Source organism: Pseudomonas sp., assembly GCF_030683065.1.
Lineage (GTDB): Bacteria > Pseudomonadota > Gammaproteobacteria > Pseudomonadales > Pseudomonadaceae > Aquipseudomonas.
Genome location: NZ_JAUXMX010000040.1, coordinates 55,459 through 112,558 on the forward strand (window position 1 = coordinate 55,459; position 57,100 = coordinate 112,558).

General features: G+C 59.3%; 56 protein-coding genes (2 of these 56 running past the window's edge). 38 read left to right on the forward strand and 18 right to left on the reverse strand.

What is annotated here, in order from left to right:
- Nucleotides 1-411: the 3' end of a nitrite/sulfite reductase gene (locus tag Q8K09_RS13165; RefSeq protein WP_305255415.1), read on the forward strand. Its footprint begins 1,248 nt before the window's first position; 411 of the gene's 1,659 nt are visible here — the last part of the coding sequence; its start codon lies beyond the left edge, outside the window; its stop codon occupies nt 409-411.
- The gene (locus Q8K09_RS13170) at nt 395-892 is read left to right on the forward strand and encodes a DUF934 domain-containing protein (RefSeq protein WP_305255416.1); all 498 of its coding nucleotides are present in this window, start codon (nt 395-397) and stop codon (nt 890-892) included. Before Q8K09_RS13165 ends, Q8K09_RS13170 begins: the two co-directional genes overlap by 17 nt.
- A gap of 153 nt (nt 893-1,045) precedes the next feature.
- Here Q8K09_RS13170 and Q8K09_RS13175 read toward each other — a convergent pair whose 3' ends face one another.
- Together Q8K09_RS13175 and sohB are read right to left on the reverse strand one after the other, a co-directional pair.
- Entirely contained in the window at nt 1,046-2,038 is a 993-nt protein-coding gene (locus tag Q8K09_RS13175) for a YhdH/YhfP family quinone oxidoreductase (RefSeq protein ID WP_305255417.1), read from the reverse strand.
- A gap of 274 nt (nt 2,039-2,312) precedes the next feature.
- Nucleotides 2,313-3,332: a protease SohB gene (gene sohB, locus Q8K09_RS13180; RefSeq protein WP_305255418.1), complete on the reverse strand. Its 1,020-nt coding sequence runs from the start codon at nt 3,330-3,332 to the stop codon at nt 2,313-2,315.
- Nucleotides 3,333-3,540: 208 nt separating this feature from the next.
- Between sohB and Q8K09_RS13185 the strand changes: the two genes are divergently transcribed.
- The 4 genes from Q8K09_RS13185 (at nt 3,541) to Q8K09_RS13200 (ending at nt 6,691) form a co-directional block, all read left to right on the forward strand.
- Entirely contained in the window at nt 3,541-4,251 is a 711-nt protein-coding gene (locus tag Q8K09_RS13185) for a histidine phosphatase family protein (RefSeq protein ID WP_305255419.1), read from the forward strand.
- Nucleotides 4,252-4,307: 56 nt separating this feature from the next.
- Complete coding sequence (locus Q8K09_RS13190; protein ID WP_305255513.1) at nt 4,308-4,622, forward strand: SCP2 sterol-binding domain-containing protein; 315 nt, start codon at nt 4,308-4,310, stop codon at nt 4,620-4,622.
- 196 nt (nt 4,623-4,818) lie between these two features.
- Nucleotides 4,819-5,886, forward strand: a complete 1,068-nt coding sequence (locus Q8K09_RS13195; RefSeq protein WP_305255420.1) for a phosphotransferase family protein — start codon at nt 4,819-4,821, stop codon at nt 5,884-5,886.
- A gap of 37 nt (nt 5,887-5,923) precedes the next feature.
- On the forward strand, nt 5,924-6,691 hold the full coding sequence (locus Q8K09_RS13200; protein WP_305255421.1) for an SDR family oxidoreductase: 768 nt from the start codon (nt 5,924-5,926) through the stop codon (nt 6,689-6,691).
- Nucleotides 6,692-6,739: 48 nt separating this feature from the next.
- On the opposite strand, the gene Q8K09_RS13205 is transcribed toward Q8K09_RS13200, so the two are convergent.
- Complete coding sequence (locus tag Q8K09_RS13205) at nt 6,740-7,387, reverse strand: hypothetical protein (RefSeq protein WP_305255422.1); 648 nt, start codon at nt 7,385-7,387, stop codon at nt 6,740-6,742.
- Between the two features lie 106 nt (nt 7,388-7,493).
- On the opposite strand from Q8K09_RS13205, the gene Q8K09_RS13210 reads away from it, so the two are divergent.
- Nucleotides 7,494-8,273, forward strand: a complete 780-nt coding sequence (locus Q8K09_RS13210) for a TSUP family transporter (protein WP_305255514.1) — start codon at nt 7,494-7,496, stop codon at nt 8,271-8,273.
- Between the two features lie 3 nt (nt 8,274-8,276).
- On the opposite strand, the gene nudC is transcribed toward Q8K09_RS13210, so the two are convergent.
- The 4 genes from nudC to Q8K09_RS13230 all read right to left on the reverse strand — a co-directional run bounded on the left by nudC (nt 8,277) and on the right by Q8K09_RS13230 (nt 14,132).
- Nucleotides 8,277-9,107 (reverse strand): NAD(+) diphosphatase, encoded by an 831-nt coding sequence (gene nudC, locus Q8K09_RS13215; RefSeq protein WP_305255423.1) that lies wholly within the window; start codon nt 9,105-9,107, stop codon nt 8,277-8,279.
- Nucleotides 9,108-10,787, reverse strand: coding sequence for a ferrous iron transporter B (locus Q8K09_RS13220; RefSeq protein ID WP_305255425.1), 1,680 nt, complete (start codon nt 10,785-10,787; stop codon nt 9,108-9,110).
- Between the two features lie 50 nt (nt 10,788-10,837).
- Nucleotides 10,838-11,650, reverse strand: coding sequence for a crotonase/enoyl-CoA hydratase family protein (locus Q8K09_RS13225; RefSeq protein ID WP_305255426.1), 813 nt, complete (start codon nt 11,648-11,650; stop codon nt 10,838-10,840).
- Nucleotides 11,651-11,861: 211 nt separating this feature from the next.
- On the reverse strand, nt 11,862-14,132 hold the full coding sequence (locus Q8K09_RS13230; RefSeq protein ID WP_305255427.1) for an Orn/Lys/Arg decarboxylase N-terminal domain-containing protein: 2,271 nt from the start codon (nt 14,130-14,132) through the stop codon (nt 11,862-11,864).
- Between the two features lie 386 nt (nt 14,133-14,518).
- Between Q8K09_RS13230 and pfkB the strand changes: the two genes are divergently transcribed.
- Complete coding sequence (pfkB, locus tag Q8K09_RS13235) at nt 14,519-15,472, forward strand: 6-phosphofructokinase II (RefSeq protein WP_305255428.1); 954 nt, start codon at nt 14,519-14,521, stop codon at nt 15,470-15,472.
- Between the two features lie 77 nt (nt 15,473-15,549).
- On the opposite strand, the gene dnaQ is transcribed toward pfkB, so the two are convergent.
- From dnaQ to Q8K09_RS13250, 3 genes are read right to left on the reverse strand one after another with little or no spacing between them, the layout of a single operon-like run.
- Nucleotides 15,550-16,278 (reverse strand): DNA polymerase III subunit epsilon, encoded by a 729-nt coding sequence (dnaQ, locus tag Q8K09_RS13240; protein ID WP_305255429.1) that lies wholly within the window; start codon nt 16,276-16,278, stop codon nt 15,550-15,552.
- The gene (gene rnhA, locus Q8K09_RS13245) at nt 16,271-16,723 is read right to left on the reverse strand and encodes a ribonuclease HI (RefSeq protein WP_305255430.1); all 453 of its coding nucleotides are present in this window, start codon (nt 16,721-16,723) and stop codon (nt 16,271-16,273) included. Before rnhA ends, dnaQ begins: the two co-directional genes overlap by 8 nt.
- A gap of 45 nt (nt 16,724-16,768) precedes the next feature.
- The gene (locus Q8K09_RS13250) at nt 16,769-17,527 is read right to left on the reverse strand and encodes a methyltransferase domain-containing protein (protein WP_305255431.1); all 759 of its coding nucleotides are present in this window, start codon (nt 17,525-17,527) and stop codon (nt 16,769-16,771) included.
- A 76-nt stretch (nt 17,528-17,603) separates the two neighbouring features.
- Between Q8K09_RS13250 and gloB the strand changes: the two genes are divergently transcribed.
- Both gloB and Q8K09_RS13260 read left to right on the forward strand, forming a co-directional pair.
- Nucleotides 17,604-18,377, forward strand: coding sequence for a hydroxyacylglutathione hydrolase (gloB, locus tag Q8K09_RS13255; protein WP_305255432.1), 774 nt, complete (start codon nt 17,604-17,606; stop codon nt 18,375-18,377).
- A 99-nt stretch (nt 18,378-18,476) separates the two neighbouring features.
- Nucleotides 18,477-20,036 (forward strand): LysM peptidoglycan-binding domain-containing protein, encoded by a 1,560-nt coding sequence (locus Q8K09_RS13260; RefSeq protein ID WP_305255433.1) that lies wholly within the window; start codon nt 18,477-18,479, stop codon nt 20,034-20,036.
- Between the two features lie 8 nt (nt 20,037-20,044).
- Here Q8K09_RS13260 and Q8K09_RS13265 read toward each other — a convergent pair whose 3' ends face one another.
- Complete coding sequence (locus Q8K09_RS13265; protein WP_305255434.1) at nt 20,045-21,490, reverse strand: HDOD domain-containing protein; 1,446 nt, start codon at nt 21,488-21,490, stop codon at nt 20,045-20,047.
- Between the two features lie 146 nt (nt 21,491-21,636).
- Between Q8K09_RS13265 and Q8K09_RS13270 the strand changes: the two genes are divergently transcribed.
- The 7 genes from Q8K09_RS13270 (at nt 21,637) to Q8K09_RS13300 (ending at nt 30,369) form a co-directional block, all read left to right on the forward strand.
- Nucleotides 21,637-23,466: an extracellular solute-binding protein gene (locus tag Q8K09_RS13270; RefSeq protein WP_305255515.1), complete on the forward strand. Its 1,830-nt coding sequence runs from the start codon at nt 21,637-21,639 to the stop codon at nt 23,464-23,466.
- Nucleotides 23,463-25,304, forward strand: coding sequence for an extracellular solute-binding protein (locus Q8K09_RS13275; RefSeq protein WP_305255435.1), 1,842 nt, complete (start codon nt 23,463-23,465; stop codon nt 25,302-25,304). Before Q8K09_RS13270 ends, Q8K09_RS13275 begins: the two co-directional genes overlap by 4 nt.
- Before the next feature lies 1 nt (nt 25,305).
- Nucleotides 25,306-26,379, forward strand: coding sequence for a microcin C ABC transporter permease YejB (locus tag Q8K09_RS13280; RefSeq protein WP_305255436.1), 1,074 nt, complete (start codon nt 25,306-25,308; stop codon nt 26,377-26,379).
- 3 nt (nt 26,380-26,382) lie between these two features.
- Nucleotides 26,383-27,402: an ABC transporter permease gene (locus Q8K09_RS13285; RefSeq protein WP_305255437.1), complete on the forward strand. Its 1,020-nt coding sequence runs from the start codon at nt 26,383-26,385 to the stop codon at nt 27,400-27,402.
- A gap of 1 nt (nt 27,403) precedes the next feature.
- Nucleotides 27,404-29,017: an ABC transporter ATP-binding protein gene (locus tag Q8K09_RS13290; protein ID WP_305255438.1), complete on the forward strand. Its 1,614-nt coding sequence runs from the start codon at nt 27,404-27,406 to the stop codon at nt 29,015-29,017.
- A gap of 31 nt (nt 29,018-29,048) precedes the next feature.
- On the forward strand, nt 29,049-29,843 hold the full coding sequence (gene fabI, locus Q8K09_RS13295) for an enoyl-ACP reductase FabI (RefSeq protein ID WP_305255439.1): 795 nt from the start codon (nt 29,049-29,051) through the stop codon (nt 29,841-29,843).
- Nucleotides 29,844-30,015: 172 nt separating this feature from the next.
- Nucleotides 30,016-30,369: an MmcQ/YjbR family DNA-binding protein gene (locus Q8K09_RS13300; protein ID WP_305255440.1), complete on the forward strand. Its 354-nt coding sequence runs from the start codon at nt 30,016-30,018 to the stop codon at nt 30,367-30,369.
- Nucleotides 30,370-30,373: 4 nt separating this feature from the next.
- On the opposite strand, the gene Q8K09_RS13305 is transcribed toward Q8K09_RS13300, so the two are convergent.
- The 3 genes from Q8K09_RS13305 to Q8K09_RS13315 all read right to left on the reverse strand — a co-directional run bounded on the left by Q8K09_RS13305 (nt 30,374) and on the right by Q8K09_RS13315 (nt 33,012).
- Nucleotides 30,374-31,087, reverse strand: coding sequence for a cold shock and DUF1294 domain-containing protein (locus Q8K09_RS13305; protein WP_305255441.1), 714 nt, complete (start codon nt 31,085-31,087; stop codon nt 30,374-30,376).
- A 39-nt stretch (nt 31,088-31,126) separates the two neighbouring features.
- Complete coding sequence (locus tag Q8K09_RS13310; protein ID WP_305255442.1) at nt 31,127-32,095, reverse strand: alpha/beta fold hydrolase; 969 nt, start codon at nt 32,093-32,095, stop codon at nt 31,127-31,129.
- 86 nt (nt 32,096-32,181) lie between these two features.
- Nucleotides 32,182-33,012, reverse strand: coding sequence for an undecaprenyl-diphosphate phosphatase (locus Q8K09_RS13315; protein ID WP_305255444.1), 831 nt, complete (start codon nt 33,010-33,012; stop codon nt 32,182-32,184).
- 304 nt (nt 33,013-33,316) lie between these two features.
- Here Q8K09_RS13315 and Q8K09_RS13320 point away from each other — a divergent pair, with 304 nt between their 5' ends.
- A complete protein-coding gene (locus Q8K09_RS13320; RefSeq protein ID WP_305255445.1) occupies nt 33,317-34,951 on the forward strand; it encodes a methyl-accepting chemotaxis protein in 1,635 nt (544 codons plus the stop codon).
- A gap of 7 nt (nt 34,952-34,958) precedes the next feature.
- A complete protein-coding gene (locus Q8K09_RS13325) occupies nt 34,959-35,573 on the forward strand; it encodes a hypothetical protein (RefSeq protein WP_305255446.1) in 615 nt (204 codons plus the stop codon).
- A gap of 18 nt (nt 35,574-35,591) precedes the next feature.
- On the opposite strand, the gene Q8K09_RS13330 is transcribed toward Q8K09_RS13325, so the two are convergent.
- Nucleotides 35,592-36,059 (reverse strand): DUF3429 domain-containing protein, encoded by a 468-nt coding sequence (locus Q8K09_RS13330; protein ID WP_305255447.1) that lies wholly within the window; start codon nt 36,057-36,059, stop codon nt 35,592-35,594.
- Nucleotides 36,060-36,352: 293 nt separating this feature from the next.
- Here Q8K09_RS13330 and queD point away from each other — a divergent pair, with 293 nt between their 5' ends.
- Nucleotides 36,353-36,709, forward strand: coding sequence for a 6-carboxytetrahydropterin synthase QueD (gene queD / locus Q8K09_RS13335; protein ID WP_305255448.1), 357 nt, complete (start codon nt 36,353-36,355; stop codon nt 36,707-36,709).
- Between the two features lie 110 nt (nt 36,710-36,819).
- Here the strand turns inward: queD and Q8K09_RS13340 are convergent, their stop codons facing one another.
- Nucleotides 36,820-37,500, reverse strand: a complete 681-nt coding sequence (locus Q8K09_RS13340) for an alpha/beta family hydrolase (protein WP_305255449.1) — start codon at nt 37,498-37,500, stop codon at nt 36,820-36,822.
- A gap of 105 nt (nt 37,501-37,605) precedes the next feature.
- Here Q8K09_RS13340 and ccoN (Q8K09_RS13345) point away from each other — a divergent pair, with 105 nt between their 5' ends.
- The 18 genes from ccoN (Q8K09_RS13345) (at nt 37,606) to Q8K09_RS13430 (ending at nt 54,892) form a co-directional block, all read left to right on the forward strand.
- Nucleotides 37,606-39,045, forward strand: a complete 1,440-nt coding sequence (ccoN, locus tag Q8K09_RS13345; RefSeq protein WP_305255450.1) for a cytochrome-c oxidase, cbb3-type subunit I — start codon at nt 37,606-37,608, stop codon at nt 39,043-39,045.
- On the forward strand, nt 39,045-39,653 hold the full coding sequence (gene ccoO / locus Q8K09_RS13350) for a cytochrome-c oxidase, cbb3-type subunit II (RefSeq protein WP_305255451.1): 609 nt from the start codon (nt 39,045-39,047) through the stop codon (nt 39,651-39,653). Before ccoN (Q8K09_RS13345) ends, ccoO (Q8K09_RS13350) begins: the two co-directional genes overlap by 1 nt.
- 18 nt (nt 39,654-39,671) lie before the next feature.
- Nucleotides 39,672-39,842: a cbb3-type cytochrome oxidase subunit 3 gene (locus Q8K09_RS13355; protein ID WP_370869537.1), complete on the forward strand. Its 171-nt coding sequence runs from the start codon at nt 39,672-39,674 to the stop codon at nt 39,840-39,842.
- Complete coding sequence (ccoP, locus tag Q8K09_RS13360; RefSeq protein WP_305255453.1) at nt 39,839-40,768, forward strand: cytochrome-c oxidase, cbb3-type subunit III; 930 nt, start codon at nt 39,839-39,841, stop codon at nt 40,766-40,768. The genes Q8K09_RS13355 and ccoP (Q8K09_RS13360) overlap by 4 nt, the downstream gene beginning before the upstream one ends.
- 348 nt (nt 40,769-41,116) lie before the next feature.
- Entirely contained in the window at nt 41,117-42,559 is a 1,443-nt protein-coding gene (gene ccoN, locus Q8K09_RS13365; RefSeq protein WP_305255454.1) for a cytochrome-c oxidase, cbb3-type subunit I, read from the forward strand.
- Nucleotides 42,559-43,167, forward strand: coding sequence for a cytochrome-c oxidase, cbb3-type subunit II (gene ccoO, locus Q8K09_RS13370; protein ID WP_305255455.1), 609 nt, complete (start codon nt 42,559-42,561; stop codon nt 43,165-43,167). Before ccoN (Q8K09_RS13365) ends, ccoO (Q8K09_RS13370) begins: the two co-directional genes overlap by 1 nt.
- Before the next feature lie 5 nt (nt 43,168-43,172).
- Nucleotides 43,173-43,358: a cbb3-type cytochrome c oxidase subunit 3 gene (locus Q8K09_RS13375; protein ID WP_305255456.1), complete on the forward strand. Its 186-nt coding sequence runs from the start codon at nt 43,173-43,175 to the stop codon at nt 43,356-43,358.
- On the forward strand, nt 43,355-44,341 hold the full coding sequence (gene ccoP / locus Q8K09_RS13380) for a cytochrome-c oxidase, cbb3-type subunit III (RefSeq protein ID WP_305255457.1): 987 nt from the start codon (nt 43,355-43,357) through the stop codon (nt 44,339-44,341). Before Q8K09_RS13375 ends, ccoP (Q8K09_RS13380) begins: the two co-directional genes overlap by 4 nt.
- 137 nt (nt 44,342-44,478) lie before the next feature.
- Entirely contained in the window at nt 44,479-45,885 is a 1,407-nt protein-coding gene (gene ccoG, locus Q8K09_RS13385; RefSeq protein ID WP_305255458.1) for a cytochrome c oxidase accessory protein CcoG, read from the forward strand.
- A gap of 14 nt (nt 45,886-45,899) precedes the next feature.
- On the forward strand, nt 45,900-46,406 hold the full coding sequence (locus Q8K09_RS13390) for a FixH family protein (RefSeq protein WP_305255459.1): 507 nt from the start codon (nt 45,900-45,902) through the stop codon (nt 46,404-46,406).
- A 72-nt stretch (nt 46,407-46,478) separates the two neighbouring features.
- Complete coding sequence (locus Q8K09_RS13395) at nt 46,479-48,878, forward strand: heavy metal translocating P-type ATPase (RefSeq protein WP_305255460.1); 2,400 nt, start codon at nt 46,479-46,481, stop codon at nt 48,876-48,878.
- A gap of 107 nt (nt 48,879-48,985) precedes the next feature.
- Entirely contained in the window at nt 48,986-49,204 is a 219-nt protein-coding gene (gene ccoS / locus Q8K09_RS13400; RefSeq protein ID WP_305255461.1) for a cbb3-type cytochrome oxidase assembly protein CcoS, read from the forward strand.
- Complete coding sequence (locus tag Q8K09_RS13405; protein ID WP_305255462.1) at nt 49,197-49,880, forward strand: sulfite exporter TauE/SafE family protein; 684 nt, start codon at nt 49,197-49,199, stop codon at nt 49,878-49,880. The genes ccoS and Q8K09_RS13405 overlap by 8 nt, the downstream gene beginning before the upstream one ends.
- A gap of 253 nt (nt 49,881-50,133) precedes the next feature.
- Nucleotides 50,134-51,522: an oxygen-independent coproporphyrinogen III oxidase gene (hemN, locus tag Q8K09_RS13410; RefSeq protein ID WP_305255463.1), complete on the forward strand. Its 1,389-nt coding sequence runs from the start codon at nt 50,134-50,136 to the stop codon at nt 51,520-51,522.
- A 312-nt stretch (nt 51,523-51,834) separates the two neighbouring features.
- Nucleotides 51,835-52,569: a fumarate/nitrate reduction transcriptional regulator Fnr gene (gene fnr / locus Q8K09_RS13415; RefSeq protein ID WP_305255464.1), complete on the forward strand. Its 735-nt coding sequence runs from the start codon at nt 51,835-51,837 to the stop codon at nt 52,567-52,569.
- 72 nt (nt 52,570-52,641) lie between these two features.
- Nucleotides 52,642-53,190 carry an adenine phosphoribosyltransferase gene (locus Q8K09_RS13420; protein WP_305255465.1) on the forward strand — a complete coding sequence of 183 codons (549 nt, stop codon included), beginning with the start codon at nt 52,642-52,644 and terminating at the stop codon, nt 53,188-53,190.
- Between the two features lie 2 nt (nt 53,191-53,192).
- Nucleotides 53,193-54,011 (forward strand): ion transporter, encoded by an 819-nt coding sequence (locus Q8K09_RS13425; protein WP_305255466.1) that lies wholly within the window; start codon nt 53,193-53,195, stop codon nt 54,009-54,011.
- A gap of 668 nt (nt 54,012-54,679) precedes the next feature.
- Complete coding sequence (locus Q8K09_RS13430) at nt 54,680-54,892, forward strand: cold-shock protein (RefSeq protein ID WP_069516724.1); 213 nt, start codon at nt 54,680-54,682, stop codon at nt 54,890-54,892.
- 165 nt (nt 54,893-55,057) lie between these two features.
- On the opposite strand, the gene Q8K09_RS13435 is transcribed toward Q8K09_RS13430, so the two are convergent.
- Together Q8K09_RS13435 and recR are read right to left on the reverse strand one after the other, a co-directional pair.
- The gene (locus Q8K09_RS13435) at nt 55,058-56,206 is read right to left on the reverse strand and encodes an acyl-CoA dehydrogenase family protein (protein ID WP_305255467.1); all 1,149 of its coding nucleotides are present in this window, start codon (nt 56,204-56,206) and stop codon (nt 55,058-55,060) included.
- A 370-nt stretch (nt 56,207-56,576) separates the two neighbouring features.
- Nucleotides 56,577-57,100, reverse strand: the 3' portion of a protein-coding gene (recR, locus tag Q8K09_RS13440; protein WP_305255468.1) for a recombination mediator RecR. Its footprint extends 76 nt past the window's final position; only the last 524 of its 600 coding nucleotides appear in the window; its start codon lies off the right edge, out of view — the gene reads right to left on this strand; the stop codon is at nt 56,577-56,579.

Genomic DNA, 57,100 nt, shown 5'->3' on the forward strand with positions numbered 1-57,100 from the left:
GGTGGCGACTTCTGCTCCCTGGCCAACGCCAAGTCGATCCCGGTGGCCGAAGCCATCCAGCGCCGTTTCGATGACCTGGATTACCTGTTCGACATCGGCAACATCGAGTTGAATATCTCCGGCTGCATGAACGCCTGCGGCCATCACCATGTTGGCCACATCGGCATTCTCGGCGTGGACAAAAAGGGGCAGGAGTTCTACCAGGTATCCATCGGCGGTAATTCTGGCCGCGATGCCAGCCTGGCGCAGATTCTCGGCCCATCCTTTGCCCAGGATGACATGCCCGATGTGATCGACAAGATCATCAAGGTCTACGTCGAGCAACGTACCGATGAAGAAAGCTTCCTCGACACCTTCCGACGTATCGGTGTTGCCCTGTTCAAGGAGCGTGTATATGCAGCGAATCATTAAGAATGGCCAGGTGGTCGACGAAACCTGGCATCTGCTGCCCAAGGACACCACCCTCGATGGCCTGAGCAACTGCGATGACCTGATCGTCCCGCTGGCGCTGTGGATCGAACACCCGAGCGCACTCAAGGCCCGCGACGGCGGCCTGGGGGTGTGGCTGGATGCTGGGGAAGAGATCGAGGAGATTGCCGATCAGCTGGAAAACTTCCAGGTCATCGCCCTCAACTTTCCTGCTTTTACTGATGGCCGCCACTGCTCCACTGCCTATTTGCTGCGCACCCGCTATGGCTACAAAGGCGAAGTGCGGGCCATCGGTGATGTGCTGCGTGACCAGCTGTTTTCCTACCAGCGCGTCGGCTTCGATGCTTTCGCCCTGCGCGAAGACAAGGACCCACTGGACGCACTGAAAGCCTTCGAGGAGTTCTCGCAGGTTTATCAAGCCTCCAGCGACCAGCCGCAGCCACTGTTTCGCCGCCGCGCCTGATCGTTGCCCTGAACAAAAGAGCCCTGCATTGCAGGGCTTTTTTATGAAGCAACGTTATTCGTAGGAGCCAGCTTGCCGGCGATCAGGCATCGCGCAGCGCCAGCAAGCTGGCTCCTACAGGGGCGGTGGGCTGACCAGCCAGCAGGCGCGAACTCAATCCACGCGCACCAATACCCGACCCACCAGCTTGCCGGCGAGTATCTGGCCGATGGCCTCGGGCACATTTTGCAACGTGACTTCAGTGACCAGGCGTTCAAGGTCGTCGAGTTTCCATTGCAACGAGAGCTTGTCCCACATGGATGCTTTGACCACCAGCGGCAGTTCGACCGAGTCCACCCCAAGCAGATTAACCCCGCGCAGGATGAACGGCAGTACGCTGCCCTTGAACGCCACCCCGGCAGTCAGCCCGCAGCACGCAGCGCTGCCGCCGTAGCGTAGCGACTTGACCACATTGAACAGAATATCGCCGCCGACGGTATCCACCGCACCCGCCCATTGCTCCTTGAGTAGCGGGCGCTCAGCTCCCTCCTGCAGCTCACTGCGCGGCACTACCTGTCGGGCACCGAGGCTCTTGAGAAACTCGCCCTGCTCAGTCTTGCCAGTAGACGCCGCCACGCTGTAGCCGAGCTGGTTGAGCAACGCTACGGCAATGCTGCCCACGCCTCCGGTCGCACCCGTCACCAGAACAGACCCGGCATCCGGCAGTACGCCAGCCTGCTCAAGCTTGTCGACACAGAGCGCGGCTGTCAGGCCCGCAGTACCCAGCACCATGGCCTCGCGCAGGGTCAAGCCTTGAGGCCGTTTCAGCGCCCAAGCTGATGGAATACGAATGTACTGAGCGAAGCCACCCGCGGTATTCATGCCCAGGTCATAGCCGGTGACAATCACTTCATCGCCGACGCTGAATTCAGCGACGCTCGACTGCTCGACCACGCCCGCGGCATCAATGCCTGGCGTGTGTGGAAAATGCTTGGTCACCGCACGGCTGCCAGTGGCAGACAATGCATCTTTGTAATTCAGTGACGAGTAGCGAACCCGAATCAACAGTTCACCGGCCGGCAACTCACTGATGTTGCGCTGGACAATTACTTGCTCAAACTCACCCGTCGCACTTTCACGGGCCTGCAGTGCTGTGAACGTGGTCATTTTCATCTCCAGGGTTGAAAGGGTGTTTACTAATGGCGATGTCCCAATTAATTGGTGCAATGGCTAACAGGCCTCGGTCTAGCGGACCTCGCAGGGTGCGCACGGCGCACCCTCGGTATTCTTCCCCAAACACCCCACGCAACAGCTAATTGCTACATAACCTTACTAATTACTGCACTGCAACGCGGCAAAGTGAAGGAACTGGCCCGCCGGGTGAACACAGCGAGCCAATCACGCGTCACCGCCTGGCAATCACTTACTTACTTTAAGTGGACTACCAGAAGCGCTGCTGGTTAAGGCGGCTTAGCCAATTCAAGGTGAAGCGATCCAAGGCAACGCTGGCTGCCAGACCGACACGCTCCTGCAAGCTTTTCTTCTCGGCGTAGTGCAGGTGAAACAGCTCAGTCTCACGGGCCCGCTCGGCCAGGTATTCGTCGCTGGTCTTGAGTTCATCGACCAATTGTTTTTCCAGTGCGGCAATACCCAGCCAGACCTCTCCAGTGGCGATATCGTCGATATCCAGTTGCGGCCGATAGCGGGCGACGAAGTTCTTGAACAGCTCATGAATGACTTCCAGGTCTTCCTGGAATTTCTCCCGGCCCTTCTCGGTGTTTTCGCCAAATATGGTCAGGGTGCGTTTGTATTCGCCCGCAGTAAGCACCTCGAAATCAATGTCATGCTTTTTAAGCAGGCGGTGCACATTGGGCAGCTGGGCAACCACGCCAATCGAACCGAGCATGGCAAAGGGTGCGGAAATGATCTTGTCGCCGATGCAGGCCATCATGTAGCCGCCGCTAGCCGCTACTTTATCGATGCATACTGTCAGCGGGATGCCCGCTTGGCGAATTCGCGCCAACTGCGAGGACGCCAAGCCATAGCTATGCACCATGCCACCGCCACTTTCCAGACGCAGCACCACTTCATCCTGAGGTGTGGCCATGCTCAGCAAAGCGGTAATTTCATGGCGTAAACCATCAGTCGCCGATGCCTTGATATCGCCGTCGAAGTCCAGCACAAATACCCGTGGCTTGTGCACAGCAGATTTTTTTGCCAGCTTGGCAGCCTTGGCTTCTGCCTGGTGCGCGGCCTTGAGTTGATCCTTGTCCAGCACCGCCAGCTCAAGACGCTGGCGCAACTGCTTATAGAAGTCGTTGAGCTTGTCCACCTGCAAATGCCCGACAACGCGCCGCCCCTTACTGCGGACCGCGACCAAAGCGGCCAGGACCACCACAATGGCAACAACCAGGGTTACCGTCTTGGCCAGAAAGGCCGCATATTCTGCGAAAAACTCCACGCACTTCCCCTCATTATTTATTCCAGCGCCAGTGTTGCTCAACGCTCGCTGCAACCAAGCATACCGATGCCACCCGCTGGCGACCAGTTGCCTGACATACAGGCTTGAATGACGGGCCATAAATTCAAACAAGCGTATGTTTTTTCGTTGACAGGCCTGCACGATCCCCATACGCTCGGCGAACTTTACCGAACATGGACGCTGGCACGTGGGCAGTATTTACCTGATCAGACATGGCCAAGCTTCATTCGGCGCCGATGACTACGATGTGCTCTCCCCCATCGGTATTCGTCAGGCTGAAGTATTGGGCGCGCACCTGGCGGACCTCGGTATTCGTATCGACCGCAGCATCAGTGGTGCCTTACGTCGCCAACAGCACACTGCCAATACAGCCATGAATCAGCTGGGCAGCAACTGCCAGGCAATTCCTGACTTACATATAGATGCCGCCTTCAACGAGTTCGACGCTGACGCGGTAATTCGCAACTTGCTCCCCGGCTTGCTTGACGAAGAACCCGAAGCCCTGAATATCTTGCGCAATGGGCCGCAAAACCGTGTCGAGTTCCAGCGCATTTTCGCACTGCTGATTGGCCGCTGGATTTCCGGCGACCATGACCAGCCCGGCCTGCAAAGCTGGCAGGCATTCGTTGAGCAGGTTCAGGGCGGACTTACTCGCCTGTTACAGCTGGCGGATAGCAAACAGAACATCGCCGTATTCACCTCCGGCGGCACCATCACAGCATTGCTGCAGCTGATTACCGGCGTGCCGGCCGACAAGGCCTTTGAACTAAACTGGCAAATCGTCAACACCTCACTAAGCTGCCTGAAGTTTCGCGGCAGCCAAGTGAGCCTGGCTTCCTTCAACAGCCATGTGCATCTCCAGCTGCTGAAGGAGCCGGAACTCATCACCTACCGTTGAGTTCCAGCCTACCGCGCCCATAAGGACGCGAGAAAACCCTGAAAATAAAGGAAGACATCATGAGCGTTGCAGACATCATCAATACCATGCAGTCCAAGTTCAACGCCTCTGCCGCTGCGGGCCTGGATCTTGTGTTCCAGTTCAGCATCGAAGACGGTGAGAACTACTACCTGGTCATCAAGGACGGTACCTGCGACGTCCAGCAAGGCGATGCCGACAACGCCAACGTGACCCTGATCATGGACACCGAAACCCTTAAGGGCATCACCAGCGGCGAGACCGATGGCATGCAGGCCTTCATGGGCGGCAAGCTGCGCGCCGAAGGCGACATGATGCTGGCCATGAAGCTGGGCGAACTGTTCCCGGTCTAAACTTCACGGCAGCAGCCTCACCTAATAAACCGGAGCCGCGTGCTCCGGTTTTTTTTTCGCCTGCTGGTGAAATCAGGCTGCCTGATTGCGCGGCAACACGACCGCCTATAACGGCCTGTATTACTTGTTACGACCCGGGCGCAGCATTAGATTAGCCAATAATCTAGGCCACCCATCATAAGCAGAAGGGATAAGCATGGCGCTTACTGACCAGTCCACACGTATCCGCGAGGGCGAAGAGCTCGACGCCGCGATCATTGACGCGTACCTCAAGGCGCATATTCCCGGCCTGACTGGCGAGCCGCGCATCAGCCAGTTTCCTGGCGGCGCGTCGAACCTCACCTACCTGCTCGAATACGCGGAGAAGGAATTCGTCCTGCGCCGCCCGCCTTTTGGCCAAAAGGCCAAATCCGCTCACGACATGGGCCGTGAGTACCGCATCCTCAACCAGCTCTACGAGGCGTTCCCCTACTGCCCGAAAGCCTACGTGCACTGCACCGACGAATCGGTAATCGGTGCCGAATTTTATGTAATGGAGCGGGTCAACGGCATCATCCTGCGCTCCGATATGCCAGCTGAACTGAACCTCGACGCCGACAAGACCCGCCAGCTGTGCAAGAGCTTTATCGACAAGATGGTCGAGTTGCACAACGTCGACTACATAGCCTGCGGCCTTGGTGATCTGGGCAAACCGGAAGGCTATGTAGAGCGCCAGATCGGCGGCTGGAGCGCTCGCTACGAGAAGGCCCTGACCCCTGACGCGCCACTGTGGGAACCGGTCAAGGCCTGGCTGAAAGACAAGATGCCGGCCGACCACCCCAAGCCGGCCATCGTGCACAACGACTACCGCTTCGACAATGTGATCCTCGACCCAAGCAACCCGATGCAGATCATCGGTGTACTGGACTGGGAGTTGACCACCATCGGCGACCCGCTGATGGACCTGGGCAACACCCTTGCCTACTGGATCGAGGCCGACGACCCCGCGCCGGTGCAACTGATCCGCCGTCAGCCGAGCAATGCACCGGGCATGCTCAGCCGTCAGGAATTTGCCGACTACTACGCCGAGCGCGCCGGCATCGAGATCAAGAACATCGACTACTACTACACCTACGGCCTGTTCCGCCTGGCCGGCATCGTGCAGCAGATCTATTACCGCTATTACCACGGCCAGACCCAAGACAAACGCTTCGCCCAGTTCGTGCAAATGAACAAGCTGCTGGAGCAAATGAGCCTGCAGGTTATCGCCAAGTCGCAGTTGTAATCGGCCGAACAGGCCTTCACCAATAAGGGAAACGCCCATGTCCAAGACCCAACTGTTCGACCTCGACGGCAAGATCGCCTTCGTCTCTGGCGCCAGCCGCGGCATTGGCGAAGCTATCGCCAAGCTGCTTGCCCAGCAAGGGGCTCACGTTATTGTGTCGAGTCGTAAGATCGAAGGCTGTCAGGCCGTTGCCGATGCGATCATTGCCGAAGGCGGCAAATCCACTGCGATGGCCTGCCACATCGGCGAAATGGAGCAAATCCACAATGTGTTCGCGCAAATCCGCGAACAGTTCGGCCGCCTCGACATTCTGGTCAACAATGCGGCGACCAACCCACAGTTCGGCAACGTGCTGGAAACCGATCTGTCGGCCTTCCAGAAAACCGTCGACGTCAACATCCGTGGCTACTACTTCATGTCCATCGAAGGCGGCAAGCTGATGAAGGAAAATGGCGGCGGCAGCATCATCAACGTGGCCTCGATCAACGGCGTATCGCCGGGCGAGATGCAGGGTATCTACTCTGTGACCAAGGCCGCAGTGATCAGCATGACCAAGGTCTTCGCCAAGGAATGTGCGCAGTTCGGCATCCGCTGCAACGCCCTGCTGCCGGGCCTGACCGACACCAAGTTCGCCTCCGCATTGACCAAGAACGATGCCATCCTCAACATCGCCCTGCAGCGCATCCCGCTCAGGCGCGTGGCTGATCCGAGCGAGATGGCCGGCGCGGTGCTGTACCTGGCCAGCGACGCCTCCAGCTACACCACCGGCGTGTCACTGAACGTGGATGGTGGCTTCCTGTCCTGAGTTAGGTGCCGGCGCAACAAAAAGGGACCTGCGGGTCCCTTTTACCGCTCACTGCCAATCCAGCAGCGCCTGCTTGGCCGCTTGATTCATCGGCTCTGCCAGCAAGCCGGTCGGCGTCAGGCTGACGCGGTATACCGCCTGGTCGGCAATCGGCAGGTAGGTGACTCGACGCGCCTGGGCATCGAACATAAACAAGTCGTGCTGACCCAAGCGCAGCCAGCGCCACAGATCAACGCCATATGGGCTTTGAGCCAGTTTGACCTGACCTAGCGTGGCTTGCTCCTGTTGCTCAATGGCGAGGAAACGAGCCGACAGCTTATCCAGACGGTAGCCGGGTTGCAGTCCAATCAGGGCAGCGAGCCCCTTCCATTGCAACAAACGCGCATCCAGCTGCCACAAGTCTCCCTCAAGCAGCACGTTACGCTCGCTGCCGCCCTCCAGCAGATTGACCCGATAACCTGGGCCATCAGCCTCGAAGCTCACGGTCACCAGCGGCTTGCCATCCGGCAGCGGCGCATAACTATGGAGATCGTAGGCGATCAGGCCAATGAAACCGGCCAGGGCAACAAAAGCCAGACCGCAGGTACCGCGTAACCAGCCTAGAAACCAGTGGCTATTGAAGAGAATTCTCGCGGCAACTAACACCACCAGCAATGCCAGCAGCGCCGTCGCCCATGCCAGGCCGTCGTATTGCATCGAGTCGATTCCTTGCCCGTGAAATTGCCGGCATTATGCGCAGCTACCTCGCCTGCGCACAGCAGGTTCATTGCACAATCGGATACAGGTCGTCTTTTCCATGCCCTTGCCTTTCGAGCTTGCCGTTGACCCGGCAACCCTGGCCATTCTCGTACTGGTCGCCTTCGTCGCCGGGTTCATTGATGCCATTGCCGGCGGCGGTGGCCTGCTGACCATTCCGGCCCTGTTGATGGCCGGCCTACCACCGCACCTGGTACTGGGCACCAACAAACTGTGCGCCACCTTTGGCTCTGCCACCGCCAGCTACACGTTTTACCGGCGCAAGCTGTTCACTCCCCGCCCCTGGCGCAATGCGCTGATCGGCACCGCGATTGGTGCCCTGCTGGGCGCCACACTGGTGCACTGGCTGCCCGCGGCCTGGCTCAATCAACTGTTGCCGGTGGTAGTGTTCGCCTGTGGGTTGTACCTGCTGTTCGGTCGCACCCCGGCAGCACCGCTCAACGCCGATGCGCCTATTGCACAAGGCCGGCAGTGGCCGCAAAGCCTCGGCCTGGGTTTCTATGATGGTGTCGCCGGGCCGGGTACCGGGGCATTCTGGACAGTCAGCAGCCTGTTGCTCTACCCGCTCGATCTGGTGCGTGCCAGTGGCGTGGCACGCAGCATGAACTTCGTCAGCAACGCCTGTGCCCTGATGATATTCATCATGGCCGGGCAAGTGGCCTGGGTATTGGGCATTTGCATGGGCATCGCCCTGATGGCCGGGGCTTTTCTCGGCGCGCGCTCGGCGATCCGTGGCGGCTCGAAATTCATTCGCCCGGTATTTATCGTCATGGTACTGGCACTGGCCGCGCGACTCGCCTGGCAGCACTGGTTCGGCATGGCGTAGCGACTATACCAACAGCGACGGCTCAGGCAGCCCCAGCCGTTGCGCCACGTAAACGTCAATCAGGTAGCGGGCAATCGAGCGCGCTGCAGGCAAGGGTGGCAAGTCGTGCACGCTGAACCACTGCGCATCCTCGATCTCGTCGACCTGCATAACGATCTCGCCAGCGGCATATTCTGCATGGAAGCCGAGCATCAGCGAATGCGGGAATGGCCAGCCCTGGCTGCCCAGGTATTGCAGGCTCTTCACCTCGACGCCGACTTCTTCGCGCACCTCGCGCGCCACACACTGCTCGACCGACTCGCCCGCCTCGACGAAACCAGCCAGGGTGCTGTAAACGCCAGGAACGAACCGCGGTGAGCGGGCCAGGAGGATTTCATCACCACGCGTGACCAACACAATCATGCTCGGCGACAGGCGCGGGTAATGGTGCAGCTCGCAACGCGGACAATGCATCGCACGCTCACCGGCAAAATGCTGCATGGGGCCACCACAGCTGCCGCAGAAGCGATGCTGGCGCGCCCAGGTGCCAACCTGCGTCGCGTAGCTGAGCAACTTGAAGGTGTCGACATCACCTTGCAACATGAACTGGCGCAAGCTTTGCCAGCTACAGCCAGGCAGCTCGAGCGGTTCCTGCAGTTCCAGCAAATAAATGGCATCGCCATCAAAATGACCGATGCCATGCTCCGCGAGCACTGGCAACTCCTGCTTCTTCAGCCACTCACGGGGAAACAGCACACCATTGCTGTCTGCCAGGAAGTGTTGCTTGCAATGCGCCACAACCCAACCACCGGGCTGCTGATTATCGAGTAAAGCGGGCTGCCAACGTTGAGTCATTTATGCTGCTACCGGTAAGCCAAGGGCACGTACGCTTTCCGCCGCCAGGTCGAGCACACTAGGCTGGGTTTCCGGACGCATTACTGCACCGGCTTCCAGGTAGTACTCGAGACTGCTGAGTGCATCGGCCAGGGTTTCCAACATTTGCTCAGAAGGCATCTGCGGGGCTTCAAACATCTGCGTCTGGATATATTCGGCACAGGCGCCGACGAGAGCGGCCGCCCGCTCCTGGCCGAGAAACCACAAGCCGCCGCGCACTGCCTGCAGGCTGAACGGCACATTGGACAAGTGCATACGGTCGCCGTTGGCTTCCAGGTAGGCAGTGATTGCGCGCTTGGCGAGCGCCAGGCCACCGCGGGCTTCATCAATCACGACAATACGCGCTTCGTTGAGCTGATAATAAGCGAAGGATTCGAGCTCCCTACCCGGTGGCAACTGCCCGACGCTGGTGTCTCGCCGCTCACCGCGCTCCAGGCTCGCGACCATCCCTTCAGCATAAAGCACTGCATCGGCCAGCTTGAGCAGTTCCTGCGGGTGCGGGGGGTGCTCCTCACTCCAGGCTGCAACCGTCTGCAGTTGCGCATTGAGCACATTGTCTGCCGAACTGAGGCCGACCATGCCCAAGGTCTTACTCAGCTTTCCGAGCAGCGCATGCAGATTGCCAAGGTTTTCGGCCTGCACAGTGCCTCGCTCGATAAGATCAAGCATGTCCTTGACGCTAGTCAGCTCTTCGCGAATAGCCGAACTCAGCGAGCGCATGACCGCCTGCCCAGGGCCCGCCAGTCGCTGGTACTCCTCTTCCAGCAGGTGGTCAGTGAATGGTAACGAGGTCAACCCAAACAGCTCGCGAACGGGCGTTGCCGCAGGCCCGTGACTATCGGCCAAGGCCACCAGATAGAGCAGCTCTTTGAGCAGGCTGCGCGGCGTTTCGTACTGACTATTGGCAAGCACCTGCTTGAGCTCGCGATCGATGCGCGAGAACAACTGCTTGCGCGACTTACGCGCTAACAACTGGCCATCGAACTGCGCCTCCACGGCTGCAGCGCCGATCCAGCACAATCTGCCTCGCGGCTCGTTGGCATACAGACTGTCCAGGCGCAGCATTGCTCGGCCCATCAGCTTGAGGCTGGCCTGCGGATTCTGCTCGCGGATAAAACCGAGCAGGCCCACCTGGTACATATGGCGCAAGCGCCGCCCCTCGACTTCCTTGGCCGCAGCATCCAGGGCAACCGGCGCGGTTCGCGGACGGGCATGGTCGAGGCGCACGCTGAAGAAAAAACTTTCCGGCAAAGCTGCCTGTCCCCCAGCCTGGCGCAAGTCATTGATCGCCGGCAGCAGCAACTCGGGCATTTCCTGGCGGTGCACGTCGACGCTTTCGAGGTAACGGCGCAGCACGTGCAGTGCATTACTCAGCGCCGAGAGCTGTGCATCACGCTCTTCACCGGCACCGGCAGGAATATCGGTGGCTTGCTCAAGCACTTCCTGAGCAAGCAACTCGGCACCGGTCAGCTCGACCAGGTTGAGCGTACCGCGGACTTGATGAAGACTCTCCACCGCCTGCTGCAGCAGGCTGCCGTTATGTCGCTCGGCAATGAAATGCTCGAGGCTCGACTCAGCCTCCTCCATAGTGGTGAACAATTCACTGCGCACCAAACTGAGTGATGTGACTCCAGAAACCATGCGCTAGTGCGCCTCCCGCGTCGGTAGAGAAGACAATGGCATAGGTCGCATCAGTCAGCGAACTCTGGCTTTTGCTTACTCATGTGCGCAGCCATAGCGACGCGCAAATCAACCGACTGCAGCATTGCCGCATTCCAGGTGGCGATGTACTCGAGACCATCGTCGACCCGGTGGTCGCGCATGTAGCGAATCATTTCCTTGGTGCCACGTACCGCGAGCGGTGATTTCGCGGCGATTTCGCGAGCAATCCCCATCACGCCTTCGAGCAACGCAGTGGCATCTGCGAAGGTGCGATTTACCAGGCCGATACTGCGCGCTTCTTCACCGTCGATGGTGCGACCGGTGAAGGCCAGCTCGCGCATCATGCCATCGCCGATGATCCGCGGCAGGCGCTGCAAGGTACCCACATCAGCAGCCATGCCAATGTCGATTTCCTTGATCGAGAACTGTGCGTCGACCGTCGAGTAGCGCATGTCGCAGGCTGAAACCAGGTCGATGGCCCCGCCCAGGCAGTAGCCCTGGATCGCCGCCAACACCGGTTTTCGGCACTGGTCGACAGCATTGAACGAGGCTTGCAGTTCGAGAATCTTGCGCCGTAGTTTTTCCGCGTTGCGGCCAACATCCGGGCCCATCTGACTGCCAAGCTGGGCCAACATCATCAGGTCGATACCGGAAGAAAAATGCTTGCCGGCCCCCGATAGCACCACCACCCGCACCTCATCCGTGGCGTCGATCCAGCGGAAGATCTCAATGATCTCCAGCCAAAAATCGGCGTTCATGGCGTTGATCTTTTCCGGGCGATTGATCATCACGTGGGCGATCTTATCTGCCAACTCGACGCTAAACGCTTTGTAGTCGGACACGGCAGTCATCCTCAGCAGCAAACGGCGCATGCGCGCAGAAACATTCTTGTGGTTACAACCGCGCAACTATAACAAGCACGGCATAAATGTCGATGCCGGCCTCTGTGACGCAGAACACGCCATTAGACTTGAGCGGCGTGCTGACTGTTGGCGGTAACCACTTGATCTGGTAGAGATACTCCGGGAAATCTAGTGGTTAACGCGCCGCGCTTCAGCGCTTGATGCAGTCCACCGTATAGGCGTTGCCGTCTGGGCCTTCGTTACGCTGCAAGCCATGTACGTCGGCGTCGAAGCCGGGAAAGCTGCGGTCGAAGGTACGGGCGAACGCCAGGTAGTCGATGATCGAACGGGTCGCCGGGGTAAACCGCTCGCCTGGCATGATCAGCGGAATACCCGGTGGATAGGGCACCAGCATAACTGCGGCGATTCGCCCGTCGAGCTGTTCGATCGGCACGGCTTCGACTTCGCCGCGCACCAAGTGGTTATAGGCATCGGCAGGTTTCAGGGCGATTTCCGGCAACACTGTATACATGCGCTTCATCGCCTTGGGAGTAGCGTTTTCACCGTAACAACGGTGCAGTGCATCACATAAGTCGCGCAGGCCCATACCGTGGTAATGCGCCCCACCCGCCTTGGCAATCGATGGCAAGGCGACCGTCAACGGCAGGTTGACGTCGTAACTGCGCTTGAACTCCAACAGCTCGGTGAGCAACGTGCTCCACTTGCCCTTGGTGATACCCATGGAAAACAGCACCAGAAAGGAATAAAGACCGGTTTTCTCGACCACCAGACCTCGCTCCCAAAGGAACTTGCTGACCACCGCTGCCGGAATCCCGCACTGGTCGAGTGTGCCGCCCGCCGTAAGGCCAGGTGTCACCAGAGTGACCTTGATCGGGTCGAGCAGCACGTAATCATCGGCCACCTCGCCGAAACCATGCCATTCGGCTTGCGGTTGCAACAACCAGCTCTCGGTTGCCACCTCGTCGACACCCTCGGCCTGGGGCGGCTGCCAGATGCTGAACCACCAATCGTCGATGCTGAGGTTCTGCCGCAGATTGGCCAGCGCGCGGCGAAAGCTCAGCGCTTCATCGAAGGTTTCCTGAATCAGCGAACGCCCGGCCGGGCCTTCCATCATCGCCGAGGCCACATCCAGCGAGGCGATGATGCCGTACTGCGGCGAGGTCGAGATATGCATCATGAAGGCTTCGTTGAAGCGGTCGCGATCCAGCTGGCGAGCACCGCCATCCTGCACATGGATCATCGAGGCCTGGCTGAATGCCGCCAGCAGCTTGTGTGTGGAGTGGGTACTGAACACCAGCGGAGTATTCGCCGTACGGGTGGTGCCCATGCCATAGCGCCCGGCATAAAACTCGTGGAACGCCGCATAGGCGTACCAGGCCTCATCGAAATGCAGCACCTCGACGCTATTACCCAGGGTCTGTTTGATCAGCTCCGCGTTGTAGCACAAGCCGTCATAGGTCGAGTTGGTCACCACCACCAGCTTGACCATGGCCCCGCTGCTACTGGGCACGCGACCGCGAGCCAGCGGACTGGCGTCGATTTTCGCCTGGATCGACTCGCGACTGAACTCGCTCAGCGGAATCGGTCCGATGATACCCAGCTCGTTACGCTCCGGGCACAGGTACAGCGGAATCGCGCCGGTCATGATGATCGAATGCAGGATCGACTTGTGGCAGTTGCGGTCGACCAGCACCAGATCGTCACGGCCAACCATGCCGTGCCAGACAATCTTGTTGGCGGTCGAGGTGCCGTTAATCACGAAATAGGTGTGGTCCGCACCGAAATTGCGCGCTGCGCGAGCCTCGGCCTCGGCCAGAGGGCCGGTATGATCGAGCAGCGAGCCCAGTTCCGGCACCGACACCGAGAGGTCGGAACGCAGGGTGTTCTCGCCAAAGAACTGGTGGAACGCCTGACCGACCGGACTCTTGCGATACGCCACCCCGCCGCCATGGCCAGGCGTGTGCCAGGAGTAGTTGGATTGCGCGGTGTGCTGCACCAACGCCTTGAAAAACGGCGGCAGCAGGCAGTCCAGGTAGTTGCGCGCGGCGCGGGCGACCTGACGGGCAAGGAACGGCACCGTATCCTCGAACAGATAGAGAATACCGCGCAGCTGATTGAGATCGGCCATGGCTTCGGCCGGCGCATTCTCAATGGTCACCTGCTCGCCAAGGGCGAAGATCGGCAGCTGCGGGGCCCGCCGCCGGGCGATGCGGATCAACTCGACCATGTCCTGCAGCAGGTGCTTGTTCTCCCCCGCGCCCTCGGCAGTCACCAGAATGCAGGCAAGGCCGTGATGGGTCGAGGCGACGATCCGCGCCTCCGCCGAAGTGGCGGTGGAAAGAATGCTGAAGCCGTCCTGCTCGAGTTCAGCGGCGATGGCACGCACCCGATCACCGGCCACGGTGTCGGCCTTGATGTCGCGGTGCACGATCAGTACGGGGAACTTGAGGTCTTTATACATGGGGCAATCTGGCATCCACTGAACGATTGGGCAACGGCACTCAGAGCTTGTGAAAATAGTGAGCACGGTAGCAAGGCTGTCTCCAGGCGCACGAAACGCAACGCCGCAGCGGATGCATGGTGGCCGCACTAGGCGACAGTTTTTTCACACATCCTCAGTAAACACCATGCAGTGACCTTTTAGGAAACCGGGCCGCTAGCCTCGCTACAGCTTTGTCGCATTTTTGAATCATTGCGGGGTTGCAAGCCTCTTCTTCGCATTGCGAGGTGCTCGACTTCGACAGTCACAGGGCAATCGCAGCGCAGGATTTCTTCATAGCCCTCTCCGGGACGCTATCTTTACCCTCACGGCCAATGCGGGCACGTAGCCGCCCGGGGGAGTCTTGCATGACCAGTATCGTAACCCTGACCCTTAGCCCAGCGCTCGACAGCGCCACCCGCATTGCGCGCCTTTGTCCTGACGCCAAGCTGCGCTGCAGCGAACCGCGTTATGCGCCGGGAGGTGGCGGCATCAACGTCGCCCGGGCCATTCAGCAACTTGGCGGCAGCGCCCTGGCGCTGTTCCCGGCCGGCGGCCCGACCGGCCAGCACCTGACCGAGCTACTGGCTGCCGAAGGCGTGGCCTGCCAGGCTTTGCCTATCAGCGCCTGGACCCGCGAATGCTTCAACGTAACGGAGCAGGCCAACGCACAGCAATATCGCTTCGTGCTACCCGGTGCACGCCTGAGCGAAGCCGAGCAGACCCAGATGCTGACGGCACTGGCCGACTTGCCCGAGATGGACTATCTGGTGATCAGCGGCAGCCTGCCCGCCGGGCTCGCCGATGACTTCATCGCGCGGCTGCTGCAGATTGCCGCGCAGCGTGGCGCGCGCTGCATCCTCGACAGCACGGGCGAGGTGTTGCGCCAGGCACTGGCTATAGGCGGACTGTTCCTGATCAAGCCTAATCTCAATGAACTGCGCGCCCTGGCCGGGGAGGACAGCGACGAGCCGGATCAGCTGTTCAAGGTAGCCCGCAGCCTGGTCGATGCCGGCAAATGTACCGCTGTGCTGGTTTCCCTGGGTCCCCAGGGCGCGCTGCTGGCGACCCGCGAGCTGAGCGAGCGGATCAGCGCACCGACGGTGAACAAACTCAGTACGGTGGGTGCCGGAGACAGTCTGGTTGGCGCCGTCACCCTCAAGCTGGCCCAAGGCGCGACGCTGAGTGAGGCGGCACGCTACGGCGTCGCTGCCGGCAGCGCTGCGATCATGATGCCAGGCAGCCAACTGTGCCGCCGTGCGGACACTGATCGGCTATTTGCCTGGCTGCAGGCGCATACCGCCTCTGGCGTGCTCGATTAGTGGCGCTGCGTGGCGCGCCGCGCACCTTGCTGGCGCTATCGGAACACGCCACTGAACAAGCACCACGGCGCTGCGTGCTACGACTCCAGCGTCGCCCACAACGCCGGGCCGCCGGCCGCTTTCTCGATCGCTGCCAGCCGCACCGCGTGCGCCTCTAGCTCGGCCTGGTTGGCGCGAACTACCACTGTAGGCTGACGCTCGGCGGATAAACGACGAATCGCACTGGGTTGCTGACGGCCATTGCTGTCGCCCTCGGAGCCATCACCAGCCAGGGACAGATTAGTCTGCCCACCGGTCATGGTCAGGTAGACATCGGCAAGGATCTCGGCGTCGAGCAAGGCGCCGTGCAGGTCGCGCCCGGAGTTGTCGACGCCATAACGCTTGCACAGCGCATCGAGGCTGTTGCGCTGCCCTGGATGACGTTCGCGGGCCATCAGCAGGGTATCGAGGATCGAGCAATGCTCGCTGATGTCGGCGCGATCCTGCTGCTTGATCAGGGCAAATTCGTTGTTGATGAAGCCAACATCGAACGCCGCGTTGTGGATGATCAGCTGCGCACCCTTGATGAACTCGAAGAACTCGTCGGCGACTTCCTTGAAGCGCGGCTTGTCCTGAACGAAATCATTGGTAATGCCGTGCACCGCAATGGCGCCCTCGTCGATCTCGCGATCGGGCTGCAGGTAGGCATGGAAATGCCGCCCGGTCAGGCGCCGCCCCATCAACTCGACACAGCCGATTTCGATAATGCGGTGGCCATCAGTGACCGGCATCCCGGTAGTTTCAGTATCCAACACGATGCTACGCACGTTGCAGCCCTCTCACTTCATCGACGCCACGGTTGGCCAACTGGTCGGCACGTTCATTACCCGGGTGACCGGTATGGCCGCGCACCCACTGCCAGGTCACGGTGTGCCGATTGACCTGCTCGTCCAGTTCGCGCCACAGATCGGCGTTTTTCACCGGCTGTTTGGCTGCGGTTTTCCAGCCGCGTTTTTTCCAGTTTGGCATCCAGTCCTGGATACCTTGCATGACATATTGCGAATCGGTCACCAGGCGCACGTCGCAGGCACGCTTCAACTCGGCCAGGGCGCGAATCGCTGCAGTCAGCTCCATACGATTATTGGTGGTCTCGGCTTCTCCGCCCCAGAGCTCTTTTTCCACGCCTTTGAAAATCATCAACGCGCCCCAGCCACCGACGCCAGGATTACCCTTGCAGGCACCATCGGTGTAAATCTCAACGTGTTCATTCATGCAGAGCCAATCTCTCAATAAATTCCGCGCGGCAAGCCATATAGCTTAGGGCTTCGGATCGCGGCGACTGACTTTGGCCACCGGCATGGGCACCAGCTTGCCCATCGGCGCTCGCTGCGTCTGCCGTGACGGGCGCAAGCCAACGACCAGCTTACGTGCCACTAATATGTAGAAGCCGCCGCCTGGCGATTGCCAGGCACCACCCCACGCTTCCAGCGGCGCCAGACGAGCCTGCCAGGCAGTGGAAGCAAGCGGCGGACGATAGCATCCGAAGCGACGTTTCTCCAGCGCGAAGCCCAACAGGTGCAGCCAGTCACTGACCCGATTAGGTGCAATGCAACGAGCCTGGCGCAAGGCATCCCGGGCGAACAGGTGACGCACCCCCCAGGCACTCATCGGGTTAATCCCGACCACCAGCAAGTGCCCACCCGGACGCACACTATGGGCCGCCTCGCGCAACAGGCCATGGGGCGACAAACTGAAGTCCAGGCCATGCTGCAGCAGCACGACATCGGCGGCATATTCGGTGAGCGGCCATGCCTGCTCTTCACAGACAATCTCCACCCCACTGAAGGGTGCGCCGACCCGCACATTGCGCTGGATCTGCGCAGCATTTGGCGAGGCTTGTGCAGAAGGGCCGTAATGAACCATGTAACCGCCAAAGAAGCGCGCCAGTTCTTGCTCCAGCAAACGTTGCTCGCCCTCAAGCAGCAACTGGCCATAAGGCCCATTGAACCAATCGCGCGCAGTACCGATAAGCTTGAGCCAGTCGGCATCGGCCTGAGCGAAAGGATGATCGGACATAAAAATTTACCTGCGTAGTCAGCACCGCCAATGAGTTCTAAGATGCACCTTTATGACCTGCTTAGCGACCTGCCTGATGATAAAGATTGATGCCCTGCCTGCCTTCTCGGACAACTATATCTGGCTGCTGCAAGACCTCGAACAGCGTCGCTGTGCAGTGGTCGACCCCGGCGATGCGGCGCCGGTACTGGCCTGGCTGAACAGCCATCCCGACTGGATCTTGAGCGATATTCTGATCACTCACCATCACCCCGACCATGTCGGCGGCATCCAGCCGCTGAAGGCTGCCACCGGAGCACGGGTACTCGGCCCGGCGCAGGAAAATATTCCTGGGCGTGACCTGGCCCTGGGCGAGAGCGACGAGATCGAGGTGCTCGGTCAGCGCTTTCGGGTGATGGACGTACCCGGCCATACCCTGGGGCATATCGCCTATTACCAGGCAGATGAGCACTGGCTATTTTGTGGCGACACCCTGTTCGCCGCCGGCTGCGGTCGCCTGTTTGAAGGCAGCCCCGCACAAATGCACGATTCACTGAGTCGCCTGGCTGCACTGCCCGGGCAAACCCTGGTGTACTGCACCCATGAATACACCCTGAGCAACCTGCGCTTTGCCCTGGCGGTCGAGCCAGACAACCCGCAGATCGCCGAACGCCTCAAGGAAGTCAGCGCCTGGCGCGCCGAAGGCCAGATCAGCCTACCCTCCAATCTGGCCCTGGAACGTGCGACCAACCCTTTTTTGCGCACGGATGGAGACGCGGTCAAGGCGAAAATTGACGAGCATGACGGCCCGCAGAAACGCGCGCCCAGCGAGGTGTTTGCGCGGCTGCGAGCATGGAAAGATACGTTCTGAAAAGTCGATAAACCCGCAAAAAAGTGGTTGAAACTTGACCAGCCCGGCTTCGGTTCCTAGAATCGCCTCACTTTTACTCCGGGAAAACCCAGCCAACCAATGCCTTTATCACCACGCAAGACCTTGAATTTAAAGGCATTGGCACGAGGCGCACAGGCGCTGGTGGTGGTGTTCTGGGTAACCCTGGCTGGCTGCCAGTCCACAGGCAAAAACCCCGAGAGCAGTGGCAACAACACTGATCTGACAGTGGGCCTGGAGCAAGAACCCATATGGCTGACTGACAGCGTTGTCCCGGCAGAGCCAGAGGATATCTGGCAGCGAGTCCGTGACGGCTACCAGATGCAGGATCAGATCGGCATGAACCCGCGCATCGAGCAGCAGCGCCTGTGGTTCGTCAGCAACCCCTCTTTTATCGAAAAATCCGGCGCACGCAGTGGTCCGTATATCCACTACATCGTCGAACGTCTAGCCGAACGCAACATGCCAATGGAGCTGGCGTTGCTACCGATGATCGAAAGCTCCTACAACCCCTTCGCCTACTCCCACGCCAATGCAGTTGGCCTTTGGCAATTCATTCCCTCCACCGGTCGTCATTTCAACCTGCGCCAAACCAGTTGGTACGACGGCCGGCGTGATGTCATGGCCTCGACCAACGCGGCGATGAATTACCTGTCACGCCTGCATGAAATGTTCAACGGCGATTGGCTGCTCGCCCTCGCTGCCTACAATGCTGGCGAAGGCCGCGTCAGCAGAGCCATCGAGCGCAACCAGAAACTCGGTCTACCAACCGACTACTGGAACCTGACCCTGCCCAAAGAGACACAGAATTACGTACCCAAGCTGCTCGCCCTGTCTCAGGTGGTGATGTCCCCAACGGCCTACGGCGTCGACCTTGAGCCTATCGCCAACGAGCCTTACTTCGAGACGGTCGTGCTCAAGCAACGCATGGACCTGTCCAGGGTCGCCGCCATGGCTGACCTCGACGAAGATGAGCTGTATCAGCTCAACCCTGCCTTCAAAAAACGCATCACCGTGGACGGCCCTCAGCATTTGCTGGTGCCAACCGCCAACGCGGAACTGCTGGCAGCCAATCTGGCACTGATGAAGCCCCAGAAGCTGGTGGACTGGCAGCAGTACAGCGTTCGTTCAGGTGACAGCCTCAACAGCATCGCCAACCGCCATCACCTGACGGTCAGCACCCTCAAAGACATCAATAAGCTCTCCAGCAACCATTTGCGTATCGGCCAGGTGCTGAGCATACCCGCACAACCGGGCATCACGCCGAAAGAGCCACTGTTCCAGCCAGCGGCTCGTGCTGTCGCGCAATCACGCAGTTATCGGGTCAAAAACGGCGACAGCCTCTGGCAAATCGCCAAGGATCACCAGGTATCAAGCAACGACCTGCAACGCTGGAACAGCCTTAAAAGCCACAACCTGCGCCCTGGCCAGACCCTGGCGCTGCACGGCGGCCAGGCGCCAGCTGCACCCCGCGCGAGCGCACGTGACGCGACTACCTACTACAAGGTGCGCAAAGGTGATTCGCTGTACGCTATCGCCAAGCGCTTCAAGGTCGATATGCAGCACCTGCAACGTTGGAATCCGCGCGCAGGCAGTGCCATCAAACCTGGGCAGACCCTGACCCTGCGTCTACCGCGCTGATAGAACGCTCAGGCCCGAGCGCTCAGCGCCTCAAGGCAACGCCGGGCAAGCTGGGTAAAGCGCTGAAAGGCGACAAACTGCTCATGCTTCAAGGCGCGCCCGGAGACCCGATTGTCCGCATAGATCACACCAATCTCACGATTGCCGGCCAATAGCGGGGCAATAAAGAACATACCCTGACCCAACCGCTGACGTATCGGCTGGGTCACCAACTCGTTGAGGCTGTAGCTCGCAGGCACGCCCATCCACAAGGCTTCTTTATTGCGCAGCACATAGCTGAATATATGCGGCTGCTCGCTCGGCTCGACCGGCAATATGAAATCGCTCATCCAGCCATCAGTACCCTCGCCCGCCACTCGCTTGGCCCTGAAACAACGTTGCCCGTCGGCCAGTACCACCAGCATTACGCGCTCCAGGCCCGCGCCCTGATGCAGGCCGTTGACCAGGGTATCGAGAATCAAGCCGACATCGCTGCGCCGAGAAGCCATCAACCCCAAATCCTGCAAGGCTTGCTGCAGGAGCTGCAGATTAGGTTGCAGAAGGCGCGCCTTGCGCTGCTCCTGCTGCACGCGGATCTGCTCCGGATCGGTATTGGGGATCAGACGACAGAGCTGACTGGCACCAAAGGTTGCAGCGACCTTGACCGCCTCATCGGCACTGGCCAACACCTGCTGCATGGCCTCTTGCGGGCTGACCCCGATGAACCTCGCCATCTCGCCAACCACGGCATCCATCGCCGGCGAGTCCCAGCCGTCGAGCGCTGCCTCGCTGATCCGGGCACCCAGACTAACCGCATGCATCGCCGGGTCATTATGGTTGGCACTGTTATGCGCCAAGCTGGCGATCTCACCGATGTTCCAGCCTTTCACCAAACCCTGGGTCAATTGACGAAAGCTGGTGCCAAGCACCTCACGCACGGCTTCCTCGACATCGACACCCGGTTGGGCCAAGGCACTGGCTAATTCGTCCGCCTGCTCACCCCCACAACCCCAGAAAGCCAGCTCACCCAGGTCATGCAGTAAGGCCGCGATAAAGACCTCCTCCTCGTGCCTTGTCAGTACATAACCGGCGATATTGCGCGCCTGCACCTCCGCGTGAAACGAACGCGCAAGCAATTCCTGCAGCTGCTCACGCGGCGCACGGGTGAGCAGGCCATCGATAAGGCTCACGGAAAGACTGATCAGGCGTACATTGTCGAAGCCGATCAGTACGATGGCCCGCGAAATGGTCTTGATGGTTTCCTGGGAGGGATTGTAATAGGCGCTGTTACCGACACGCAGCACCTTGGACGTCAGCGAAGCATCGCGCAGTACGACATCCGCCAACTGCTGCACAGACGAGTGATCTTGTTGCGCCAAGCGCTGTAAATCCTGCACCACCGCGGCCAGCGCCGGTAATTCGGCCTGATTCAGACGATCAATCCATGACTGCAGACCATGACTACGTGTATCCAACTTCAAGGCCTCGTTGCGATTAATCGAAAGAGAGTAATATTGCCCGCATGCTCAGCCAATAGACTTGGCCTTTTTCCTACGGATACAAGCTGTTACTGTACCGGACAAGAAGCTCAAAAGCCGCTCCGGTTCGGATCTTTCACTTGATACGTCCCCTCCTCTCGCTAATCCTCAGCTTGGTCATCGGCTTCCCCGCATGGGCAACCATCAGCGAAAGTCACGGCTATGCGCAATTTGGCGCGCTCAAATACCCGGCCAGCTTTAGCCATTTCGACTGGGTCAATCCCGACGCACCAAAAGGTGGAACCCTGCGATTCATGGGCACGGGTACATTCGATACCTTGAATGCCTACACGCTCAAGGGCACCAGCCCGATTTCCACCGCCAATTTTCTCCAGTACGGCGTCACCGGCCTTAATGAACCGCTGATGGTCGGCACCGGCTATTACGATCCCTCTGGCGACGAGCCTACCTCCAGCTACGGCCTTATCGCCAAATCGGTCGAGTACAGCGAGGATCGCAGCTGGGTGGTGTTCAACCTGCGACCCGAAGCGCACTTCCATGATGGCAAGCCGATCACCGCCTATGACGTGGCGTTTTCCTATCGCCTGCTGCTGAAAGAGGGGCACCCGCAATACCGCACCAACCTGCAAGAAGTCAAACGGGTCGACATCCTCAATCGCCACCGCATTCGCTTCGTGTTCAAGCGCTCGGGCAACCCGCTGCTGATCTTGCGCCTGGGTGAATTGCCGGTACTGCCGCAGCATTACTGGAAAGACCGCGACTTCAAAGCCACCACCTTCGAGCCGCCACTGGGCAGTGGCCCTTACCGTATTACCCAGGTCAACCCCGGACGCAGCCTGACCTTCGCACGCGTGAAGAAATGGTGGGGCGAGAAACTGCCGGTCAATCGCGGCAAATACAACTTCGACCGGGTCGAGGTGGAGTTCTACCGCGATAGCCATGTTGCCTTCGAAGCCTTCAAGGCCGGCGAATTCGACTTCTATGTCGAGCAACAAGCGAAGAACTGGGCCAATGGCTATCGCTTCCCGGCAGTGGCACGCGGCGAGGTGATTCGTGCCGAGATCCCGCACCAGATCCCCACCCAAACCCAGGCGTTATTCATGAACAGCAGGCGTGCAGCATTCGCCGACCGCAAGGTACGTGAAGCGCTGGGGTTGATGTTCGACTTTGAGTGGACCAACCGCGCACTGTTCAATGGCTCTTATGTGCGGGCCAAGAGCTTCTACCCAAACAGCGAGTTTTCCGCCACCGGCAAGCCCGAAGGCGCCGAATGGCTGCTGCTTTCGCCCTATCGCAAGCAACTGCCAAAACGCGTGCTCAGCGAACCTTTTACCATGCCGCAAACCGATGGCCGCGGCATTCCCCGGGAAACCTTGCGCCGCGCGCTTGGTCTATTGGCCGAGGCTGGCTGGAAGCCGTCCGGTCAGTACTTGCTGAACGCCAAAGGTCAGCGGCTGCAGTTCGAAATCTTGCTGGTCAACCCAAACCTTGAGCGAATTCTCCAGCCATTGACCGAGAACCTTGCCAGCATCGGCATCCGCGCCAATCTGCGCACCGTCGACCGCGCGCAGTACAAACAACGCCTGGATCAATTCGATTTCGACATGATTCTGCTGACCCTGCCACAGACTTTAAGCCCGGGACTGGAACAATCGCTGTACTTCCATTCCAGCCAGGCAAAAGTCAAAGGCAGCAAGAATTACGCCGGCGTGAATCATCCAGTAGTCGACGCCTTGCTCGACAAGCTGTTGTCGGCACAAACCCGTGATGAACAGATCGCCGCTACTCGCGCACTCGACCGGGTGCTGCTATGGCAGCACTACACCATCCCCAATTGGTACATCAACTATCACCGCCTGGCTTACCGCAACCGGTTCGCCTTCGTCACCACGCCGCCCTACACCCTAGGCCTGCGCACCTGGTGGCTGAAACCCACGGAGAATGCCCGATGACGCCTCTGCGCTCATTTCTGTTGCATGCCAGTACCATCGCGCTGCTCACCCTGGCCAGCGTTACCCAGGCCGCAGGCCAGCACGCCCTGACCCTGTATGACGAACCGCCGAAATACCCGGCCAACTACCCGCATTTCGATTATGTAAATCCCGATGCGCCCAAAGGCGGCACCTTTCGCCAGGCCGGCTTTGGCGGCTTTGATAGCCTCAATCCGTTTATCAACAAGGGTGTAGCTGCCGATGATATCGGCATGATTTACGACACCCTGACGCGCCATGGCCTGGACGAACCCTTCACTGAATACGGGTTGCTTGCAGAAAAAATCGAGAAGGCAGCGGACAACTCCTGGGTGCGCTTCTACCTGCGCCCCGAGGCCCGCTTCAACGACGGCCAAGCGGTGACCGCCGAGGACGTCAAGTTCACCTTTGAAACCCTGATGACCCATGGCGCGCCCACCTACCGCGGCTACTATGCCGATGTCGAGCGCGTCGACGTCGAAGGCCCGTTAAAAGTACGCTTCATCTTCAAACACGCGGGCAACCGCGAGCTGCCACTGATTCTCGGGCAACTGCCGGTGCTGCCCAAGCACTGGTGGGCCGAACGCGACTTCAGTAAAAGCAATTTGGAAATCCCATTGGGCAGCGGCCCCTACAAAGTTACCGAGGTCAAAGCCGGACGCTCGATTCGTTATCAACGGGTCAAGGATTGGTGGGGTAAAGATCTGCCAGTTAACCGCGGCTTCTATAACTTCGACACCATGCGAATTGATTACTACCGCGACAACACAGTGGCCCTCGAAGCCCTGAAAGCGGGGCAATTCGACTATTGGCTGGAAACCAGCGCGAAAAACTGGGCAACCGCCTACAACAACCCCGCCGTGGCCAATGGCCAATTGATCAAAGAAGAGATCGACAACCATAACCCTACCGGCATGCAGGGCTTCATCTTCAATACCCGCCGACCACTGTTCCAGGACCAACGGGTGCGCGAGGCGCTGGGTTTGCTGTTCGATTTCGAATGGACCAACCGCCAATTGTTCAATGGTGCCTATACCCGCACCCGCAGTTATTTCGACAACTCCGAGCTGGCCTCCACTGGCCTGCCTGAAACCGATGAGCTGAAACTCCTCGAGCCACTGCGCAGCATGATCCCAACGCAAGTGTTCAGTGAAGAATTCAACGTTCCCGTGACCGATGGCAGCGGCATCATCCGCGAACAACAGAGGCGCGCCTACCAACTGCTGCAAGAAGCCGGCTGGCGTATTGAAGGCGACCAGATGCTCAACGCCGAAGGCGAGCCGGTGAGCTTCGAGTTCCTCCTCGCGCAAACCGAATTCGAACGCGTACTGCTGCCACTCAAGCGCAACATGGCTGATCTGGGCATGGAACTGGTGATCCGCCGAGTCGACGTCTCGCAGTACATCAACCGCCTGCGCTCGCGGGATTTCGACCTGATCGTGGGGGGCTTTGGCCAGTCCAACTCGCCGGGCAACGAGCAGCGCGAATACTGGCACTCGAGCAGCGCCGACAACCCCGGCAGTCGCAACTTCATCGGCCTGAAAGACCCGGCCATCGACCAGCTGGTCGAAGGCCTGATCAACGCCAACTCGCGGCAGAGCCTGGTCGCCCACACCCGGGCCCTGGACCGCGTGTTGCTCTGGGGCCATTACGTGATCCCCAACTGGCACATCAAGACCTGGCGCGTGGCCTACTGGAACCGCTTCGAGCATCCGAAAGTCACCCCGCAATACGACATCGGCCTGAACACCTGGTGGGCTCGCCCGCAACAGGAACCTGCCGCCACGGACAACGCCGCAGCGGCGAGCACGGAGCAATAAGATGCTGGCGTATATCTTTCGTCGCTTGTTGCTGATCATTCCCACGCTGTTCGGCATTCTGCTGATCAACTTCGTGATCATCCAGGCCGCCCCGGGCGGCCCCGTGGAACAGATGATCGCCAAACTGGAAGGTTTCGAGGGCGCTACCAGCCGCATCGCTGGCGGCGGTGCCGAAGTGGCAGTCGCAGGTTCCAATTACCGCGGCGCCCAAGGCCTCGACCCAGAACTGATCGCCGAAATAGAACGCCTGTACGGCTTCGACAAACCGGCACCCGAACGCTTCTGGATCATGCTGAAAAACTATGTCCGGTTTGATTTTGGCGAGAGCTTTTTCCGCGATGCCAAGGTAGTCGACCTGATCATCGAGAAGATGCCCGTGTCGATCTCACTGGGGCTGTGGAGCACCCTGATCATGTACCTGGTCTCCATTCCACTGGGCATTGCCAAGGCCACGCGCCACGGCAGTGCCTTCGACGTGTGGACCAGTTCGGCAATCATCGTCGGCTATGCGATTCCGGCCTTCCTGTTTGCCATTCTGTTGATCGTGGTGTTCGCCGGCGGCAGCTACCTCGACTGGTTTCCGCTTCGCGGGCTGACGTCGAACAATTTTGACGAACTCAGTCTCGGCGGCAAGATTCTCGACTATTTCTGGCACCTGGCCTTGCCCGTAACCGCGCTGGTCATCGGCAACTTCGCGACCCTGACCCTGCTGACCAAGAACAGCTTCCTCGACGAGATCAACAAACAGTATGTGACCACCGCCAGGGCCAAAGGCCTGAGCAGTAATCGCGTGCTCTATGGCCATGTGTTCCGCAACGCCATGCTGATCATCATCGCCGGCTTCCCCTCAGCCTTTATCGGCATTTTCTTCACCGGCTCACTGCTGATCGAGGTGATTTTTTCCCTCGACGGCCTTGGTCTGATGAGTTTCGAGGCGGCCATCAACCGCGACTACCCAGTAGTGTTCGGCACCCTGTTCGTCTTCACCTTGTTGGGATTGGCCGTGAAACTGATCGGTGACATCACCTATACCCTGGTCGATCCGCGAATCGACTTTGAAAGCCGGGAGGGTTGAGATATGACGCTCTCGCCCCTCAACCAGCGCCGCTTACAACACTTCAAGGCGCACAAGCGTGGCTGGTGGTCACTGTGGATCTTCCTCGCCCTGTTCGGCTTGAGCCTGGGTGCCGAACTGATCGCCAACGATAAACCGCTGGCCGTGCGCTACGACGGCGAATGGTATTTCCCGGTGCTCAAACGCTACCCGGAAACCGTCTTCGGCGGCGAGTTCCCCCTGCAGGCCAACTACAAGAGCCCCTACATTCAGGAGTTGATCGAACAAAAGGACGGCTGGATGCTCTGGCCGCTGATTCCGTTCAGTTACTCCAGCATCAATTACGACCTGCAAGTACCGGCGCCGGCACCGCCATCGCGCGATAACTGGCTGGGCACCGACGACCAGGGTCGCGATGTCATGGCCCGAGTGATCTACGGCTTCCGCATTTCGGTGTTGTTCGCCTTGATCCTGACCATCTTCAGCTCGATCATCGGCGTGTTCGCCGGCGCCTTGCAGGGCTTCTATGGCGGCTGGGTCGACCTTGTCGGGCAGCGCTTCCTGGAAATCTGGTCGGGCTTGCCGGTGCTCTATCTGCTGATCATCCTGGCCAGCTTCGTGCAGCCGAACTTCTGGTGGCTGCTGGGCATCATGCTGCTGTTCTCCTGGATGAGCCTGGTCGATGTGGTGCGCGCAGAGTTCCTCCGTGGACGTAACCTGGAGTACGTGCGCGCCGCCCGCGCCCTGGGCATGCAGAACGGCGCCATCATGTTCAATCACATCCTGCCCAACGCCATGGTCTCGACCATGACCTTCATGCCCTTCATTCTTACCGGCGCCATCGGCACCCTGACCGCGCTGGACTTTCTCGGCTTTGGCCTGCCACCCGGCGCGCCGTCGCTGGGCGAACTGGTTGCCCAGGGCAAATCCAACCTGCAGGCACCCTGGCTCGGGATCAGCGCCTTTACCGTGCTGGCGCTGATGCTTAGCCTGCTGGTGTTTATCGGCGAAGCGGCACGCGATGCCTTCGACCCGAGGAAATAAGATGACCCGTTCCGATACCCTTATCGAAGTACGCGACCTGGCCGTCGAATTCGTCAATGGCGACTCCAGGCAACGCGTGGTCGAAGGCGTCAGCTTCGATATCCACCGCGGCGAGACCCTGGCCCTGGTCGGTGAAAGCGGCTCAGGCAAGTCGGTCACCGCCCACTCGATCCTGCGCCTGCTGCCCTACCCTTTGGCCCAACACCCGAGCGGCAGCATTCAGTATGCCGGCCAAGACCTGCTCAAACTCGGCGAGAACAAACTGCGCGGCATTCGCGGCAACCGCATCGCCATGGTGTTTCAAGAGCCCATGACCTCGCTGAACCCGCTGCACAGCATCGAAAAGCAGATCAATGAAGTGCTGGCCCTGCACAAAGGCTTGTCCGGCAAAGCCGCCACTGCGCGCACTTTGGAGCTGCTCGGGCTGGTCGGCATTCCTGAACCGCACAAGCGGCTCAAGGCCTACCCCCACGAACTGTCCGGCGGCCAACGCCAGCGGGTGATGATCGCCATGGCCCTGGCCAACGAGCCAGAGCTGCTGATCGCCGATGAGCCGACCACTGCGCTGGATGTCACCGTACAGCTGAAAATCCTCGAATTACTCAAGGATCTGCAGGCGCGCCTGGGCATGGCGCTGCTGCTGATCAGCCACGATCTCAACCTGGTTCGACGAATTGCCCATCGCGTATGTGTCATGCAGCACGGAAAGATCGTCGAACAGGCGTCGTGTGAACAGCTGTTCCGTGCGCCGCAGCATCCCTATACCCAGGAACTGCTCGGTGCCGAGCCTAGCGGCGAGCCGGTGGCCAACCCTGCTGGCGAGCCGTTGCTGGAAGTTGACGATCTGCGCGTGTGGTTCCCGATCAAGAAAGGGCTGCTGCGCCGTACCGTCGACCATGTAAAAGCGGTGGACGGGATCAATTTCAGCCTGCCCCAGGGCCAAACCCTGGGTATCGTTGGCGAAAGCGGTTCCGGCAAGTCCACTCTTGGCCTGGCAATCCTACGACTGATTGGCAGCCAGGGCGCCATTCGCTTTCAAGGCCAGGCACTGGATGGCATGACGCAGCAGCAAGTGCGTCCGCTGCGGCGACAAATGCAGGTGGTGTTTCAGGACCCCTTCGGCAGCCTGAGCCCCCGGATGACGGTGGGTATGATTGTCGGCGAGGGCCTGCGTATTCATCGAATGGGCACGGAAGCGGAGCAGGAACAGGCGATCATCGACGCACTCGTGGAGGTAGACCTGGATCCGGATACCCGGCACCGCTACCCCCACGAGTTTTCCGGTGGGCAACGGCAGCGCATTGCCATTGCCCGTGCACTGGTGCTGAAACCGGCGCTGATACTGCTGGACGAGCCGACCTCGGCGCTCGACCGAACTGTTCAGCGTCAAGTAGTTGAGTTACTGCGTTCGTTGCAGGCCAAGTACAACCTGACTTACCTGTTCATCAGCCACGACCTGGCGGTGGTCCGCGCTATCAGCCACCAACTGATAGTGGTCAAGGAGGGTCAAGCGGTCGAACAAGGCTCGGCAGCGGCAATTTTTGCCGCGCCACAACATATTTATACCCAGCAGTTGCTGGAAGCCGCTTTACTGGCTCCAGGCACTGCTGACTAAATCCTTAAAAGCAGCAAGAGGAAGAGCACACATGGGTTTTCTAAGCGGTAAGCGCGTACTGATCGTTGGCGTTGCCAGCAAACTGTCCATCGCCTCAGGCATCGCCGCGGCCATGCACCGCGAAGGCGCCGAACTGGCCTTCACGTATCAGAACGAAAAACTCAAAGGTCGCGTCGAAGAGTTCGCCGCCGGCTGGGGCTCCGGTCCCGAGCTGTGCTTTCCCTGCGACGTGGCCAGCGATGAAGAAATCGCTGCGGCATTCGAAGCCCTGGGCAAGCAATGGGACGGCCTGGACTGCATCGTCCACTCGGTTGGTTTCGCGCCTGGCGACCAACTGAATGGCGACTTCACCGACGTCACCACCCGCGAAGGCTTTCGCATCGCTCACGACATCAGCGCCTACAGCTTCGTCGCCCTGGCCAAAGCCGGCCGCGAAATGATGAAAGGCCGCAACGGCAGCCTGCTGACCCTGTCCTACTTGGGCGCTGAGCGCACCATGCCTAACTACAACGTCATGGGCATGGCCAAGGCCAGCCTGGAAGCCGGCGTACGTTACCTGGCTGGCAGCCTCGGCCCAGAAGGCACGCGGGTCAATGCCATCTCCGCCGGCCCGATCCGCACCCTCGCCGCTTCAGGGATCAAGAGCTTCCGCAAGATGCTCGCCGCCAACGAGAAGCAGACCCCGCTGCGCCGCAACGTGACCATCGACGAAGTCGGCAACGCCGGCGCTTTCCTCTGTTCCGACCTGGCCTCAGGCGTCAGCGGCGAAATCATGTACGTCGACGGTGGCTTCAACACCACTGCCATGGGTGCGATGGAAGAGTGATTGCCACGCCCCGCGAGGCAATGGCCGTACATTAACGGCATCCAAACAAACGCCCCGACTGGTTCGGGGCGTTTGCGTATAAGGTCCACACACGCAACAGCGCTCTTGGCGTCCCTGCAACACGCTAACGCTGTCAGCTTAACCAGAGAACCCGCAGCCAGGCTCGACGCAGATGAAACAACAGCAAATAGCGGCTTTTTGCCTGCAATTGCCCGGCGCCCGCGAAGACTTCAAATGGGGCAATAACCAGGTGTTTTCCGTGGCTGGCACCAAGATGTTCGCCATCCTCAACGTTCTCGGCCATGAACTGGCGTTCAAGGTCGACAGCGATCTGTTCCTCGGCTATGTCGACCGTCCGGGCATCCGACCCGCGCCCTACCTGGCACGGGCGCACTGGGTGAGCATGAGTTGCACCCATCCACCGATCGGCGACGACGAACTGTGGCAACTGCTGACCCGCTCGCACCAACTGGTGGTGCGCAAATTGCCCAAGCGCCTACAAGCCGGCCTGCTGCTCGATCCTTGATTGCCTAGCGCGGCAGGTAGGCGCGCAGTATTTCGCCGAAATAGGCACCGTCCAGTAACAGCCAATCGACCCAAAACGCCTGGTGCGCGGTGACGATTAACCAGAACCACAGCTGATAGGACGGCTTGCGGGTTTTATGGCGAAACACCTGCTGGGCCAGCAAGGCGCCGGGCCAGCCACCCAGCAACTCGACCAGGTGCAAACTGTTCTCCGGCGTTCTCCGGCCACCGTTCAGTGCGCGAGCCTTGTCATGCCAGTATTGCCCGAAGCTGATCAGACTGGCCGCCACATACACCACCAACACCCAGACAAACCCTGAATTCGCCTGTAGCTGCAGCGCGCCGAACAATGGCAGGCCGCATAGTGCGCAAAACAGCAGCAACTTCAGGCGCAGATTATGAATCACGCCCACGGCCTCGCGCTTCGCCCGCGCCTGAGCGGGTTTTCGCACAACGGCGGCGGGTTTGACGGAGCGCGGCTTACGCCGGATGTCCGGCTGATCGAGGACCAGATCGCCGGCCAGGCGAATATGCTCGGCGCGCACGCGCCCTTGCCGATCCTTGCCAGCGATATACAACACCTGGTCTCCGGCCACCGGACGCCGATCGCCCCGCAGCGCCGAGATGTGCGCAAAAACCTCGCTACCGCCCTGCTGCGGCTGGATAAAGCCGAAGCCCTTGTCATCGTCCCAATTGCGCAACAACCCGCGCTGCTCCATGACGGCTAGCCCTAAACTGAAAAACCTATTCTAGCGGGCTCACGCAGGGTAATGCCGCCGGAGAAACCCCAGCAATAACCGATTAACCTCGGCAGCCTGCTCGTTCTGGATCCAATGGCCACAATCGCTCAGCACGTGCTGCTCAAGGTTGGCGATGCGTGTAGGCATTTGTTTGAGGGTATAGGCCTCTAGAGTCCCTACCGGGTCCATGTCACCGAGCAGGAACAACGCCGGCTGTTCGATCTGTTTGTTAGCCAATGCCTCGGTGCGCTGCCAGTTGCGCTCAAAGTTGCGGTACCAATTGAGTGCGCCATGAAAACCGCGCCCAGTGAACGTCTTCAGGTAGTGATTGAATGCCTCGGCATCGCACCACGCCGGCAACACGCCCGGGTCCAGCATGCCGTCGAACAACCCGGCGCCAGCCGATTTTTCCTGGAGGAAGAAGTCCTTGGGCACGGCGGCGGAGGTGTTGTGCATCATCATGCGCAGGGTACGTGGGATATCGGCGTCCATTTCCTGCTCGGCAACCCCGGGTTGCTGAAAATGCAGAATGTAATGGAAGCGCTCAGCATAGTGCTGACGCATCATCTCGATCGCGGGCTGCCTGGGCCGCCCGCCGAAGGGTACGGCCATGCCAACCACCGCCTTTACCCGCTGCGGCTCCAGGAGCGCCAGGTGCCAGGCAACCGGCGCACCCCAGTCGTGGCCGACCACGCAGGCCTGGCTGTGCCCAAGCAGCTCCATTGCGGCCTGGATATCGCCGCACAAGGTAATCAGGTCATACGCCACCGAATCGCGCGGCGCGCTGCTTTGCCCATAGCCGCGCATTTCCGGGATACACACGCGATAACCCGCCGCAGCCAAAGGGCCGATTTGCTGGCGCCAGGAGTGCCAGCATTCAGGAAAACCATGCAGCAGCCACAGCGGGCGGCCCTCCACAGGGCCTGCACTGTAGAGACTGAGGGTGATGCCGTTGACGGCGAGCAGTTGGTGTTCGAGCGAATTCATAGTGCCTCCATGAGCGGAGATCACTATGACAAAGGCGCGCCAAGCAGCGCGCCTTTTATTAATCCGCCGAATGCAGCCTTACACGCTCAACCTTGGGCGGTACTCCAGTCGATTAAATGCAGTTGCCAGGTCGCCAGAATCAGCAAACCGAAACCGATGCGATACCAGGCGAAGATCGCATAGCTATGGTTACCAATAAACTTGAGCAGTCCACGCACGGCAATCATGGCGAAGATAAACGAAGTGACAAAGCCGATGGCGAATACCGGCAGATCCGCGGGCAGAAATAACTCGCGGTACTTGTAGCCGGAGTAAACCGCCGCACCGACCATGGTCGGCATCGCCAGAAAAAAGGAAAACTCGGTCGCCGCCTTGCGTGACAAACCAAACAACAGGCCGCCAATAATGGTCGCACCCGAGCGCGAAGTACCTGGGATCATTGCCAGGCACTGGGCGCAGCCAACTTTCAGCGCATCCTTCCAGGTCATGTCGTCGACGCTTTCGGCATGGATAACATGCTCACGCCGCTCGGCCCAGAGCATGATCACCCCACCCACTATCAGCGCAGCCGCTACGGTAATCGGGTTGAACAGGTACTGGTGAATCAGGTCGGCGAAGGCCACCCCAAGAATCACCGCAGGCATGAAGGCAATCAGCAGGTTACTGGTAAAGCGCTGGGCCTCGGCCTCGCGCGGCAAACCGAGCACCACCTCAATGATCTTGCGCCTGAACTCCCACACCACGGCAAGGATGGCGCCCAACTGGATAATGATATTGAAGGCCATTGCCCGCTCACCAGAAAAACCAATGAGATCGGCGACTATGATTTGATGACCGGTACTGGATATCGGCAAGAACTCGGTAATACCCTCGACAATGCCCAAAATCAACGACTGTACGGCGACCCAGAGATCCATCAACGCTCCTAAAGCGTGCGGCATCTACCGCACGAACAACATAAATGAGTACGCCGCTGCTAAAGTCTTACACAGCGTTTAACCGCACGAAAAACCTGAAAACTCAGGTTTCAGCTCCGCGGGCCGAAATGCTATCAGAGACGAAAGCCTATTGCCGTATCAAGCAGGCTCATGCGCAAGCGCGCGAGTGACATCTAACAGGAGAGCCGTAATCCAATTGGCGGAAGGTCTAGAACCCTAAGAGGCGCATTCAATATATAAGGGACGCGCCCTGACCCAGAACAAGAACCTAGAGAGCCATACTATGAACAGCCTACGCAGCCTGCCCATCAGTCGTCGCCTGTGGCTTATTCTGGGCGTCGCCATTCTCATGCTGAGCATTCTTGGCGCGTTGATGCTGCAACAGATCCATCGCGACCTGTATGCCGCCAAAGAAGAGAAAACCCAACACGTGGTACAGAGCGCAGCCGGCATCCTTGCCCACTATCACAGCCTCGAGACAGCCGCCAAGCTCAGTCGTGAGGACGCGCAGCAACAGGCCATGGCGCTAATCCGGGGACTGCGCTACGACAGCCAGGAGTATTTCTGGATCAATGACCTGACGCCTACCATGGTCATGCATCCGACCAACCCCAAACTTGAAGGGCAGAACCTTTCGGGCTTCAAAGATCCAGACGGCAAAGAGCTGTTCAATGAAATGGTGCGGGTCAGCAAGGCCAATGGCTCAGGCTTGGTCAACTATCGCTGGCCAAAGCCGGGCTCAAGCGACCCGGTAGCCAAGACCTCCTTCGTGAGTTTGTTCCAGCCTTGGGGCTGGATCATCGGTTCCGGGGTATATGTCGATGATGTCCAGGCGCAATTCCAGACTCAGGTCTGGCGCACCGCGGGCATCAGCGGTGCAATCGCCCTCCTGATGGCTCTGCTGGTAACCCTGATCTCGCGCAGCATTACTCGCCCCCTGCAAGAGGCTGTCGATGCCATGGCCAATATAGCCAGCGGTGAAGGCGACCTCACTCAAGCCATGGCAGCAAACGGCAAGGACGAACTGACCGCCCTGGCTGAGCACTTCAATGCCTTCACCGAAAAATTGCGCCGCGTCATCCGCCAATCACTCGACTCTGCCCGAACCCTTGATGAAGCAGCGCGCTCGCTCGGCAGCATCGCTCGCGAAGCCCAGCAGCATGGCCAACAGCAATCTCAGCAGATGGAACTGGTGGCCACGGCCATCAATGAGGTGACCTATGGCGTGCAGGATGTAGCGAAAAATGCCGAACATGCATCGAGCGAAGTACATACCGCCGAAGCCCAGGCAAGTCAGGGCCAGCAGAACATCGATGCCAGCCTGCGGCAGATCGGTCAACTCTCCGGCACTATCGATCAAGCGGTAGACGTGATCCAAAAGCTGGCCTTGGAGAGTACCCAGATAGGCAGCGTTCTGGAGGTGATACGCTCAATTGCCGAGCAGACCAACCTGCTCGCTCTCAATGCGGCAATTGAAGCTGCACGCGCGGGTGAACAAGGTCGCGGGTTTGCCGTGGTCGCCGACGAAGTGCGTTTGCTGGCCCAGCGCACCCAGCAATCGACTGCTGAAATTCAGGGTATGATCGAGCGCTTGCAAGGCAACTCGGAAGCAGCAGTAAAGGTCATCAACGAAAGCAGTCGTGCCTCGCAGCTTACTGTCGAGCAGGCCAGTCAGGCCGGCGAGAGCCTGGGGCAAATCGCCCAATCACTGCGCAACCTGACCGGCTTGAATGCTTCGATCGCCAGCGCCACACTGCAGCAGTCGCAAGTTGTTGAAGATATCAATCAGAATGTTACCCAAGCGGCTGGCTTAGCCCACAGCAATGCGCTGGCAGCAGAACAGTCCAGCGAGGCCAGCCAGCGCCTGGGCCAACTGGCAGAGCAACTAAACCGAGTACTGGGTCAGTTTCGCGTGTGAGGCATGAATGAGTGGGATGGAGCATCAGGAAGTCGACCTCGACCGGCCACAGAACCTGGACCTGATCTGGGATCTTGACAGCATGGCGCGTCGAGAACTGGCGGAGCGGTTCATCAAGTTGTTCGAGAATCGCTTATGCGTCTATTCCGAATCCGTGCGCCAGCTCTATACCAACTACAACCTGCACTTCCCCCTCGACCAGCAACGCAAGATGGTGGTGCTGCCCAATCCCTATGCGTTCCATGACACCCTGCACGGCATCGAGGCGCTTGCCGTGCGCAAAACCGGGCTATGCATATTGCCCGGTGTGGTACTGGGCAAGCCAGGCCTGCTGCTAAGTACACAAATCAAAGATGGCGGACCGGCGCCGAAAACCATGCCGTTCAAACGCGCACTGGCGCAAATTATCAGCAATCAGAAGAAAGCCGGTGACGTGTTTCTACCCATCATGATGAAGGGGGATCTGCGCGAGTTCGACCAACAGATGCCCTACATCCACTTGCACCGCTTGCAAGTAACTCACCTCAATCGGTTATCGGTGTTCGAGCGCAATGACATTCAGCAGACCATTACCCGCAAGCTGCTAATGCTCTATCGCCAGGCGGATAGCCTGGCGTGCTAGCGCCAGGCCGACGGTCACTCATGCAACCAGTACACTGGCCCAAGCCAGTAACAGGCTGAGCGAGACGACCACTGTCAGCGGCATGCGCAGGCTTGAATACCACCGTGGGGCCAGCCCCAACTTGACGGCATGTACGTCAGCAAAATAAAGCCCCACAAACGCGATGAGCAACGTTGGCAAGGCCAGCGCCATTGGCAGCCCGGCAGAAATGGCCAGCCAGCCAAGCAAGGGGGGGATTACCGACAGGCCTAACTGGATCTGCGCTTGCTCATCAGCCTCCTCGGCACGCATCGCCAAGCCCCAATGGATCGCTCCCATAAAAGCCAGAATCAAGGCTGCATAATCCAACAAAGCCTCAAGCACGAAAGGACGCCAACCCAGTGGGATCACCCAGATCCCCAGCGCTCCGCTGACAAAGGGTAGCAATCCGGCAAAACCGAGCAAAACTGCAATCTGCGGTGGTTTTTCGGCGTAAAAGGGGTGCATTGGCTACTCCTGATTTTCTGTTTTATGCCGCCATAGCATGCTGCTTGCGTGCGCATTGGGCAAAGACCATAGGGTCATTTCCAGCGGTAAACGGTGATGAGACTCGCCGTCGTCTCGACTTAGGCAAGCCATACACGCCAATCGAGCGCGCCGAATGTCACAAAAGCACGCGCCCCGGCATTGAGTATCTGGCATGCCCGGCAGCACTGCATTGGTTAAAGCACAACCTGAACTGTTAATATCACACCTTATCGGAGCGATGATTTCAGTCGCGTATTTTAGAGAGACAACCTGTGGAACTGTTCAAAGAGTTTACCTTCGAAGCTGCCCATCGACTTCCCCATGTGCCTGCAGGGCATAAATGTGGACGCTTGCACGGCCATTCTTTTCGCGTTGCCGTGTATATCGAAGGTGAGGTCGACCCTTATACCGGCTGGATTCGCGACTTCTCTGAGATCAAAGCGATCTTCAAGCCACTCTACGAACAGCTTGATCATAACTACCTGAACGAAATTCCTGGCCTGGAAAACCCAACCAGCGAAGTCGTCGCCAAATGGATCTGGCAACAGCTCAAGCCTCTACTCCCGGAATTGTCCCGCATCCGCATCCACGAAACCTGCACCAGTGGCTGCGAATACCGCGGAGACTGAGCCAACCGTCGCCCCACCTCGGTTCAGGCGCTATTGCCGTTAAGCGCGGCTGTTGGCGGGGCTGTCAGCGGCAGCCCATAAGGCCTTGTGGGACAGCATGCGCTGTGGCTTTAGTCCGTTAGAAATCCCGCCACCGTATCGGCTGCAGTCTGCATATGCTGCGCATGTGTGAAGCCTGAGCGCTGCAGCGGCTTGAGGTCGTGATCGCCACTCGCCAGCCAGTGCAACATCACCGCCTCGGCAAGTTGATAACTCGCTACTGTCTGGCGATCGCCTAAGGCGTCACGCTCGCCCTGGACAATCAGGGTCGGTGTGCGCAGTTCGGCAAGGTGCGCGACCCGCGGCTTGTCCGGCTTGCCAACGGCATAAAACGGATAACCCAGGCACACCAGCGCATCAGCGCCCAGCTCATCGGCGACCAAGCTGGCCATGCGTCCGCCCATGGACTTGCCGCCGATAGCCAGTGGGCCTGCGACTTGATGGCGCACCTGGGTATACACCTCACGCCATTTCTCCAGCAGCTTGGCCTGGGGGTTCGGGGGGCGTTTCTTGCCATCCAGGCGCCGCGCGGCCATGTAGTCGAACTCGAAGCGCAGCACCGCAACCCCACGTGCAGCGAGCAGTTGCGCCATCTGCGTCATGAATTCGCTGTCCATCGGCGCGCCCGCACCATGAGCCACGATCAGGGTGGCTTTTGCCGCAGCAACCGGCCGATTCCACAGCCATTCTTCTTGCCCCGCCGGCCGTGCGCATTGATCCCCGTCAATACCGGCACTTTGCCCTTTGTTCATGCTTACTCCGCTCTTAGAAGTCTTTTGCCATGTGTCAGAGCAACTGCTCGCGCACGGCCAATTGTTTTGAATGATCTGCCCATAACCGTGGATGGAAGCCCAGACATGAACACTACAATCAGTTCCGCCTACAACTACAAGGTGGTTCGCCAATTTGCCATCATGACAGTGGTGTGGGGCATAGTCGGTATGGCGGTCGGCGTATTGATCGCCGCACAACTCGCCTGGCCCGCACTCAACTTCGACCTGCCGTGGCTCAGCTTCGGGCGCCTGCGCCCGCTGCACACCAACGCGGTGATCTTCGCCTTCGGCGGCTGTGCGCTATTTGCAACCAGCTACTATGCGGTGCAACGCACCTCACAGGCGACCCTCTTTGCGCCCAAGTTGGCGGCATTCACCTTTTGGGGCTGGCAGGCAGTAATCTTGCTGGCCGCCATCAGTCTGCCGCTTGGCTTTACCAGCTCCAAGGAATACGCGGAACTGGAATGGCCGATCGATATATTGATCACCGTGGTCTGGGTCAGCTATGCCATCGTGTTCTTTGGCACGATCATGAAGCGCAAGGTTAGCCACATCTACGTGGGTAACTGGTTCTTCGGTGGCTTCATCCTCACCGTGGCCATCTTGCACCTGGTCAATAACATGGCCATTCCGGTGACCTTCACCAAATCGTATTCGGCCTACGCAGGCGCTACCGATGCGATGATCCAGTGGTGGTACGGGCACAACGCAGTAGGCTTTTTCCTGACTGCCGGCTTCCTCGGCATGATGTACTACTTCGTGCCCAAGCAAGCACAACGTCCTGTGTACTCCTATCGCCTGTCGATCGTGCACTTCTGGGCACTGATTGCCGTCTACATCTGGGCTGGCCCGCACCACCTGCACTACACCGCGCTGCCGGATTGGGCGCAGAGCCTGGGCATGGTGATGTCGCTGATTCTGCTGGCTCCGAGCTGGGGCGGCATGATCAACGGCATGATGACCTTGTCGGGCGCATGGCATAAGTTGCGTACCGACCCGATTCTGCGCTTTCTGGTGGTGTCCCTGGCCTTCTACGGCATGAGCACCTTCGAAGGCCCGATGATGGCGATCAAGACCGTCAACGCCCTGTCTCACTACACCGACTGGACCATCGGCCACGTTCACGCCGGCGCTCTTGGCTGGGTAGCCATGGTATCGATCGGTTCGATGTACCACATGATCCCGAAAGTCTTCGGTCGCGACGAAATGCACAGCATCGGTTTGATCAATGTGCACTTCTGGCTGGCCACTATCGGCACCGTGCTCTACATCGCCTCGATGTGGGTCAACGGCATCGCCCAAGGCCTGATGTGGCGTGCAGTCAACGAAGACGGCACCCTCACCTACTCCTTCGTCGAAGCCCTTGAAGCCAGTCACCCCGGCTTTCTGGTACGCCTGATCGGCGGCTCGATCTTCTTCAGCGGCATGCTGGTGATGGCCTGGAACGTCTGGCAGACCGTGCGCCATACCAAGGCCGCCGAGCGGGAAGCCGCTGCACAGTATTCGGTTGAAGGAGCCCACTGATGAGACACGAAATACTCGAGAAGAATATCGGCCTGATGGCACTGCTGATGGTGCTCGCCGTCAGCGTCGGTGGCCTGACCCAGATCGTCCCGCTGTTCTTCCAGGACACGGTCAATGAGCCGGTGGTTGGCCTCAGGCCTTACACCGCGCTGCAGCTGGAAGGCCGCGATATCTATATCCGCGAAGGCTGCGTTGGCTGCCACTCGCAGATGATCCGGCCGTTCCGTGCTGAAACCGAACGCTATGGCCACTACTCGGTCGCTGGCGAAAGCGTTTACGACCATCCGTTCCTCTGGGGCTCCAAGCGTACCGGGCCGGATTTGGCCCGAGTCGGCGGCCGCTACTCGGATGAGTGGCACCGCGCCCACCTGTACAACCCGCGCAATGTAGTGCCTGAGTCGAAGATGCCATCTTACCCATGGCTGGTGGAGAACACCCTGGACGGCAAGGACACCGCCGCCAAGTTCAAGGCACTGCGCATGGTTGGCGTGCCTTACAGCGACGAAGACGTCGCTGGTGCCGCCGAGGCGGTCAAGGGCAAAAGCGAGATGGACGCCATGGTCGCCTATCTGCAAGTACTCGGCACCGCCGTCAAAAACAAGAGGTAGGCCATGTCATTCGCAATCATTGATATCGGCATCTTGCGCGGTATAGGTACGGCACTGGTCCTGCTGTCCTTCGTCTGCGTCACGCTCTGGGCATACAGCAGCAAGCGTCGCGCCACGTTCGACGAGGCGGCACTCCTGCCTTTTGCCGATGAACCCACGTCTGCTGCACCGAGGAGCAACACCCCATGAGCACCTTCTGGAGCTGGTATGTAACCCTGCTGACCGTTGGCACCCTGCTCGCCCTGTTCTGGCTGATCTTCGCGACCCGCAAGGGCGAGGCGCACAAGAGCGAGACCGAGCAGACCATGGGTCACTCCTTCGATGGCATTGAGGAATATGACAACCCACTGCCCAAGTGGTGGTTCATGTTGTTCATCGGCACGCTGATCTTTTCCATCGGCTACCTGGTCCTCTACCCGGGCCTTGGCAACTGGAAAGGCCTGCTGCCAGGCTACGAAGATGGCTGGACCCAAGTCGCACAATGGGAACGTGAAGTTGATCAGGCCGATGCACTGTACGGGCCAATCTTCGCCAAATATGCCGCCATGCCCTTGGAAGAAGTAGCCAAAGACGAGCAGGCACTAAAAATGGGTGGCCGCATGTTCTCCACCTACTGCTCGGTTTGCCATGGTTCCGACGCCAAGGGTTCGGCGGGCTTTCCTAACCTTGCCGACAACCATTGGCGTTGGGGCAGCGAGCCCGCGACGATTAAGACCAGCATCCTCAATGGCCGCATGGGCGTAATGCCGGCGTGGAGCCAAGTGATTGGCGAAGACGGCGTTCAGCAAGTTGCCGCCTATGTGCGCCACGACCTCGCAGGCTTACCACTGCCTGCCGACAAGTCGTTTGATCCGCAACGGGGGGCGCAGCTGTATGCCACCAACTGCCAGGCTTGCCACGGCGCAGAAGGCAAAGGTATGGCCATGCTCGGCGCACCCGACCTGACTAAGCCCGCCGGCTGGATCTACGGCAGCAGCCTGGTGCAATTGCAACAGACCATCCGTCACGGCCGTAACGGCCAGATGCCGGCCCAAGAGCAGTACCTGGGCAACGACAAGGTGCACCTGTTGACCGCCTATGTAATGAGCCTGAGCCAGGGGCAGAAGGCAGAGTAAGCCTCCCCGTAAAATTGGCGGCAGCCTGCTGTCGCCAACCCCCTCAACACCCCCTCTACCGCCAGCCGCAGCAGGTGCGACGCAACGTCGCATAAGCTCGCTACGGCTTGGTCATTTCTTGATTTGAGTTAAGCTTGGCCTCAGTCGTAAGACACCGTGACCCAGGGCAAGGTTTTTCCTGCGCGGTTTCCCAGCTGTCGTCAGACGCTGTCAAACACTCCCAAACCCTTGCCCAAAGCCTTCGAACGCACGACCCGGCGGGCCTGCAAGATTGCAATGCCCCCCTGTCTTCTCCATACTTGCCGCCGATTTTTGCCCCTAAAAAATCCATTAACCGTGGAAGCCAGCATGAGCACAGCAATCAGTCAGACTGCTTATAACTACAAGGTGGTACGCCAATTCGCCGTGATGACGGTGATTTGGGGAGTCATTGGTATGCTTCTAGGTGTGTTCATCGCCGCACAACTCGTGTGGCCGGAACTCAACCTGGGCATGGAATGGACGAGCTTCGGCCGTCTGCGCCCCCTGCACACCAACGCGGTGATCTTCGCCTTCGGCGGATGCGCACTCATGGCCACATCTTTCTATGTGGTGCAACGCACCAGTCAGGCTCGCCTGATCTCCGACGGTTTGGCGTCATTCGTGTTCTGGGGCTGGCAGGCAGTGATCGTACTGGCCGTCATCACCCTGCCGATGGGCTTCACCGGCAGCAAGGAATACGCCGAACTGGAATGGCCGATCGATGTTCTGATCACCATTGTCTGGGTCGCTTACGCGATTGTGTTCTTCGGCACCGTGGTCAAGCGCAAAACCAAGCACATCTATGTGGGCAACTGGTTCTACGGCGCATTCATCCTGGTCACCGCCATGCTGCACATCGTCAACAGCGCTGCTGTGCCGGTGAGCCTGTTCAAGTCGTACTCGATGTACGCCGGCGCGACCGATGCAATGATCCAGTGGTGGTACGGCCACAACGCAGTAGGTTTCTTCCTGACCACCGGCTTCCTGGGGATGATGTACTACTTTGTCCCCAAACAAGCCGAGCGGCCGATCTACTCGTATCGCCTGTCCATCGTGCATTTCTGGGCACTGATCACCCTGTACATCTGGGCCGGCCCGCACCACCTGCACTACACCGCACTGCCGGATTGGGCGCAAAGCCTGGGCATGGCGATGTCGCTGATTCTGCTGGCGCCAAGCTGGGGCGGCATGATCAACGGCATGATGAGCCTGTCGGGCGCCTGGCATAAGCTGCGCACTGACCCGATCCTGCGCTTCCTGGTGGTATCGCTGGCCTTCTACGGCATGTCGACCTTTGAAGGTCCGATGATGGCGATCAAGACCGTCAATGCCCTGTCGCACTACACCGACTGGACCATCGGCCACGTACATGCCGGCGCTCTCGGCTGGGTAGCGATGATCTCCATTGGCGCGCTTTATCACTTGATCCCGAAGGTCTATGGCCGCGAGCAGATGCACAGCATTGCGCTGATCAACCTGCACTTCTGGCTGGCCACTATCGGTACCGTGCTTTATATCGCCTCGATGTGGGTCAACGGCATCACCCAGGGTTTGATGTGGCGCGCAGTCAACCAGGACGGCACCCTCACCTACTCCTTCGTCGAAGCACTGGAAGCCAGCCATCCTGGGTTCGTGGTGCGCATGATCGGCGGCATGTTCTTCGTCACCGGCATGTTGTTGATGGCTTACAACACCTACCGCACCGTGCGAGTCGCCAAGCCAGCTGAATACGAAGCGGCCGCGCAGTTCAACGCTGGGAGCGCTCACTGATGAAACACGAAATCATCGAGAAGAATATCGGCCTGATGGCGCTGCTGATGGTTCTCGCCGTCAGCGTCGGCGGCCTGACCCAGATCGTGCCGCTGTTTTTCCAGGATGTGGTTAATGAGCCGGTGGAAGGCATGAAGCCTTACACCGCACTGCAACTGGAAGGCCGTGACATTTATATCGCCAATGGTTGCGTCGGCTGCCACTCGCAGATGATCCGCCCATTCCGCGCTGAAACCGAGCGCTACGGCCACTACTCGGTCGCCGGCGAAAGCGTCTACGACCACCCGTTCTTATGGGGCTCAAAACGTACCGGTCCGGACCTGGCCCGGGTTGGCGGCCGCTACTCGGACGAGTGGCAACGCGCCCACCTGTACAACCCGCGCAACGTGGTGCCCGAGTCGAAGATGCCGGCCTACCCTTGGCTGGTTGAGCACAAACTCGACGGCAAGGACACAGCCAAGAAGATGGAAGTCATGCGTGGCTTTGGTATCCCCTACACAGATGAAGACATCGCCGGGGCCAAGGACGCAGTGAAGGGCAAGACTGAAATGGACGCGCTGGTCGCGTACCTGCAGGTCCTTGGCACGTCAATCAAGAACAAACGGTAACGCACATGGATATCGGGACTATTCGCGGTATAGGCACAGTAGTGGTGTTCATTGCCTTTATTGGCTTGGTGCTCTGGGCCTACAGCAGCCGACGCAAAGAAAACTTTGACGAGGCCGCCAACCTGCCCTTCGCCGACGAGCCCAAACCCAGTGAGCGCGACGAGAAATCTTCCAGGAGCAATAACCAATGACCACGTTCTGGAGTTGGTACGTAACAATCCTATCGCTAGGCACCATCTTCGCGTTGACCTGGCTTATTTTTGGCACCCGTAAGGGGCAACGCCAGGAAACCACCGAAGAAACCGTCGGGCATAGCTTCGACGGTATCGAGGAATACGACAATCCACTGCCAAAGTGGTGGTTCATGCTGTTCCTTGGCACCATCGTCTTTGCGCTCGGCTATCTGGTGCTCTATCCGGGCCTGGGTAACTTCAAAGGTCTGTTACCGGGCTATGAGTACCTCGATAACAAAGCCAAGACGCCATTTGCTACTGATATCCAGGTCAGTGACGGCATGCGCAATGCTGGCTGGACGGGCGCACATCAGTGGGAAAAGGAAATGGCCAGGGCTGACGCTCAATACGGGCCGCTCTTTGCCAAATATGCTGCCATGCCAATCGAACAGGTTGCCCAGGATGAGCAAGCACTGAAGATGGGCGGTCGCTTGTTCGCGTCCAACTGCTCGGTGTGCCACGGCTCAGACGCCAAGGGCGCCTACGGCTTCCCTAACCTGACCGATAACGACTGGCTGTATGGCGGCGAGCCGGAAACCATCAAGCAGACCCTGCTCAAAGGCCGCCAGGGCATGATGCCTGCGCAACTTGCTGTAATTGGCGAAGATGGCATCCGCAATGTCGCCGGCTATATACGCACCTTGTCTGGCCTGAAAAATCCGGAAGGTATCGAGGTAGACCTTGCCGCAGGTCAAAACATCTTCGCGAGTAATTGTGCAGTCTGTCATGGTGCTGATGCCAAGGGCCAACAGGTCATGGGCGCGCCGAACCTGACCGACCGAATCTGGTTGTATGGTTCAAGCTTCGCTCAGATTCAGCAAACCTTGCGCCATGGTCGTAACGGCAAGATGCCTGCCCAGGAAGACTTCCTCGGCAATGACAAAGTGCACTTGTTGGCGGCGTATGTTTACAGCCTGTCGCAACAACCCGAGGAGAAGTAATTCTCCACCTGAACTGAGCGCGACCTCCGGTCGCACCCAGCCAGGGCAAGCCAGGCGTACCATAGCGCAACAGTGAGAATGACCCCGGCTGGCATGTATCGGCCGGGGCAGCCAACCAACCGCCGTGGTACATACTGATGAGCTCGCAGATTCCCGTTAAAGACGTCACCCCGGCCAAGGTCGAAACCGTAGACCTCTACGCCAATCGCGAAAAAATCTACACCCGCGCCTTCACCGGTATCTTCCGCAATCTGCGCATGCTCGGTGGCGCCCTGCTGTTCCTCCTCTATTTCGGCACTGTCTGGTTAACCTGGAATGGCCGCCAAGCCGTCTGGTGGAACCTGCCAGAGCGCAAATTCCACATCCTCAGCGCCACCTACTGGCCCCAGGATTTCGTCCTATTGTCAGCCGTGTTGATCATTGCCGCCTTCGGCCTGTTCTTTATCACCGTCTATGCCGGACGCGTGTGGTGCGGTTACACCTGCCCGCAGAGCGTATACACCTGGGTATTCATGTGGGCAGAAAAGGTCACCGAAGGCGACCGTAACAAGCGCATGAAGCTCGACAAAGAGCCGATGAGCGCCCAGAAATTCCTGCGCAAGCTGGCCAAGCACAGTATCTGGGTTGGGGTCTCCCTGCTCACGGCCATCACTTTTGTCGGCTACTTCACGCCAATCCGTGAACTGATCCCGGAACTCCTCACCCTGCAGGCCAGTGGCTGGGCAGCGTTCTGGGTCGGCTTTTTCACCATCGCCACCTATGGCAACGCCGGTTACCTGCGCGAACAGGTGTGCATTTATATGTGCCCGTACGCACGCTTTCAGAGCGTGATGTTCGACCAGGACACCCTGATCGTCTCCTACGACCCACGCCGCGGCGAACAGCGCGGCCCACGCAAACGCGATGCAGACTACAAGGCTGAAGGCCTGGGCGATTGCATCGACTGCATGATGTGCGTGAATGTCTGCCCGACCGGCATCGACATACGTGACGGCCTGCAGATCGAATGCATCGGCTGCGCGGCGTGCATCGACGCCTGCGACAGCATCATGGAGAAAATGGATTACCCCAAAGGGCTGATCAGCTACACCACCGAGCACAACCTGTCGGGACAGAAAACCCACCTGGTTCGTCCGCGCCTGATCGGCTATGCCATCGCGTTGCTGGCTATGATGGCGGTCTTCGCCTGGGCCGTGGCCAACCGCTCGCTGGTCGAGCTGGACGTACTCAAGGATCGCGTGCTCTATCGCGAGAACGAGGAAGGCCGGATCGAGAATGTCTACACCCTGAAAATCATGAACAAAGCCCAGCAAGAAATCGTCTACCTGATCGAAGCCGATGGTCTCGATGGCCTGGTTTACGAAGGCAAGCGGGAAATCAAAGCCCTTGCTGGTGAAGTACTATCGGTGCCGGTCGAGCTCTCGATCGATCCGGAAAAACTGCCGTCCAGCACCAATGAAGTTATGTTTCGCATACGCTCCGCAGACGATGCGAGCATCCAAAACGACGCTGCCAGCCGCTTTATCGGCCCGAGCGTCCGCTGATCAAAAGGCCAAGCATGTCTGAAGATGCACCGATCAAACCCTGGTTCAAGCAGTTCTGGCCCTGGTTCCTTATCTCCCTGCTGGCTTATTCAGTGGTGCAAGGGCTGACCCTGCTGACCATCTCCATCAAGAACCCGCCGGGCCTGATTTCCGACGATTATTACGATGTTGGCAAAGGCATCAACCAGTCACTGGAGCGTGAATCCCTGGCCATACAATTGCAACTGCGCGCCACCCTCGACCTCAATGACGAGACCGGGGTTGCTCACTTGCAACTGCAAGGCAATAGCGGCCCTGCGCAATTGGTGCTGAACCTGATCTCGCCAACCCAACCCGAGCGTGACCGGCGCATCGTTTTGCAACCGCAAGGCGACGGTGTCTACCGCGGCCAAATGCAGGACTCCGTTCAGGGTCGGCGTTTCGTTGAGTTGATTGGCCAGGAAGGAGGCAAGGACTGGCGCTTGTTCGAAGAAGAAACCCTGGAAAGCGGCAAAACCATCCGCCTCGGTGACGCACAATAGCGTTCGCTCCCTTGAGGGCGCAGCCTGCTGCGCCCTTCTTGCTCAAGTATCAGACCTCAGACTGCCCTCCCAATGGCTAGCCCTCTCCCCTGTTACCACTGCGGTTTACCAGTCCCAACCGGCGGTCGTTTCCACGCCCAGGTATTGGGCGAAACCCGTGCCATGTGCTGCCCTGGATGCCAGGCGGTGGCCGAGGCCATAGTCGCGGGCGGGCTGGAGCACTACTACAAACACCGCAGCGAAAGCGCCACCAACCCGCAAAGCCTGCCACAGGCACTGCCCGATGAACTGGCATTGTATGACCGTGCGGATGTGCAGCAGCCCTTTGTCGAACAGCACGGCGGGCTCAATGAAACCTGCCTGCTGATCGAAGGCATCAGCTGCGCCGCCTGCGGCTGGCTGATTGAAAAGCACCTGCGCGATGTGCCGGGCGTTGCCGAGGCTCACCTCAACCTGTCCAACCACCGCCTGCAAGTGCGCTGGGCCGACAGTCAGTTGCCTCTCAGCCAGTTGCTCCAAGAACTGCGCAAGATCGGCTATGCCGCCCACCCCTGGCATGCCGACGCCGCCGCCGAGCAGTTGCAGCGGGAAAACCGCCGCGCCATGCGCGAACTGGGCGTGGCCGGCATGCTCTGGATGCAGGTGATGATGGCCAGCATGGCCACCTGGCCAGAGTTCAACGTCGACCTCAGCCCAGAACTGGACAAGATTCTGCGCTGGGTCAGCCTGTTCCTCACTACCCCGATCGTCTTCTACTGCTGCGGCCAGTTCTTCCGTGGCGCCATGCGCGACCTGCGCACCCGCCACCTGACCATGGACGTTTCGGTGTCGCTGGCCATCGGCGGCGCCTATGTCGCAGGCATCTGGTCGACCGTCACCGGCCAGGGCGAGCTGTATTTCGATGCAGTCGGCATGTTCGCCCTGTTCCTGCTCGCCGGTCGCTACCTGGAGCGGCGCGCCCGCGAGCGCACCGCGGCGGCAACCTCACAGTTAGTCAATTTGCTCCCCGCCTCCTGCCTGCGCCTGGATACCGATGGCCAAAGCCAGCGGATTCTGCTCAGCGAATTGCGCACCGGCGAGCATGTACTGGTACCGCCAGGCGCCCTGCTACCCGCCGACGGGCGCATTCTCAGCGGCCAGTCGAGCGTCGATGAATCGCTGCTCACTGGCGAATACCTGCCCCAGCCACGCACCGTCGGCGACAGCGTGACCGCCGGCACCCTCAACGTTGAAGGCCCACTGACCGTCGAAGTGCAGGCGCTTGGCGATGCAACCCGGTTGTCAGCCATCGTCCGCCTGCTGGAGCGTGCTCAAAGTGAGAAACCACGCCTGGCAGAAATCGCCGACAAGGTCGCACAATGGTTCCTGCTGATCGTACTGGTAGTGGCCACCGTGGTTGGCGGGATCTGGCTGCAGATCGACTCATCACGCGCTTTCTGGATCGTACTCGCCCTGCTGGTTGCCACCTGCCCCTGCGCCTTGGCCTTGGCCACGCCGACCGCACTGACCGCCGCCACCGGCAGTTTGCATAAACTCGGCCTGCTGCTGACTCGCGGGCACGTGCTGGAAGGTCTCAACCAGATCGACACGGTAATCTTCGACAAGACCGGCACCCTGACCGAGGGCCGCCTGACCCTGAGCGCCATCCACCCACTCGGCGCACTGGACAGCGATGCCTGCCTGGCATTGGCTGCAGCCTTGGAAAATCGCTCGGAGCACCCGATTGCTCGCGCCTTTGGCCGTGCAGCGCAGGCCGCTGAGCAGGTCGACAGCATTCCCGGGCGAGGTTTGCAGGGCTTGGTCGCAGGCCGTGAACTGCGTATTGGTCAGCCCGAATTTGTCAGCCAGTTAAGCGGCCTGCTCGCCCCGACGATTCCCGGCGAACAGGGCCAATGGCTGCTCCTCGGCGACAACCAAGGCCCGCTCGCCTGGTTTGTCCTCGATGACCGCCTGCGTGACGACGCCCCCGCCTTGCTCGACGCTTGCCGCGCGCGCGGCTGGCACGTGTTGCTGCTATCGGGCGACAGCTCACCGATGGTTGGCGAAGTGGCGCGTCAACTCGGCATCGAAGACGCACGCGGCGGCATGACCCCAGACGCCAAACTGGCGGAGCTGCACAAACTGCATGCACAGGGTCGCCGGGTACTGATGCTCGGTGACGGGGTCAATGACGTCCCGGTGCTGGCCGGTGCTGATATCAGCGTGGCCATGGGCAGCGCCACCGACCTGGCGAAAACCAGCGCCGATGCAGTACTGCTCTCCAACCGCCTGAGCAGCCTTATCCAGGCCTTCAGCCTGGCGCGACGCACCCGCAGGATCATCATCGAGAACCTGACCTGGGCCAGCCTGTACAATGGCCTGGTATTACCCTTCGCTGCCATCGGCTGGATTACACCAATCTGGGCCGCGCTGGGCATGTCGCTCAGCTCGCTGCTGGTGGTGTTGAATGCATTACGGCTAACGCGCCAGTAGGGTGGATCACGCTTTACCGATCCACCACAGCGCTGCCATGGTGGATGTAAAAAGCGCCAGCTACGCGCCCCGACCCACCCTACGTCTCGCCCGAATTCGGAGATTCCATGCCCGCGCTTTACATTCTGATCCCGGTCGCCATTGCCCTGGTCGGTTTCGCCATCTGGCTGTTCTTCTGGGCGGTCGACAGCGGTCAGTACGATGACCTCGACGGCCCGGCTCACAGCATCCTCCTAGACGACGAAGACCCCATGCACAAGGCCGGCGTCAGCCAGGCGCAACAGCCGGATGAGCCAGCCGACGATCAGGAGCCGCCCCGTGCTTGAACTTGCACCCTTGCTAGTGTCGGCCCTGATCCTCGGCCTACTTGGCGGCGGGCATTGCCTGGGCATGTGTGGTGGCCTGATGGGCGCCCTGACCCTGGCCATCCCGGCCGAACAGCGCGCACAACGCCTGCAATTATTAATCGCCTACAACCTGGGCCGGATTTTCAGCTACGCCACTGCCGGCCTGCTTCTGGGCATGGCCGGCTGGGCGCTGGCCAACAGCCCGGCAGCCATGTTGATGCGCGTTGTCGCCGCGCTGCTGTTGATCGCCATGGGCCTGTACCTCGCCGGATTATGGAGCGGCCTGACCCGTATCGAAGCGCTTGGCCGCGGTCTGTGGCGCTACATTCAACCACTGACCCGGCGCTTCATGCCGGTCACCAGCCTGCCCCGCGCCCTGCTACTGGGCGGACTGTGGGGCTGGCTGCCGTGCGGCCTGGTCTACAGCACCCTGCTCTGGGCAGCGAGCCAGGGTGATGCCCTCGACAGCGCCGCACTGATGCTGGCGTTCGGCATTGGTACCATGCCGGTTCTACTGGCCACCGGCATGGCTGCAGAACGCATGACCGCCCTGCTACGCAAGCAAGGCGTGCGCATGGCGGGAGGTATCCTGGTGATCCTGTTCGGCCTATGGACCCTGCCTGGCCCACATCAGCACTGGCTGATGGGACATTGACGCAAGAGCCGAACCGCCAATTGAGCTTGCGATATGGCGATCCGCCTCGGCTCGCCATCGCTGATAAATGGCTGTCTACCCGTTAGCTGTTGCAGCAATGGATATAGGCGCACGCCACTCATTGCATACAACACCTAACGGTGTACTTAGCCTGAGCCCGCCGCCCTCTAACTCCCGTTGACACAGGTCAAGACGCTCAGGAGCCCGTCTGCATAGACTCCCGGCATTGATAGTCTGATCGGGGGTTACCCGCATGCTCGACGCAATCCAATGGGATACCGACCTGATCCGCCGCTACGATCAGAGCGGGCCATGTTATGCCTCCTACCCCTCCGCCGCGCAGATGCACGGCGGCGTTAGCTCGTTCGAACTGCTACAGGCACTGCGCGACAGCAGCAAACAACTGCACCCACTGTCACTCTATGTTCATCTGCCATTCTGCGCACATGCTTGCTACTTCTGTGCCTGCAACAAAGTGGTTACCAAGGATCGCGGTCGTGCCCAACCTTATCTGCGCGCCCTGGAACACGAGTTTGCCATTATTGGCCACCACCTCGACCGTCGCCAGACCGTTGAACAACTGCACCTCGGCGGCGGCACCCCGACGTTTCTCAGTCATGACGAACTGCGTCACCTGATGAGCCAGTTGCGCCAGCATTTCAACTTGCTGGATGACGACTCCGGCGACTACAGCATCGAGATCGATCCACGCGAGGCAGACTGGTCGACCATGGGCCTGCTTCGTGAATTGGGCTTCAACCGGGTCAGCCTCGGCGTACAAGACCTTGATCCAGCGGTACAACGCGCAATCAACCGCCTGCAAACCCTGGAAGAAACCCGCTCGATCATCGAGGCCGCGCGCACCTTGCAGTTCCGCTCGGTCAATGTCGACCTGATCTACGGTTTACCCAAGCAGACTCCGCAAAGCTTCGCGCCGACACTTGACGAGATAATTGCCTTACAGCCCGACCGGATATCACTGTTCAACTACACCCATCTGCCCACAAAGTTCACCACGCAGCGCCATATCGACAGCAGCGACCTACCCAGCGCAGCAGGCAAACTGGCGATACTGCAGGGCAGCATCGCCCAACTGAGCGCCGCTGGTTATCGCTATATCGGCATGGGTCACTTCGCGCTGAGTGATGACGAACTGGCCTGCGCCCAGGAAGATGGCCGCCTGCAACGCAACTTCCAGGGCTACACCACCCACGGCCATTGCGACCTGGTCGGCCTGGGCGTCTCGGCATTCAGCCAGATCGGCGACCTCTACTGCCAGAATGACAACGACATCACTCTTTACCAACAAAGCCTAGCCAGCGGCCAATTGGCCATCCAGCGCGGCTTGCATTGCAGCGCCGATGACCGGGTACGGCGTGCTGTGATTCAGCAGCTAATCTGCAATTTTTCCCTGAATATCACCGAGATTGAGCAAGCCCACGGCATCCAGTTCCGTGCCTACTTTGCAGAGGCATGGCCACACCTGGAGCAAATGGCACAAGACAAGCTGATCAACCTCACCGCAGCAAGCATCGACGTCCGCCCAGTCGGTCGACTACTGATCCGCTCACTGTGCATGCTCTTTGATCACTACCTCAATCAGGGCAGCCCACCTGCCTCACAAAACGCAACGGCGTCATAGTCGTCCAAACGGTTGCAGCCCACGCTGCTGTACCCGCTGCACGCAACCGGTAGTTTGAGCGCCGCGAAGCCCAACTGGCAGCGCAATCTCTCGTCGGGCTTCGTGGCCTTGGCGCTCCGGCGACGCCCAGCAATTGAATAATTCGGACATAGCCCCCACAAACGGCACCAGCGCACTGCGGGAGAGTGCCTTGGCCATTGTCCGTGGACGGCACATTATTCAGGCCACCGATTAAGACCTCCGTCGACTGGCCGATACCGCCCCCCTGCTGTAACCTTGCACATTGCGTGTTTTACCAAGGAATCGACGCCGATGTCCGGAAGCATCAAGCTGCATACGCCACATCAAGCCCATTGCAAGGATTGCAGCCTGGCAGCCTTGTGCCTCCCGCTTTCCCTGAACATGGAAGACATGAATTCGCTGGACGAGATCGTCAAGCGTGGCCGACCGCTAAAAAAAGGCGAGTTCCTGTTCCGCCAAAGCGATGTTTTCGAATCGGTGTTCGCCGTGCGCTCCGGCGCACTAAAGACCTTCAGCCTGAGCGACAGCGGCGAAGAACAGATCACCGGGTTTCACCTGCCCAGCGAGTTGGTCGGCTTGTCAGGTATGGACACCGAATCCTACCCAGTGTCAGCGCAGGCGCTTGAGACCACCTCGGTGTGTGAAATCCCCTTTGAAAGACTCGACGAACTGTCGATTCTGCTGCCGCAATTGCGCCGCCAATTGATGCGTGTGATGAGCAGGGAAATCCGCGACGACCAGCAGATGATGCTGTTGCTGTCGAAGAAAACCGCCGACGAACGTATCGCTACCTTCCTGGTCAATTTATCTGCGCGCTTCCGCGCCCGGGGTTTTTCACCCAACCAGTTTCGCCTGGCCATGTCGCGTAACGAAATTGGTAACTATTTAGGCCTTGCAGTGGAAACCGTCTCCCGGGTATTTACTCGTTTCCAGCAGAACAAATTGCTCGAAGCCGAAGGCAAGTCGGTACATATTCTCGACCCCATCGAGCTGTGCGCACTGGCTGGCGGCAATCTCGACGGCTGACCGAAGCATGGGGCGCGGTCAGCCAGTAGCCGGCGCCACCCCCCCACTTCAGCCAGCAGCAGGACATTCCTGATGATTTTCGACGAGTTCAGCATCAAAACCTTGATCCGCCCGGTCGCGGACTTCCCCAAGCCAGGGGTGATTTTCCGTGACATCACCCCGCTGCTGCAGTCGCCACGCGCCCTGCGCATGGTTGCCGACAGCTTTATCCAGCGCTACGTCGAAGCCGAGTTCAGCCATATCGGCGCCATGGATGCCCGTGGCTTTCTGATTGGCTCGATCATCGCCTATGAGCTAAACAAGCCGCTGATTCTGTTTCGCAAGCAGGGCAAACTGCCGGGTGAGGTGCTGCGCGAAAGCTATCAGACCGAGTACGCCGAGACCTTTCTCGAAGTACAGGCCGACAGCCTCTGCGAAGGCGACCAAATACTCATGTTCGACGACCTGATCGCTACCGGTGGCACCCTGCTGGCTGCCGCACAACTGGTGCGGCGCATGGGCGCAAGCATTTATGAAGCGGCTGCGATCATTGACCTGCCTGAACTGGGCGGCTCGCAAAAACTGCAAGACATCGGCATCCCGACTTTTACCCTGACCGCCTTCGCCCTCGACGACAATTAATCATGCCCGAAAATATCCTGACCCCGAGCTACGGCACTTGGCGCACACGCCTGGCCGAACTAATGGCAAGCAGAGTCATCACCCGCGTGGTGACCACCCTGATCATCCTCAATGCCGCCATCCTCGGCATGCAGACGTCGGCAAGCCTGATGACCGACTGGGGGCGCGTACTGCTGACGCTGGACGCACTGATACTCAGCCTGTTCGTCGTTGAACTTGCGCTGCGCTTCATCGCCCGCGGCCCCAGCCTGCTACGCGACCCATGGGCGGTATTCGACTGCCTGGTGGTCGGCATCGCCTTGGTGCCAGCCAGCGGCCCATTCGCCGTGTTGCGCGTGCTCAGGGTATTGCGCTTACTGCGGCTGATCTCGATCAACCCGGATATGCGCCGCGTGGTCCAAGCGCTGCTGTCATCGCTACCCGGCATGGGCAGTATCGCCATGCTGCTTGGCCTGGTGTTCTACGTGGCGGCGGTAATGGCCACCCAGCTGTTCGGTGGAGCCTTCCCCGAATGGTTCGGCAGCCTGGGTGCAAGCCTCTACACGCTGTTCCAGGTGATGACCCTGGAAAGCTGGTCGATGGGTATCGTGCGCCCGGTGATGGAACAGTTCCCGCTGGCCTGGATGTACTTTTTGCCGTTCATCCTGATCGCCACCTTCATGATGCTCAACCTGTTCATCGCCGTAGTGGTCAATGCCATGCAGGCCACCCACGACCAGGAAGCACTCTTGGCGCCGCCCTCGAGAACCGAGCAACTACTGCTCGATGAACTCAAAGCCCTGCGCGCAGAAGTCGCCGAACTGCGCCACCGCCAACCCTGACTCGCCTCACCGGCCTCTGAACGCCACCAGGCGCTCGCAGGCCGGCTATCCACCTTATTGCCTGGCACAAGCAGGCATGAGCGACAGCGCCCCAGCGACCGCTGTCACTCCCCCCCTACCCAACTGGGTAGTGCACTCGTGGGAGCGGACTTGTCCGCGCAGCTTTTGATTGGCCCCGTTAATTCTGGCGAGGCTATACACCACCTGTTGGCTGCAAGCGTTTACCGGGACCCACTGTTTAAGCTGCAGCGGCGACTCGACGCCGGCGCTTGATCGACTACCCGAACTTGCCTGTCCTTCAGCGCAATACTCGACGCACACTCACTGCCCGTAGCAATCGCGAATTTCACGCAAAAAAACGCACTTGGCAGCATCCGACAAGGCCGCCGAGAGGCGCGCCTACGTTTGCAGCAGCGCAATTTATGCCTCTGACGCAGCGACGACGCAAAAACCAGCCCCACCAAGATAACTTCGCCGAAATACGCTGAAAAAACCAAATAAATGCGCTAAAAGTAGCCTTAAAATCCACCTACAGGTAAATGCAGCCTTCCAACTCAAGAAAATTAATTACCCACAAAAGCCACTCAAAACAGAAAAGTCGTTGCGTTCATCCCCCTCCTGAGGTATTTCTAGCACTGCAATCCGCATCGATTTAAAAGAGATACATCATGGCAAACCGCGAAACTGGCACCGTCAAATGGTTCAACGATGAAAAAGGCTTCGGCTTCATTACCCCGACTAACGGCGGCGATGATCTGTTCGTCCATTTCAAAGCTATCCAAAGCGATGGTTTCAAAAGCCTGAAAGAAGGCCAAACTGTTACCTACGTGGCCGCTCGCGGTCAGAAAGGTATGCAGGCTGAAGAGGTACAGGTAGCCTAAGCTATCTGTCCTACTCAAAACGAGCCCCGCACAAGCGGGGCTTGTTTTTGTGTGCGAAATAAAAGATTACAGAGCTTACTCAGACGGCCTTCGCGCCCCACGCGCAAAGACCATCAAAGATTACACGCAGCAACCCTCTCCCGGGCCTTCCCAAGCCCCGCACATTTACAACCCCATCTGCTTGCTGATGATCTCGTTCATGATTTCCCGCGAGCCACCGCCAATCGATAAAATTCGATTATCGCGGTACAGACGCTCCACCAGACTTTCCCTCATATAGCCCATTCCGCCCATGATCTGCACCGCATCGTAGGTCAGTCGATCAGCAATGTCGGTAGCAAAGTTCTTGGCCATGGAGATTTCCTTTATCACGCTCTTGCCCGCAGCCATCTTCGCCGCCTGGCGATAGGTGAACTCGCGAGAGACCTCCAGCTGAGTGCCCATCTCGGCCAAACGGTGCTTGAGTACCTGAAACTTGCCGATCGGCTTACCAAACGCCTCGCGCTGTTTTGCCCACTTCATGGCCTCCTCAAACGCCATCTGCGCAGTCATATTGGCCATGATCGCCAGGGACAGACGCTCGCTCTGAAAATTGGCCATGATGCAGGCAAAGCCCATATTTTCGGCCCCAAGCAGGTTCGATACCGGTACTTTGCAATCATCGAAAAACAACTCAGCAGTATCCGATGCCCACCAGCCCATCTTCTTCAACTTGCGACCGACAGTGAAACCGGGCGTACCCTTCTCTATCAACAACAGGCTTACGCCAGCAAAACCGTCGCCACCAGTGCGCACGGCCACCGTGTAGTAGTCGGCACGAATGCCACTGGTGATAAAGGTCTTGCTGCCCGTCACCCGGTAGAAATCACCCTCGCGCACAGCACGCGTCTTCAGATTGGCTACGTCAGAGCCGCCTGAAGGCTCGGTGACGGCCAGCGCCATGATCTTCTCTCCCGCAAGCACCTGCGGCACTATGCGCTCACGCAGCGCTGGCGTGGCCCACTTAACCAGCGGGGGCAACCCTATATCCAGCGAACCGAGGCCAGCAACCAAGCCACCCGACCCAGAACGCATCAACTCTTCACTGGCCGCGACCTTGGCAAATACATCACCCTCATGGCTGCCGCCAAACTGCTCGGGATAACCGATACCAAGAATCCCCGCGGCACCGGCCTTCAGGTACAACTCACGCGGAAACTCTTCCGCCTCCTCCCAGTCATCGATATACGGCAGGATTTCCCGCTCGACAAACCGTCGCACGGAATCACGCACCAATTGATGGGTCGTATCGAAATAATCGTGAAAGACAGGCATAGGTCAGCTCCCGAAGAGGTCTACGCGACCTTACCGAGCGCTTGCTTGGTTTACAAGATGAGGATTGCGCCATATGCCAGGGCAATCACACGGCCTCAATCAAGAGACAGACACAGAACGTACCGCCGCAGGCCGGGCCTCAGCCCGCGACAAACAGCCTCGAACACCACAGCAAAGGCTTTTCGGCTGAAGCGGGACGCCCCGCGCCTATAGGCGCAGCGGTCAAATAGCCTCGGAGACGGCGATAATTGCCGATGGGTATCGCTGCGCTCAACGCCATCCTACAAAGGCTCCCGCGACCGCATGCGCAGTGCGCGCCGTCGCCCCGAATCACATCGGGCATAAGGCTGAAAAGGAGCGCCAAAACGCCTCAGAGCTGAATCGGTCGCCGCCCAGCAATCGAGTGCGCCAAGGTTCCGCCGTCGACCAGGTCCAGCTCACCGCCAAGCGGCATGCCGTGGGCGATACGCGAGGCGATCAGGCCCTTGTTGGCAAGCAACTGGGCAATGTAATGCGCCGTCGCCTCGCCTTCTACGGTCGGATTCATCGCCAGAATGACCTCGGCAAAACTGCCCTCGGCAACACGCGATAGCAGATCAGGAATGCCGATAGCCTCGGGGCCCAGACCGTCGAGCGGGGAAAGATGCCCCTTGAGCACGAAGTAGCGACCGCGAAAGCCAGTCTGCTCCACCGCATAAACATCCATCGGCCCCTCCACCACACACAACAGGCTGTCGTCGCGACGCGGGTCAAGGCACAGCTGGCAGATTTCATCCTCGCTCAGGCTACGGCACTGCTTGCAATGTCCAACCCCCTCCATCGCCCGGGTCAGCGCCTGAGCCAGACGCATCGCGCCACCCCGGTCACGCTCAAGCATTTGCAAAGCCATACGCT

Coding starts and splice junctions, on each gene's coding strand:
- Q8K09_RS13170 (WP_305255416.1), top strand. CDS start 395: ATGCAGCGAATCATTAAGAATGGCCAGGTGGTCGACGAAACCTGGCAT.
- Q8K09_RS13175 (WP_305255417.1), bottom strand. CDS start 2,038: ATGACCACGTTCACAGCACTGCAGGCCCGTGAAAGTGCGACGGGTGAG.
- Q8K09_RS13195 (WP_305255420.1), top strand. CDS start 4,819: ATGGCGCTTACTGACCAGTCCACACGTATCCGCGAGGGCGAAGAGCTC.
- Q8K09_RS13200 (WP_305255421.1), top strand. CDS start 5,924: ATGTCCAAGACCCAACTGTTCGACCTCGACGGCAAGATCGCCTTCGTC.
- Q8K09_RS13205 (WP_305255422.1), bottom strand. CDS start 7,387: ATGCAATACGACGGCCTGGCATGGGCGACGGCGCTGCTGGCATTGCTG.
- nudC (WP_305255423.1), bottom strand. CDS start 9,107: ATGACTCAACGTTGGCAGCCCGCTTTACTCGATAATCAGCAGCCCGGT.
- Q8K09_RS13220 (WP_305255425.1), bottom strand. CDS start 10,787: ATGGTTTCTGGAGTCACATCACTCAGTTTGGTGCGCAGTGAATTGTTC.
- Q8K09_RS13230 (WP_305255427.1), bottom strand. CDS start 14,132: ATGTATAAAGACCTCAAGTTCCCCGTACTGATCGTGCACCGCGACATC.
- pfkB (WP_305255428.1), top strand. CDS start 14,519: ATGACCAGTATCGTAACCCTGACCCTTAGCCCAGCGCTCGACAGCGCC.
- rnhA (WP_305255430.1), bottom strand. CDS start 16,723: ATGAATGAACACGTTGAGATTTACACCGATGGTGCCTGCAAGGGTAAT.
- Q8K09_RS13250 (WP_305255431.1), bottom strand. CDS start 17,527: ATGTCCGATCATCCTTTCGCTCAGGCCGATGCCGACTGGCTCAAGCTT.
- gloB (WP_305255432.1), top strand. CDS start 17,604: ATGATAAAGATTGATGCCCTGCCTGCCTTCTCGGACAACTATATCTGG.
- Q8K09_RS13260 (WP_305255433.1), top strand. CDS start 18,477: ATGCCTTTATCACCACGCAAGACCTTGAATTTAAAGGCATTGGCACGA.
- Q8K09_RS13275 (WP_305255435.1), top strand. CDS start 23,463: ATGACGCCTCTGCGCTCATTTCTGTTGCATGCCAGTACCATCGCGCTG.
- Q8K09_RS13280 (WP_305255436.1), top strand. CDS start 25,306: ATGCTGGCGTATATCTTTCGTCGCTTGTTGCTGATCATTCCCACGCTG.
- Q8K09_RS13285 (WP_305255437.1), top strand. CDS start 26,383: ATGACGCTCTCGCCCCTCAACCAGCGCCGCTTACAACACTTCAAGGCG.
- Q8K09_RS13290 (WP_305255438.1), top strand. CDS start 27,404: ATGACCCGTTCCGATACCCTTATCGAAGTACGCGACCTGGCCGTCGAA.
- fabI (WP_305255439.1), top strand. CDS start 29,049: ATGGGTTTTCTAAGCGGTAAGCGCGTACTGATCGTTGGCGTTGCCAGC.
- Q8K09_RS13300 (WP_305255440.1), top strand. CDS start 30,016: ATGAAACAACAGCAAATAGCGGCTTTTTGCCTGCAATTGCCCGGCGCC.
- Q8K09_RS13305 (WP_305255441.1), bottom strand. CDS start 31,087: ATGGAGCAGCGCGGGTTGTTGCGCAATTGGGACGATGACAAGGGCTTC.
- Q8K09_RS13310 (WP_305255442.1), bottom strand. CDS start 32,095: ATGAATTCGCTCGAACACCAACTGCTCGCCGTCAACGGCATCACCCTC.
- Q8K09_RS13315 (WP_305255444.1), bottom strand. CDS start 33,012: ATGGATCTCTGGGTCGCCGTACAGTCGTTGATTTTGGGCATTGTCGAG.
- Q8K09_RS13320 (WP_305255445.1), top strand. CDS start 33,317: ATGAACAGCCTACGCAGCCTGCCCATCAGTCGTCGCCTGTGGCTTATT.
- Q8K09_RS13325 (WP_305255446.1), top strand. CDS start 34,959: ATGAGTGGGATGGAGCATCAGGAAGTCGACCTCGACCGGCCACAGAAC.
- Q8K09_RS13330 (WP_305255447.1), bottom strand. CDS start 36,059: ATGCACCCCTTTTACGCCGAAAAACCACCGCAGATTGCAGTTTTGCTC.
- Q8K09_RS13340 (WP_305255449.1), bottom strand. CDS start 37,500: ATGAACAAAGGGCAAAGTGCCGGTATTGACGGGGATCAATGCGCACGG.
- ccoN (WP_305255450.1), top strand. CDS start 37,606: ATGAACACTACAATCAGTTCCGCCTACAACTACAAGGTGGTTCGCCAA.
- ccoO (WP_305255451.1), top strand. CDS start 39,045: ATGAGACACGAAATACTCGAGAAGAATATCGGCCTGATGGCACTGCTG.
- ccoP (WP_305255453.1), top strand. CDS start 39,839: ATGAGCACCTTCTGGAGCTGGTATGTAACCCTGCTGACCGTTGGCACC.
- ccoN (WP_305255454.1), top strand. CDS start 41,117: ATGAGCACAGCAATCAGTCAGACTGCTTATAACTACAAGGTGGTACGC.
- ccoO (WP_305255455.1), top strand. CDS start 42,559: ATGAAACACGAAATCATCGAGAAGAATATCGGCCTGATGGCGCTGCTG.
- Q8K09_RS13375 (WP_305255456.1), top strand. CDS start 43,173: ATGGATATCGGGACTATTCGCGGTATAGGCACAGTAGTGGTGTTCATT.
- ccoP (WP_305255457.1), top strand. CDS start 43,355: ATGACCACGTTCTGGAGTTGGTACGTAACAATCCTATCGCTAGGCACC.
- ccoG (WP_305255458.1), top strand. CDS start 44,479: ATGAGCTCGCAGATTCCCGTTAAAGACGTCACCCCGGCCAAGGTCGAA.
- Q8K09_RS13390 (WP_305255459.1), top strand. CDS start 45,900: ATGTCTGAAGATGCACCGATCAAACCCTGGTTCAAGCAGTTCTGGCCC.
- Q8K09_RS13395 (WP_305255460.1), top strand. CDS start 46,479: ATGGCTAGCCCTCTCCCCTGTTACCACTGCGGTTTACCAGTCCCAACC.
- ccoS (WP_305255461.1), top strand. CDS start 48,986: ATGCCCGCGCTTTACATTCTGATCCCGGTCGCCATTGCCCTGGTCGGT.
- hemN (WP_305255463.1), top strand. CDS start 50,134: ATGCTCGACGCAATCCAATGGGATACCGACCTGATCCGCCGCTACGAT.
- fnr (WP_305255464.1), top strand. CDS start 51,835: ATGTCCGGAAGCATCAAGCTGCATACGCCACATCAAGCCCATTGCAAG.
- Q8K09_RS13420 (WP_305255465.1), top strand. CDS start 52,642: ATGATTTTCGACGAGTTCAGCATCAAAACCTTGATCCGCCCGGTCGCG.
- Q8K09_RS13425 (WP_305255466.1), top strand. CDS start 53,193: ATGCCCGAAAATATCCTGACCCCGAGCTACGGCACTTGGCGCACACGC.
- Q8K09_RS13430 (WP_069516724.1), top strand. CDS start 54,680: ATGGCAAACCGCGAAACTGGCACCGTCAAATGGTTCAACGATGAAAAA.
- Q8K09_RS13435 (WP_305255467.1), bottom strand. CDS start 56,206: ATGCCTGTCTTTCACGATTATTTCGATACGACCCATCAATTGGTGCGT.